This window comes from Ruegeria sp. AB11 (assembly GCF_056536325.1).
On sequence record NZ_JBQFJO010000001.1, the window covers coordinates 887,475 to 943,235 of the forward strand.

The window sequence follows — 55,761 nt, forward strand, 5'->3', positions numbered from 1 at the left end:
TCTTGCTGTCGGATGCCGATATCCGCGAAGACTCGGCTGAATTCGGCAAAGACCCTGCCACCGCCCGCCGCATCCGCGCTGTAAAGCGCCAGTTCGAGGCGCTGCGCCCGGGCCGCGTCATGACCCGCGGCCATCTGGACGGCGATCAACTGGATATCGAGGCCGCCGTGCGTGCCGAAACCGATCGCCACGCCAGCGGTGAAGGCAATGAACGCGTCTGGATGCAATCCCGCCCCGAAGCCCGCGATCTGGCCGTTTCGATTCTACTGGATGTCAGCCGCTCCACCGAAAGCGCCGTGACAGGCCGTGCCGTGATCGACATCGAACGCGAGGCACTGGCCGCGCTGGCCTGGGGTCTGAACGCCTGCGGTGACGATTTTGCCATTCACGCTTTCAGCTCGCTGAAACGCCAACGCGTCTACGTGCAGCGCTGCAAACGGTTCGATGAGCCGATGGGCAGATTGGTAGAACAGCGCATCGCGTCCCTGCGTCCGGGCCACTATACAAGGCTGGGTGCGGCGATCCGCCATTGCTCGGCTGATCTGGCCAGTCAATCGCGCAAACGCAGGTTGCTACTGGTGATCACCGATGGCAAACCCAACGATCTGGACCATTACGAAGGCCGTCACGGTATCGAAGACACACGCCAAGCCATCCGCGAGGCACGCCGCGCCGGGCAATCGGTCTTTGGTGTTACCATCGAGAAAACCGGCAAAAGCTGGTTCCCGCGCATGTTCGGCCAAGGCGGATTTGCGGTCATCCCCGATCCGCACCGCCTGACTATGGCCCTGCCGCAAATCTACCGCCAACTGGTCGGCGCATGAGTGATACCTCTTTGATCGACGAGCTTCCGGGCGAGTTGTTGATGTGGGTTCTGATCATCTCGGAACTGCTGGTATTCAGCGCTGGCCTGATTGCCTTCATAGGCGTTCGGCTGACCGATCCGGCCGGGTTCGCCGAAGCACAATCGCATCTTTATCGTACCGGAGCGGCGCTCAATACGGCGGTGCTGGTCACCTCTGGCTATCTGGCGGCGCAAGCACTGCACTGGCGGCAGATCGCGCGTCGGCTCGCAGCCCGTCTGGCACTGATCGCCGCCGCCGCGCTGGGCGTCGTATTCCTTGTCATCAAGGGCGTGGAATACGCGGGCAAAGCCGCACAAGGGATCACCTACGAGACCCACCCGTTCTTCCTGTTCTACTACCTGCTGACCGGCTTTCACGCCGCTCATGTGCTGGCTGGCGTCGGCATCCTGCTGCTGGTCGCTTGGCGCGATGACCCCCGCAACATTGAGGCAGGTGCGCAGTTCTGGCACATGGTCGATCTGGTCTGGGTCCTGCTTTTCCCCGTGATCTACCTGTTGGGATAATACGGATGCCCGCCGCTTCATCTTTTCCTAAATACGCCCGCCGGAGACTCCCGAATGCGCTCACACGCGCATGGCTAACCCTTCTGATGCTCAGCGTCGCATCTGCACTGCTGACTGTGCTGTCCATCCCGCCTGCCGTTCTGGCCGGCGGCATTCTGATCCTCGCACTGGCGAAATGCCGCGTCATCCTGGCTCGTTATCTTGATCTCGCAAACAGCCCGGCCTGGCTGCGGGGTTTCACCATGGTGACTACAGGATTTGCCATCATCATCTTCGTCCTCTACCTGATCTGACCAAAAAAACGCCGCCTCCGAGGAGACGGCGAAGTGTCACGCAAGGGGGCGCTTCTTAATCACTGGGCGGCCATCGGCATCCGCGCGATCTGGCAGCGTTGCCAGAGGGCAGACAGCGCGCCGACAAGATGGTCGATATCCTCATCGGTATGCACGGGCGACGGCGTGATCCGCAGCCGCTCGGTCCCTTTCGGCACGGTGGGATAGTTGATCGGCTGGATATAGATGCCGAACTCTTCCAGCAGCGTGTCCGAGATGAACTTGCACTTCACCGGATCGCCGACCATCACTGGGATGATATGGCTGGGGTTGGGGATATGGGGGATACCTTCCGCATCCAAACGGGCCCGAACCTGTGCCACGCGGGCTTTCTGCAAGTCGCGTTCAGCATTCGATTGTTTCAGATGCCGGATCGAGGCTGCAGCTCCAGCTGCGATAGAAGGCGGCAGGGCGGTGGTAAAAATGAAGCCGCTGGCGAAGCTGCGCACGAAATCGCACAGCGCAGCAGAGGCAGCGATATATCCACCCACCACACCGAACGCCTTGCCAAGCGTGCCTTCGATCACCGTCAGACGATCCATCAGTCCATCGCGTTCAGCAATGCCACCGCCGCGCGGGCCATAAAGACCGACGGCGTGAACCTCATCCAGATAGGTCATCGCGCCGTATTTGTTGGCCAGATCGCAGATCTCTTTGATGGGGGCGATGTCTCCGTCCATCGAATAGACCGACTCGAATGCGATCATCTTGGGCGCATCTGGATCAGCGGCGGCCAGCTTGGCCTCAAGATCTTCCAGATCGTTGTGTTTCCAGATCACCTTCTGCGCCCGCGAGTGGCGGATGCCCTCGATCATCGAGGCGTGGTTCAGGGCATCCGAGAATACGATCAGGCCAGGGATCTTTGCGGCGAGGGTGCCAAGAGCTGCCCAATTCGAAACATACCCGGAAGTAAACAGAAGCGCGGATTCCTTTCCGTGCAAATCCGCCAGTTCGGCCTCAAGCAGCACGTGATCATGCGTGGTGCCTGATATGTTCCGCGTGCCGCCTGCCCCCGCGCCGCAGCGATCCAATGCGTCATGCATCGCGCCGATCACCGAGGGGTGCTGACCCATGCCGAGATAGTCGTTCGAGCACCAGATCCGCACATTCCGCTGGACCGAGCCATCCGTCTGGCGTGCGTTCGGAAAAGAACCACAACGACGTTGCAAGTCTATGAAAACACGATAATTCCCTTCTTCCCGAAGGTCATTGAGGCTTTGACTGAAATAACGCTCGTAGTCCATGTTACGTGCTCCCCGGAATACTGGCTTTGGGCCGAGAATAGGGCAGCGAACCAACCCGCAACATGACAATAGTCAAGTTTACACAACATAAAACTATGGTGCACAACTGCCGGCTCTGGCATAGCGTGGGACAGGGATGGACCAACCGAGCGCGCGCGCCGGCAGGAAGTAACAGGGGTATTCTCTTGTCTCACGAAGCACAAAAAGCGATCGCACGTCAGTCGCTGCTGCTGCGCAGTTTACCGGAACAGCATGTGGAAACGCTGCTGAGCCACGCGATCTGGCGTCAGTATGACCGTGGTGAGACGATATTCCTGCAGGAGGAAACGGCGCAGGCCATACACGTCGTATTGGAGGGTTGGGTCAAGCTGTTCCGCATGACCCCAACCGGTGCCGAAGCGGTAGTCAGCGTCTTTACCCGTGGCGACAGTTTTGGTGAAGCCGTGGCGCTGCGCAACGTGCCCTATCCGGTCTCGGCCGAGGCCGTTTCGGCCTGTGATGTCATGCACATTCCCAGCCCAATCCTGATTTCGCTGATGAAGGAAGACCCCGAGATCGGGATCTCGATCCTGGCCGCGACCTTCACCCATCTGCACTCGCTAGTGGCGCAGCTGGAACAGCTCAAGGCGCAGACCGGCGCACAGCGCGTGGCCGAGTTTTTGCTGAACCTCTGTGACACTGATGCGGGTGAGTGCGAAGTATCGCTGCCTTATGACAAGATGCTGATCGCGGGTCGTCTGGGTATGAAACCCGAAAGCCTGAGCCGGGCGTTTTCAAGGCTTAAGGCGGTGGGGGTAAAGATCAACCGCAACCACGCTGTAATATCGGATATAGCATTGCTGCGGGATTATGCCGAAAGTGATCCGGCGGAAAACTGGGGTCGGTAACCCGGCATTGCTGCCGGGTTGACCTGTTCAGACTGTCGCGCCCTTGCGGCGAATGGCGGTGCCAAGGGTACCGGCACAGACGCCAACGATGATCGCGATGATTAGCGCCATGGCTCCGACATGGGAAAATTGCCACCCGGCAAAAAGCAGTGGTGCGATCAGGCCTACCAGACCGCCCAATAGGGCTCCCAACCAATATTGGCGGGTCATCATGCCCAGTGCCAGACCCAGAATGCCGGGTAGGCCCAATACGTTGCCGCCGATGGTTCCAAGTATTTCTAACATCTCTGTCCCACCTTAATCCGAGCTTTTGTTCAGGAACGCGCGGATGTCGTCTCCTGAAGCGGCTGCGTGTTCCTGCAGAACCTCGCCGTCTATCTCTTTCGCAATCTTTTCATACGTTTCCAGATAGTTGGGTGGGAGGCTGTGCGCGATACCCTGATGGCAGTCGATACAGGTCATGCCGTTATCGATCGCGCGCTGGTGTTCATTGGCGGCCCGGGTTTCCTGAATCGTGAAGTCCATATAGTCGAAGTTGTGACAGTTACGGCATTCCCGGCTGTCGGATGCTTTCATCTTCTTCCAAACGGCCGTCGCCATAGCGAGACGATGATCCTCATACTTCTCGGGCGTGCTGATCGTGCCTGCCAGTTCGTGGTAGACATCCTTCACGGCCATGATCTTGGCCTTGATCTTGTGGTTCCATTCGTCCGGGACGTGGCAGTCCGAACAGATCGCCCGCACGCCCGAATGGTTGTTATAGTGGATGGTCTCGCGGTATTCGCCTAGATTGACCTCCATCGTGTGACACGAGGTGCAGAACTCTTCTGTATTCGTCAGTTCCAGCGTCCAGTGGAACCCACCCCAGAACAGGATGCCTGCCAGAAATCCAGCAAGCAGGGTGAAGCCAACGCTGAGGACGGCGATCGGGCTCCAGAACCAGGTCCAGAGGCGCCGGATGAGCCCTTGTTTTTCTTGGGAGTCGGACATGTCGCGCTCTCCTTTTCGACCTGAGTTTAGTTTCCGGAGGAAGGTTCAAAAGTGTTGTCGACCAGCGGCAGCGCATCGGCCTGCGGCACGTGACACTGGTTGCAGAAATACCGAGTGCCCGCGATCTGATCCAACTCACGGCCTTCGCGGTCCAGATAGTGGGTCATCGACAGTGTCGGCGCATTGCGCTCACCGGCTTTGGTCCAGTCGTGGCACGACAGGCACTGGTTGGTGCGCAGGTCGATCTGGTACTGTTCGATCGAGTGCGGGATCAGCGGCGGCTGCTGGCGATAGTTGCGCTGCATGCGGCCTTCGACCGTGCGATGCACCTGATCCAGAACGGCAGGTTCATCTACCTCGGCACCGCGCAGGCTGTTGACCCCGGCAGATTGTGCAAGGGCCAGGCCACCGAGGAGCAGCGGCGGGATCAGGGCAAGGCCCACTAGGATCGGCTTTTTCATCTTCTCACTCCTTCAAAAAGGTCTTGAGGCGCGCGGCTGAGGCGCGGCGGTTGGTTTCGGTGGCGCGACGGTCAGGGCGTCGAACCGATGGGTGAATTTGAAAACGTCTTCGGCACAGATATCGATGCAGCGCCCGCAATTGGTGCAGTCGGGCGACAGGATCAACGGGGTGTCTTTGCCTTTTAGCGCCGGAGAGATCACGTGGTTTTCCGGGCAGACCGCGTAGCAGTCCATGCAGTCATCGCAGGCGGAGCGGTTGGCGGCGCTGACCCGCAGCATTGCTTTGGTGCCGATCAATCCATAGAACGCGCCCACCGGGCAGACATGGCCGCACCATCCGTGGCGCGAGACAAACAAGTCGAACAGGAAGATCGCGGCGACCATCGCCCAGACAAATCCCATGCCAAAGACCAACCCGCGATGCAGCATGGTGATCGGGTTGACCAGCTCCCACGCGATGGCTCCGGTCAGGCCTGAGACGATAAGCACAGTGGCCATAATCCACAGCCGAGTGCCACGTTTGGGTTGCCAGCCTTTTTGCAGGCCCAGCTTGCGGTGCAGCCAATGCGCGCCGTCGGTTACGGGGTTGATCGGGCAAACCCACGAGCAATAGACGCGACCTCCGATCAACGCGTAAGCAACCAGGACGATGGCGGCACCGATGGCGGCAGTCAGCTCGGGCCAGTGCCCGGCGATCAGGCTTTGCAGAAAAACAAACGGATCGGTCAGGGGCAGCACGCCCAGCGTCAGCGACCCAGCCAGAGTGCCCTGCACGATCCAGATCCCGAACCATGGGCCCAGCAGAAACAGCACCAGAAAGAACAGCTGACTGGCGCGGCGCAGCAGCAGGTATTTATGGGCACTCAACCAACCTTTGCTAGCGATGGCCTCTTGCCCCAGTGGCATATTTGTGCGGGCGGTCATTGAGTGACCTCCGGCAACTTGAAGCTGGGCTCAAACCCGCCCGGTGCGACAAGGTTGTCGGTGCCCGGTCCCGGCAGGCGATCAGGCAGGTCGATAATGCCTTCTACGACCGGTGCACCTTTGGCTTCTTTCTCTTCCCAGCCTTTGCGGTAGTGATCTGCGCTGCTACCACGGGCCAATCGGGCGGGTAGAACTTTGATCGCAGCTTCGGGCAGGACGCAGCTTTTCTCGCAAACGCCACAGCCGGTGCAATGATCGGCGTGAACGGTTGGAATGAAGATCGCATGACTGCCTGAGCGGGCGTTGTGCTCGGTCTCCAGCGTGATGGCTTCGTCGATGACGGGGCAGACGCGATAGCAGACGTCGCAGCGCAGGCCGAGGAAGTTCAGGCAGTTCTCCTGATCGACCAGAACAGCCACACCCATCTTGGCGTCGTCGATATTGTCCAGTCCGGGGTCCAGCGCTCCGGTCGGGCAGGCCGCGACACAGGGGATGTCGTCACACATCTCACAAGGCACTTCGCGGGCGGTGAAATACGGTGTGCCGGTGGCCACCGCATCGACACCCAATTCAGCCAGCTTCAACGTGTCATAGGGACAGTCCCGCACGCACAAGCCGCAGCGAATGCAGGCCGATAGAAAGTCTTTTTCCGGCAAGGCTCCGGGGGGCCGCAACGCCTCGGCCGGCAACGCCCGTGCGTCCCGCGCCAGCCAGGCCAGCACGGACCCGGCCGCCACGCAGCCACCCGCTGCGCGCGCCGAGTCCTGCAGGAACCGGCGCCGCTGCGGCGAAAGGGGTGTGCCAACACGAGACATGGGGACGACCTTTGCCTTGCCAGCCTTTTACGCGCGCTCGACCTTACAGGCGCATTTCTTGAAGTCGGTCTCTTTCGACAGCGGGCAGGTCGCGTCCAAGGTCAGCTTGTTGGTTAGCTGGCCCTCGTCGAACCAAGGCATGAAGACAAGACCGCGCGGAACTTTGTTCCGGCCGCGGGTTTCGACCCGGCTGTTGACCTCGCCGCGGCGGGTAGACAGAACGATCTCCTGCCCGCGCCGCAGACCACGCTCGCGCGCATCGTCGGGGTGCATGTATACCACAGCGGCAGGATAGGCGCGGTGCAGTTCGGGCACGCGGCGAGTCATCGAACCCGAATGCCAATGTTCCAGCACACGGCCCGTGCAGAGCCACAGGTTGAATTCTTCATCCGGTACCTCGGGGGCGGGCTCGTATGGGGCAAAGATGATCTTGGCCTTGCCATCCTTGTGGCCATAGAACTTCACATCCGCACCTTCGGGCACGTAAGGATCATAACCTTCACGGAAGCGATAAAGCGTCTCTTTGCCGTCCACGACCGGCCAGCGCAAGCCGCGCGCCTGATGGTAAGTTTCGAACGGTGCCAGATCGTGCGCATGGCCGCGACCGAAATTGGCATATTCCTCGAACAGGCCCTTTTGCACGTAGAATCCAAAGTGCTCGGATTCGTCGTTGTCGAACCCTTCCGCGGTTTCAGACAGCGGGAACTGGTCGATCGTGCCATTGGCGAACAGCACGTCATACATTGTCTTGCCGCGATGTTCGGGCATGGTGGCCAGCAGTTCCTCGCCCCAAACTTCTTCAACGGTGAAGCGTTTGGAGAACTCCATCAGCTGCCAGAGGTCCGATTTCGCCTCACCCGGAGCCTTGACCTGTTGCCGCCAGAATTGCGTGCGACGCTCGGCGTTGCCATAGGCACCTTCCTTCTCAACCCACATGGCGGTGGGCAAGATCAGGTCAGCAGACAGAGCCGTTACGGTCGGGTAGGGATCGGATACGGCAATGAAGTTCTCAGGGTTGCGATAACCGGGATAGCCCTCTTCGTTGATGTTTGGTGCGGCCTGCATGTTGTTGGTGCACTGCACCCAATAGGCGTTCAGATCACCGTCTTTCAGTTTGCGGTGCTGCAGTACGGCGTGGAACCCGGGTTTGGGCGGGATGGTGCCCGCAGGGATTTTCCACGCAGTTTCGCAAATCTCGCGGTGCTTGTCGTTGGCAACGACCATGTCGGCGGGCAGACGGTGAGCGAAGGTCCCGACCTCACGTGCCGTACCACAGGCCGAAGGCTGACCGGTGAGCGAGAAGGGTGAGTTGCCGGGCTCGGAAATCTTACCCACCAGCAGGTGCACATTGTACATCAGTGAGTTCACCCACGATCCGCGTGTGTGCTGATTGAAACCCATGGTCCACAGGCTCATCACTTTGCGATTGGGGTCTGCATATTGCTGCGCCAGACGTTCGAGCTGAGAGGCAGGAACGCCGGACAGTTCAGAAGTATATTCCAGCGTGTATTCCGAAACGGCTTCGGCATATTCCTCGAAACTGATCGGTTCCAATTTGCCTGAGTTCGGGTTTTCAGCCTCTTGCTGCAGCGGGTTGTTGTCACGCAGGCCATAGCCGATATCGGTGGCGGTCTTGGTGATGTTCACATGGTTCTTGACGAAGTCTTCGTTCACAGCGCCGTTCTGGATGATGTAATTGGCGATGTAGTTCAGGATCGCCAGATCGGTTTGTGGTGCGAAGACCATGCCGTTATCGGCCAGCTCGAACGAGCGGTGTTCATAAGTCGACAGCACATGCACTTCGGATCCCGGTTTGGTCAGACGCGTGTCGGTCAGGCGTGACCACAGGATCGGGTGCATCTCGGCCATGTTCGAGCCCCAGAGCACGAACGTATCGGCATGCTCAAAATCGTCATAGCAGCCCATCGGCTCATCAATGCCAAATGTCCGCATAAAGCCGACAACCGCTGAGGCCATGCAGTGGCGCGCGTTCGGGTCGATGTTGTTGGACCGAAATCCCGCTTTCATCATCTTGGCAGCGGCATAACCTTCCCAAACGGTCCACTGGCCCGAGCCGAACATACCAACACTGGTCGGCCCTTTCTTGGCAAGGGCCTCTTTCCACTTGGCGGCCATGACGTCGAAGGCTTCGTCCCAGCTGACGGGTTCGAATTCACCATTCTTATCGTATTCGCCATTGGTCTTGCGCAGCATCGGTGTGGTCAGACGGTCTTTGCCGTACATGATCTTTGAAAGGAAATAGCCCTTGATGCAGTTCAGACCGCGGTTCACCGGCGCGTCCGGGTCGCCCTGCGTGGCGACGACGCGCCCGTCTTTGGTACCAACCAGGACCGAGCATCCGGTGCCGCAGAACCGGCAGGCGGCTTTGTCCCAACGGATGTCGGGGTTGCCGACTTGAGCGCTGGCCTGCCCGGTAGCAAGCGGCAAACCTGCGGCTGATGCTGTCGCAGCGGCGGCGGTTGATTTTAGAAAGGTCCGGCGGGATTCAGAGATGGTCATGACATGGGTCTCCGGCTTTATATCTGGCGAGAAGCGTTAAGGTGCGGACGGGTCTCCGCAAGGTCTTCGAAATGGTGATAAGTCAAGGTCAGAGAGATCACGCCCGGGATCTGATGCAGATCCATGATCGTCTCGGATGCCAATTTTTCAGGCGTATCCTCGACCACAACAACAATGCGGCCATCCTCAGATGCCGCGTGAACCTCTGCCCCGTTTGTACCCGCAATCGTGGCCTGTGCACTCTGCGTGGTTTCGGGGGTTACATGAACGAGGCATCCACAGATGTTCATTAGGCGACCTCCTGCGTGGGCGGGGTGTGGCGTTCAAAGCTGACGGAACCGGCGGGGCAGGCGCTGGCGCAGGCGCCGCAGCCGGTGCAGGTATCGGTGTCGAGTACGGGTTCGGCGCGGCCACCGGTCTGCAATTGAAAGCGGATTGCACGGTGGTCGCAGACATCCTGACAGACCCGACAGCTGACGCCGTTCATCGACAGGCACGTGGCAGCAACTCTGGCGCGCCAGGGCCAGTCGGCGATATGTTCGGGGTTCAATGCTCCGGTCGGGCAAGCATTGGCGCAATCACCGCAGAATGTGCAGGGGCCTGCATCCAGCTGGACGACGGGGAAGCCCTGTGTGTCGAACTTGACTATGTCTTCGGGACATGCCTCGCGGCATTCGTCGCATTGCGTGCACAGCTCAAGAAACTCGGCTGCATCTGCCCCAGGCGGGCGGATGGAGTTTTGATCATTGCGCAGCACTTTTCCCTTAAGAAACGCACGGCGGCTGGCTAGCTTGTTCATTCGCTTGCGACCTTATGCATAAAGGGCAAGGAGCAGCCTCACCCCGAGTCGGGTTCTAGTGTAACCCGAACATCAGGATATTGACCTATGTCATTTTCAAAGCTGTTATTTCCCCGCAGAGGCAAAAAACATGTGCAAAAAATGCACAATTTCAGATGTGTCTATGAAACTTAAATCACGACCACGCGTTTGCGCCAAATGAATTCGCCGATTCAGGCGCGTTTTTCGCCAATCGTCGTGACGCCCAGAATCGACAGCACTTTGGCCTCGATCTGCTCTGCATTCATACCAGCGACCGCGTACATATCCGCTGGGTTTGCCTGATCGATGAAAATATCCGGCAACACCATCGAGCGATACTTCAACCCTTCGTCGAACACGCCCTCATCGGCCAAAAGCTGCGCAACATGACTGCCGAAACCGCCAACTGCGCCTTCCTCGATCGTGATCAACGCCTCGTGGTTCGCGGCCAGATCAAGGATCAAATCCCGATCCAGAGGCTTGGCAAAGCGCGCATCGGCGATGGTGGGGGCGATCCCGCGCGCGGAAAGCGCCTCGGCCGCCTTCTGCACCTCGGCCAGCCGCGTCCCGAAGGACAGCAGTGCTACACGCGCACCTTTTTGGATCATGCGGCCTTTGCCGATCTCCAACACTTCACCGCGCTCGGGCAAGTCAACGCCCACCCCTTCGCCGCGAGGATAGCGGAAGGCGATCGGACCATCATCATAAGCGACGGCAGTGGCAACCATGTGCATCAACTCAGCCTCATCCGCGGCGGCCATGACAACCATGCCCGGAAGGTTGGCCAAGTAAGCAATATCAAACGATCCCGCATGGGTTGCGCCATCGGCTCCGACCAATCCAGCACGGTCGACGGCAAAGCGCACCGGCAAGCGTTGGATGGCTACGTCATGTACCACCTGATCGTAGCCACGCTGTAGGAAAGTGGAATACATTGCACAGAACGGCTTCATCCCGCCGGCGGCCAGCGCAGCCGAGAATGTCACACCATGCTGTTCGGCAATCGCCACATCAAAACACCGCGAAGGGTAGCGCTCAGCAAACAGGTTCAGCCCAGTCCCATCCGGCATTGCAGCGGTGACGGCGACGATCTTGTCATCCCGAGCCGCTTCCTCGACCAGGGTCTTGCCAAAGACCGACGTGTAAGACGGCGCGTTGGATGGTGCCTTTTTCTGCTCACCCGTCACTACATCGAACTTAGCGGTTGCGTGACCCTTGTCGCGTGCCTGTTCGGCAGGGGCATAACCCTTGCCCTTTTTGGTCAATACGTGGATCAGGATCGGACCTGTCGCTTTGGCCTTGACCGCACGCAAAACCGGCAACAACTGGTCCAGATCATGGCCGTCGATGGGGCCGAGATAAGAAAAGCCTAATTCCTCAAATAGCGTCCCGCCCATGGCCATGCCCTTCAACATGTCCTTGGCGCGCTTGGCCCCTTCACGGAAGGGTTCCGGTAGCAACGACACCGCGCCTTTGGCGGCCGCTTTCAGATCGTGAAACGGCTCTTCCGCATAAATGCGCGATAGGTAGTTGGACAAAGCACCCACGGGTGGCGCAATGCTCATCTCGTTGTCGTTCAGGATCACGATCAGGCGTTTCTTCAGATGCCCTGCATTGTTCATCGCCTCAAATGCCATGCCCGCAGACATCGAGCCATCGCCGATCACGGCAATCGCATCGCCCAGACCTTCGGGCGTCACACCGCCCAGATCACGGGCCACGGCAAATCCCAGCGCGGCGCTGATCGAAGTGCTGGAATGGGCCGCGCCAAACGGGTCATAAGGGCTTTCGCTGCGTTTGGTGAATCCGCTCAGGCCATCTTTCATACGCAGGGTACGAATCCGATCGCGGCGCTCGGTCAGAATCTTGTGTGGATAACACTGGTGACCGACGTCCCAGATGATCTTGTCGCGGGGTGTATCGAACACTGCGTGAAGCGCAGTGGTCAGCTCAACCACGCCCAGACCCGCGCCCAGATGCCCTCCGGTAACCGATACTGCAGAGATCGTTTCGGTCCGCAATTCATGTGCGACCTGATGCAGTTGCGCATCTGAAAACTGCTTCAGATCCGCTGGGCGGCTCACAAGGTCCAACAAGGGCGTATTCGGGCGGTCAGACATTTGGCGTTCCTGGCTTAGCTGTCCCGGGCAATAACGAAGCGGGCAGCCTGCTTCAAGGTTTCTGCCGCGGGGCCATATTCATCCAACGCAGCACAAGCCTGATCCACAAGCTCAGCGGCACCGGATTTAGCCGCATCCAGACCAAGAAGCGAGACAAAGGTCGCCTTGCCCGCCTCTGCATCCTTCTGCAAGCGCTTTCCTGCCTTTTCGGCATCTCCTTCAACATCCATGATGTCATCCGCGATCTGAAAGGCAAGCCCAAGCGCCTGGGCATATTGGCGCAAGGGGGCAGGATCGGCCTGCGCTAACCGCGCGCCTGCACAGGCGGACCATTCGATCAACGCGCCGGTCTTGCCCACTTGCAGTTGCGTAATCTCATCCAGTGTCAGTGGCTCTGCTGCCGTCTCCGCCGCAATATCCAGCGCCTGACCCAGAACCATACCCTGCGCGCCGCTCGCTTTTGCCAGTGTTAGAGCCAGTTCGGCGCGCATTTCAGCATTTCCGACCTCTGGCCGCACGCAAAGCTCAAACGCAAGTGTCTGCAGCGCATCCCCAGCCAGAACGGCTGTCCCTTCATCCCATTTCACATGGACTGTGGGGCGTCCTCGCCGCAGGTCATCATCATCCATGCAGGGCAGGTCGTCATGTACCAGAGAGTATGCATGCAGCGCTTCGATCCCCGTCGCCGGCCAGATCGCCCGAGCCGCATCGACGCCAAGTAACCGCGCGCTTTCCAGTACCAGAAACCCTCGCAGACGCTTGCCGCCCGCGGTGGCATAGGCCATCGCCTGTGTCACATCCAGATCGTCCAACGTCCCCAGAACCAGATCGAAATGGTCTTGAATCAGCGCGGCATCCTGTGCCAGCTTTTCACGAAACATTTACTGACCTTCGACAGGCGTCGTCCCGGTTGGCTGGCCATCTGCGTCCAAAGTGATCGCGGCCACCTTTTCCTCGGCGCGTTTCAGCTCATCCTCACAGCGTTTCTTCAACGCCGCACCCCGCTCATACAAAGCGATCGACTGATCCAGCGCCACATCCCCGCGTTCCAGCTGACCCACCACGGCCTCAAGCTCTTTCATCGCCTGTTCAAAGGTCATCTGTTCGACTGGGGTATCGGTCATTGTGCTGCCTTCATCAATTCTTCCACATGGGCGCGTGTCGCCTCGGCCAATGCGTTCAGATCATACCCGCCTTCCAGAGTCGAGACGATACGCCCATCACACACTTCATCAGCAATCTTGCACAGCTCCGCCGTGATCCAGGCGAAATCACCCGTGGACCAGTTAAGATTTGCCAACGGATCATCCTGATGGGCATCAAACCCGGCGGAGACAATAATTAGTTCCGGCTTGAATGCGCGCAGTCGTGGAAAAGCTTGCGCCTCATAAGCGGCTCGCATCTCCGCTCCGCCTGTGCCCGGTGCCAAAGGAATATTCAAAACCGTCCCATAAGCGCCGGTTTCGTCAGTACGGCCAGAGCCGGGCCATAACGGCATCTGCTGACTGGTGATCACCAGCGCGCGCTTTTCGTCCCACAGCAAATCCTGCGTGCCATTGCCATGATGAACATCAAAATCCAACACTGCCACGCGGTTCAACCCGTGATGATCCAGTGCATGCTTTGCAGCCAACGCGGCATTGCCAAACAGACAGAACCCCATGGCCGTTTCCGTCTCGGCATGGTGGCCTGGCGGTCGTATCGCACAGAACGCATTCGGTGCTTCACCGCCCAGTACCAGATCGACGGCTCGCACCACCGCACCTGCCGCGCGATAGGCCGCATCAACAGATCCTGGAGACATGAATGTATCCCCATCAATCTGCTTGAACCCATCCGAGGGCCTTTGGTCAAGAATATCACTGATATGGTTCTGCGGATGAACTCGTAGCAAATCATCATCCGCTGCCAACGGCGCTGTCACACGCTGCAAATCCAAATCCTCAAGCGCATGAAGGATATGTTCCAACCGCGCCACCCGCTCTGGATGCCCCTCTGGCGTCACATGATTAAGACAATCTGCGTGGGTCAGCAAAGCGGTTTTCATCAGGATCTCATCTTCATCTGGCTAAAATATCCTCGCCGAAGGCCTAAAAACGCCGCGCGACGGCTCATCAGTCCGGCGCCAGCATATAGCCCGCACCGCGCACAGTCTGCAGATACCGAGGCTGTTTCGGATCCTGCTCCAGCTTCCGACGCAAGCGGGTGATCTGCACGTCCACCGCACGTTCCTGCGCCTGTCCCTTGTCGCGCCCCAGGTCCTCGACCAGCTTGGCACGGCTAATCGGTTCGCCGGGCTGGGCCGAGAATATCTTCATCAACTGGCTTTCCGTTGCAGTCAAGCGCACCGGATCTTCGCCCTGCCACATCTCACCCCGCTCGATATCGTAGCGAATTGGTCCAAGATGCAGAATCTTGGCCACCGCGTCCTGCGCGGGCGTTTCCGGCATCCGGCGAAGAATGGCATTGATCCTAAGTAGCAACTCTTTGGGTTCGAACGGCTTGGCCAAGTAGTCATCAGCTCCGGCTTCCAAACCAGCAATCCGATGCTCGGTTTCGCCCTTTGCCGTCAGCAACAGGATCGGGGTGGAATGCGTTTCGCGCAAGGCCCGTGTCAGGCTGACGCCATCCTCACCGGGCATCATCACATCCAGCACAATCATATCAAAATCCAACCCTGACAACACCCGCCGCGCATGGGCCGCGTCGCGCGCAGAAGTCACCAAGAACCCGCTGCGCATCAGGAATTGCTTGAGCAGGTCACGAATGCGCTCGTCATCATCGACGATAAGAAGATGGGCGTCCATTTCGCTCATGAAGTCGTATCCCGCAGTTTTGTATATGCACGACGCATATCAGCATCCATCATCGCTTCAAGCACTTTGCGAAACCCGGCCACTGCTTCGGGGCCCGCATCCTTGTAGGCCGCGCGCATCCGGGCGCGCTGGGCGTCGGAGAGTTTGGCCTCTAGCGCCTTCCCCTTATCCGTCAGAAATAGGTGGCGTTCACGTTTGTCCACTGTTCCGACTCGGCTTTCGACCAGACCATCTTCGATGAGGCTACGCAGAACGCGGTTCAGCGATTGTTTGGTAACACCCAATATGGCCAGCAGATTGTTGACCGTCGTTCCCGGCGCTCGGTTGATGAAGTGGATGGCCCGGTGATGCGCCCGACCATAGGCCAATTCTGTCAGGATACGGTCAGGGTCCGCGGTAAAGCCGCGATAGGCAAAGAACATGGCCTCGATACCCTGCCTCAGTTGCTCATCTGTCAGAAACAACAGGCTTTCTCCGCCAAAGACCGGGGCGGGACGGATGTCGGACATGTTGGACCTCATTCGCAATATGATCTGACTTTATGTCAGCCTTATTGACATTCCAAGTGCGCACAGGTATCGAATCGCAGTTTTTGCGCAACATTATGTCCGATGCGGACCTAAACGGCGCAACATTCGGAAATCTAGCCCGGCTCAGGAGGTTTCGCATGGCGGGATATGACGATCGCGACGGTGTCATCTGGATGGATGGCGAACTTGTGCCCTGGCGCGAAGCGAATGTGCACATTCTGTCCCACGCGATGCACTATGCGTCTTCAGTGTTTGAGGGTGAGCGCGCCTATAACGGCAAGATCTTCAAAAGCCGCGAACATTCGGAACGCCTGATCGCCTCGGCCGAGGCTCTGGATATGCCAATGCCTTACTCGGTTGATGAGATCGAGGCGGCAAAGGAAGAGGCGCTGAAAGCCAGCGGTCTTCAGGATGCTTATGTCCGAGCTCTGGTCTGGCGTGGCTCTGGTGAGGATATGGGTGTCGCTTCCGCCAAGAACCCCGTTCGGATGGCCATCGCTGTTTGGCCTTGGGGTGCGTATTACGGTGATGCCAAGATGCAAGGTGCCAAGCTGGACATCGCCGAGTGGAAACGACCCAGCCCGGAAACCATTCCGGTACATGCCAAGGCAGCGGGTCTTTACATGATCTGCACCATTTCAAAGCATAAGGCCGAGGCCAAAGGCTGCTCGGACGCTTTGTTCATGGATTACAACGGCAACGTGGCAGAAGCGACGGGTGCCAACGTCTTCTTCGTGAAAGACGGAGAAGTGCACACCCCGCTGGCCGATTGCTTCCTGAACGGCATCACCCGTCAGACGGTGATCCAGATGCTGAAAGACAAGGGCGTCACTGTCCACGAACGCCGCATCAGACCCGAAGAAATGGCAGATTTCGAACAGTGTTGGCTGACAGGTACAGCAGCCGAAGTCACTCCGGTCGGGCAGATCGGCGACTATACCTTTGAGGTTGGCGATCTGACCCGTGAAATCGCCGAAGACTACGAAAAGCTGGTCCGCGCGTAAGTTAATACCGCTTTGAACCCCCGCTCGGGCGGGGGTTCTGATTGCAAGCCGTGCAAATTTTTGTGCAGATCGTCCCGAGATATGGACGCCTGCGTGTGAGACCGTATTCTTGATCCATGTTGGATCTTCTCAGCGATATTCTCACCCGCCTGTCTCTTCGTGGCACGTTTTACTTTCGCACATCCTTTACCCCACCGTTCGGGATACAGGTGCCGAGCTACGAGAACGTGGCCCGCTTTCACTTTGTTCAGCGCGGTGAGCTTAAGGTTTACCTGCCTGCAACTGGCGAGACGCTGCGGTTGCGGCAGGGCGACCTGATCTTGATCCCACATGGCGCGTCACACGCGCTGCTGTGCAACGAGGTCAAACCCTATGACGCTCTGCCACTTGAGCAGGTGTTGGATCAGTCCGGCTACACGGGCGACGGTGTGCTGGTCTATGGCGGGGCGGAAGAAGAACGCGATACGCAGCTGATCTGCGGTCATTTCTCGTTTACGGGACCCGCCGGTCGGAAAGGGACTGGGCATATGCTGATCGATCGGCTGCCGCCCTATATTCTGATCGAGAACTACGGGGAGGACGCTGGCACCTGGATTGAGGCGACCCTGCGCATGATCGGATCAGAGGTGTCCGGCGCACGCATTGGCGGCGATTTAATTGCTTTGAAACTGTCTGAAGTGCTGTTTGCGCAAGCAATACGGGCCTATCTGGAACACCAAAGCCCGGATGATGCCGCGCTGGCCGGGTTTGCCGACCCGCGCATCTCGCGGGCGCTGACGGCATTTCATCAGTCCCCCGCACAGGAGTGGAGTGTTGCCTCACTCGCGCGCGAGGCAGCGATGTCGCGCACCGCGTTTGCCCAGCTTTTTGCCCAGAAGATGGGAACAACTCCGATACAATATCTGACAGATTGGCGGATGCAGATAGCCTGTCATGGGTTGACCGAAAACCGCTGGAATGTTGCGGATGCGGCTGCCGAGGTGGGATATGCCTCTGAGGCCGCGTTTTCGCGCGTGTTCAAGAAGCAGGTTGGCGTATCTCCCGCCGCCTATCGGGCACTGCACTGATCGTTCTTGTATTTCGAACGATCTGCAAAGTTTATCAAACGACCAAGTATACTCCGTTCGGATCGCTGCTCCTATCCTTTAGCCATCACTCATTAAGGAAAGGAAGTTGAAATGTCCCTGCGTTTTGTCACCCGCTCTGTCCATGCGTATCTCGACTACCCGGTTGCGATTGCGCTGATGGTGTTGCCCTTTGTTCTAGGGCTTGGTCAGTCCAACCCCTTGGCGCTCTGGCTGTCCGTGGTTACAGGCGTGGCCGCCTTCGTATTGACCGTTCTGACAGATCATCATCTCGGAATCTGGAGGGTGCTGTCCTACAAGTTCCACCTCGCTGTAGATCTTCTTGTTGGTATTACCTTTCTGATGGCGCCCAGCCTGCTTGGATTTTCCGGCATTGACGCCCTGTTCTACTGGGTGAACGGTGCCGCTGTTGTCGCGGTCATATCGCTTAGTGCGCCCGAAAAAGGTGTTGTTGTCTGACCGAATACCAAATCTGTAAATCATTGACGGGCTGTGCGGATTTCTGCGTGGCCCTCTTCCTTTTTTGGCTCTAATAAGGCGATTTGCCCAAATTGAGCTGGCGATGATGTAATCGAATTTAAGGCTTGAAATTTCCGATAAAAACAATCAGATATAATGCAACGCCAGATTTTGATATCAAGCTCCAGGTTCTGGGGCGATCTGTAGGCTCAGCTTGTGCAGATGTGAAGGCCTGCCATCGCCCCGGAAACGACCACAAAGAGGCTGCGATTGCGCGAACGTTTCGAAGAATTGATGGGCGATCCCTGTTGTGCGTCATGTGATTGCGATGCGCTGACCTCAGATGTCGCCGCTTATCTTGATCACAAGACCTGTGATGCCGAACGTTGTCGCAAGCTCGAGGAACACCCCGTCGTGACACCTGAGCCTGTCAGGCGCGCATCACAGCGCGCGCTGAATGAAGGGGAAGTGCGGGTTTAGAAATCCACACCCCGCTGGGCTTTGATACCGGCCTGAAACGGGTGCTTCTCTTCGGTCATCTCGGTCACCAGATCCGCATATTCGCGCAAAGCTTGGGGTGCATCCCGGCCTGTCAGGAATACGCTGGTTTTGTCCGAACGGGCCTTAAGACCGTCAATAACAGTCTCTACTGAAAGGTATTCGTAGCGCAGCGCGATATTGATCTCGTCCAAAACAACAAGATCATAGTCGCCGCTTTTCATCAGATCACACGCCTTGCCAAAGGCTGCCGTCGCGGCAGCAATGTCACGTTCGCGGTCTTGCGTATCCCAGGTGAAGCCTTCGCCCATTGTGTGCCAGGTGACCAGATCACGCTCTTCAAAGAACCTGCGCTCACCCGTCTTCCATTTGCCTTTGATGAACTGAACCACAGCCACTTTCTGACCCCAACCCAAGGCGCGAATTACTACACCAAATGCGGCCGAGGACTTGCCCTTGCCCTTGCCGGTGTTGATCAGCACCAATCCCCGACCGGGATCAACCGCTTCCGAGACTTTTTTGCGGTGCTTCGCCTGCACTTCTTGCATCTTTTCTTTGTGGTTTTGTGCGTCGCTCATCGGGAAACCTCATGGGAATGTCGCGCCCCAAACTAGGGGAAGTTTGCGAAAGGTAAAGTCATGCTTTGGGGTCGGTTACAGACCGCGCCTTGGTCCGATCGAGTCCAAGTTGGCGTTCGCGTAGGATGACTACGACATTGCCGGCAATCACCAGCGCCGCACCACCCAGCATCACCAGGGTAGGAAGCTCATCAAACCAGATATAGCCGATGATGATGGCAAACAGCATCGTCGTATAATCGTAAGGCGCCAACATCGAGGCTTGGCCGAATTTGTACGAGGATGTCACGAGAATCTGCGCCACTCCGCCGATCAAGCCCATTGTCACCAGCAATGCGGCTTGTTCCCAGCTTGGGACAACCCAGCCCCAAAACACCGATAGGCTTGAAAGCAAAGTTGCGGTGAGTGAAAAGTAGAACACAATTGCAGCTGGATGATCCACCTGCACAAGTTGCCGAATGTGTATCTGAACAAAAGCGCGCGCGACGGTAGCCGCCAATACACAGAGCGCTCCGATCATTGCGGCGGTTTCAGCAGTACCCGAGCCCAGGCGCGGCCAGATCATTATCAGAACGCCGACAAGACCAAGCGCAACGGCGCCGATGCGGATCATTCGTATCCGTTCACCCAACATGATTGCGGCCAGGATCAGCGTGAAGATAGGGGTGGCATAACCGATGGCCGTGACCTCGGGCAAAGGCAGCAGGCTAAGTCCGGTAAAGGTCAATCCCATGGCCGACGTGCCCAATACACCGCGCCAGAAATGGCCCATGGGCTTCTTAATGATGAAACCATGCGTCAGCTCTCCGCGCCATGACAACCAAGCGATGATGACCGGAATGGCGAAGAGCGAGCGGAAAAACACCATTTCGCCCGGAGGGAAATCATCCGACAGCGCCTTGACCAAGGCGGACATTACTGTGAACAGCACCAGCGCACTGAGTTTCAGCGCCACGGCTAATGCCGGACGATGCGATGTTAAGGATTTTGCCATGGCGCGAACCTGCGCTTTCGCGCGCAAAAGATCAACGATGGGATTGTACCAATCAGACAGATTTCCAGTTGATTGGGAGTGGGTGCCCGATTTCTTCCGAGAATATCTCAAGAAACCCGAGCATTTGAGTAACCCGCTTGTGCGCTAAATCCCGTCCGCGATCAGTCACCATTTCAGCTGGCAGGTTCAGCAGCTTGAGCTTCCAATGGTCGATTGCAAATCTCTGGTCATCCAAGTCGCGGTCTTCGGCGAAGGGATCGGCGATATCATACAACGCCCGCCCCAATGCTGCCGACACGGCGAAGGTGCGGGCAATCCCGATCGCGCCAAGTGCGTCCAGTCGATCCGCGTCCTGCAGGATACATGCCTCGGGCGATTCAGGAGGGATGTTGGCGGAGTAGCTGTGCGCAGCAATGGCGTGTTGCGTCGCGCAAATTTCCGACGCCGTAAAGTCAAGTTCGGCAAGAATAGGCTCTGATTCAGCGGCCGATTGTTGCGACGCCAGATGCCGGTTGGGATCGTCCTTGGGCAGATTGACCAGATCATGCAGATAACAGGCGGCGAGCAATACACGCTGGTTGGTGCGCTGGTCAGCAATAGCCTGTGCGTTCATCCAAACCCGATCCAGATGCGCCAGATCATGCGCCGGATCGGTCAGCATTCGCTGCGTGACGACCGCCCGAAGCGCCGCGCGATGATCAGCCAATCCGTCCACGGTTCTCGCCGATCTGGCCGCGATGCAGAAGCAGGTGATCGAGGATTACACAGGCCATCATCGCTTCTCCCACTGGTACGGCGCGGATGCCGACGCAGGGATCGTGGCGTCCTTTGGTGATGATCTCGGTCTCTTCACCGGATTTGGTGATGGTTTTGCGAGTGGTCAGGATCGACGAGGTCGGCTTGACCGCAAACCGCACGACGACGTCCTGTCCGGTGGAAATGCCGCCCAAAATGCCGCCTGCATGGTTCGAGCTGTATTGCGGGCCGTTCTGACCCATAAAGATTTCATCAGCGTTGGCTTCGCCGGTCAGTTCTGCAGCCGCCATACCCTCGCCAATCTCGACGCCTTTTACCGCGTTGATCGACATCATCGCGACAGCAAGATCAGTGTCTAACTTTGCGTATATTGGTGCGCCCAGCCCCGCGGGGACACCACGTGCCACGACCTCGACCACTGCGCCGACCGAGTTTCCGGACTTGCGCAGATCATCGAGATAGACCGCCCAATCCTCGGCAGATTTAGCGTCCGGCGTCCAGAACGGGTTTTGTTCGATCTGCGACCAGTCGAAATTTCCACGATCGATTTTGTGCGGGCCGATCTGTGTCATATAACCGGTGATTTGCACATTCGGGGCGATCTGCTTGATTGCTTCGCGCGCCAACCCTCCAGCGGCGACACGCGAAGCCGTTTCCCGGGCCGAGCTGCGTCCGCCACCGCGATAATCGCGAATACCGTATTTCTGCCAGTAAGTAATATCAGCGTGACCAGGGCGGAACTTGTCCATGATGTCACCGTAGTCTTTCGAGCGCTGATCGGTGTTCTCGATCATCAATTGTACAGGCGTGCCGGTGGTCTGGCCTTCGAAAACACCGGACAGGATTTTGACCTGATCGGGCTCGCGCCGCTGGGTCGTAAACTTGTTCTGCCCCGGTTTACGCTTGTCCAGCCAGTGCTGGATCATAGTCTCATTGATTTGCACACCCGGTGGGCAGCCGTCGACGGTGGCCCCCAATGCAGGCCCGTGACTTTCACCCCAGGTGGTGACTCGGAAAAGGTGTCCAAAGCTGTTCATCGACATGGGGCGTGCTCCTTTGCGGAACGTGATTAGCGGGCGCGGGGCTTGGCCTCAAGCGGATTTGCGGTCGAGGGTGACCCCGACCGCTTGCTGTCAGGCCGCAGCAGCGATGTTCGCGCGGGTCTTGGTGACCTTTTGGGCCGCCTGTGCGGCTTCGCGCCCTTTTTGCACAAAGTGCTCGCGGTAGATGGCGTTGTGATGATCGGTTTCCTGATATTGATGCGGCGTCAGCGAGACCGACAGCACTGGGACACCGGTGTCCATAGCGGCGCGCATCAAACCATCAACCACGGCCTGAGCAACAAAATCGTGCCGGTAGATGCCCCCATCCACAACGAAGGCTGCACAGGCTATGGCCGCGTATTGACCGGTTTGAGCCAGATCGCGCGCAATCAAAGGCATTTCAAACGCGCCGGGGACGTCAAATATATCGACCTGTTCGGCGGGGATGAGTTGCAAGAACCCATCAAGGGCGCGATCCACGATATCAGAATGCCAATTGGCTTTGACGAAAGCATAGCGGGTGTGTGTCATCATGATCTCCTTAGCAAACAGACACTTCACCCAAGGCGATCACGAGCGGGCACACCGCATTACCGGCGTGCTGCACGTTCTCTTTCATCCGGACTGTAACCGTCGGCTCTGGCCTCTCACCAGATCTGCTGACACCCCGAAGGTCGGGGCCGCTCGCGGGCTTACGGGTCGAGCCCGCATACCGCCGGTGGGGAATTTCGCCCCGCCCTGAGAACGAGGTGGACCTTGCCAATTCGATACTGGTTCTGCAAGAGAAATTGGACGGAGGACCCAAATGCATCCTAACCCTGCCTTTCGCAACGAGGCGCGTGCGCGTCATATCGATTTTGTCCGAGATCGCGCCTTTGGCGTTCTAGCAGTCTCGACACCGGAAGCGCCATTACTGAGCCACGTTCCTTTCTTGCTGAGCGAAGATGTCGAATGGGCGGATCTGCATCTAGTGCGGTCAAACCCGATCGTGCGTGCATTGAAGCAGCCACAATCTGCGCGGATCGCCGTTTCAGGGCCTGATGGGTATATCTCGCCTGATTGGTATGGCGTCGATGATCAGGTCCCGACCTGGAACTATGTTGCGGTGCATCTGACCGGCGTGCTTGAGATGCGCCCCGTGGAAGAGTTGCGAGGCCTGCTGGACCGACAGGCCGCTGATTTCGAGAATCGCCTGTTGCCTAAGCCTCCATGGCTGGCGTCGAAGATGACACCAGATGCGTTGGATCGGATGATGCGGATGATTGTGCCATGCCGACTTACGGTCTCGGACATTGATGGCACTTGGAAACTTAACCAGAATAAGCCCGACGTTGCGCGCCAACGCGCCGCTGATCACGTCCAATCTGCTGGGATTGGGGCTGAGGTCGGGTCATTGGCCTCGCTCATGCGCGAGGCCAAAATTTAAAAATCACCTAGTTTACTGAGTAGTGAAGGTGGCGAGATAGGCGGCTATGTGATCCGCTCCTTTCTTCAGCTTTACGCTCATATTCGGGCGGGCGGTTTCATCATTCAGATATTCTTTGATGAAGTTGATCGGGTCTTGTGAATAGGCGGCGATGTTTTCTTCGGTCCATACCAGCCCTTCTTGCCCGGCACGGATCATGTCATCGGTAAACATGCCAATGGGCAGACGCTCGCTTCCGTACAGATAATCGCTTTCGGTTCCGGCCACGCGACCAACTACGCCATAGAGATTCGGCCCCGTAATGCCGCCTTTGACCAAAACATCGCCATCCTTGATGATCGCGTGGCAGGATGAGCATCGGTTATAGAGTTGTTTGCCTTTTGCGGGGTCTCCGGCTGCAATAGCTTGTGCTGTACTCAGAATCGTAAATAGAACCGCGGTTGCTGCAATCTTTGGCATTGGAATTCTCCGGCTGCTTGGTGATTTCCTTCGGCCTTTCACGTATTCCCGCAATGAGTGCAATCGGAATTCGATATTCTGCTATATCTTTGAAATATCTATTTTAAATTAATAATTTAATCTCATCATGTTCGCGTTAATTTGGAAAATATCGTGGCAAAACTCTGGCAAATTCAGCGTCGTTTCGACGATCTTGAAAGGGAGTGAAGGTGGATAAACCCGGATGCGCCAATCCGCAGGCCAGCCCCGAATCACACCACATGACCACTGGGCCTAGTGGCTGCCCAGAAGACTAAAATCTGCATTTGATATTGAAATTTTACCCTTTCACCGTGAAATGATTGCTTAGATGCGGCGTATTGCGCGTTTAAGAGCGCTGGACGAACTCTATTCTCCCCGATAGATACCCCCTTTAAGACGCCGCAGTTCATGCGGTGCGCGAGCTATATGCCCGTTCGCGGGCGCCAGACAATTCGGAGATAACCTCGTGTCCCACGCTGAAGACCACGAAGGCACCCGCAGAGATTTTCTGTACTACGTCGCTGGCGGCGCAGGTGTCGTTGCGACGGGGGCTGCCGTTTGGCCCCTGGTAAATCAAATGAATCCCTCGGCAGACGTTCAGGCGCTGTCCTCGATCCGTGTTGACGTCAGCGGGGTTGAGACGGGCACGCAGCTGACCGTGAAATGGTTGGGCAAACCTGTTTTCATCCGCCACCGAACTGGTGCCGAGATCCAGGAAGCCAAAGAGCAGGACGCTGAAGGCGTGGATGCTCTGCCTGATCCGCTGGCGCGTAACTTCAATATTGCAGCCGATGCACCGGCAACTGACGCCAACCGCGTCATGCCGTCGCCCGAAGGCGAAGCGCCGGGTGCATGGATCGTTCAGATGGGCGTCTGTACTCACCTTGGATGTGTGCCGCTGGGCGATGCCGGTGATTTCGGCGGCTGGTTCTGCCCCTGCCACGGTTCGCACTACGATCTGGCCGGCCGTATCCGTAAGGGCCCCGCGCCCGAGAACCTGCCTGTCCCGCCCGCTGAATGGGTGGACAACAGCACAATCAAACTCGGCTAAGGGAGACCCAACTTATGTCCGGAATTCCCCACGATCATTACGAGCCGAAGACAAGCGGCGAAAAGTGGCTGAACAGCCGCCTGCCGATTGTCGGCCTGCTGTATGATACACTGATGATCCCGACCCCAAAGAACCTGAACTGGATGTGGATTTGGGGTATCGTTCTGACGTTCTGTCTGGCGCTGCAAATCGTCACCGGTATCGTTCTGGTGATGCACTATACCCCGCATGTCGATCTGGCCTTTGCCAGCATCGAACACATCATGCGCAACGTGAATGGCGGCTATATGCTGCGGTATCTGCACATGAATGGCGCGTCGCTGTTCTTTGTTGCGGTCTACATTCACATCTTCCGCGGCCTATTTTACGGCTCGTACAAAGCCCCGCGTGAGATCACGTGGATCATCGGTATGCTGATCTACCTGATGATGATGGGCACTGCCTTCATGGGCTACGTTCTGCCCTGGGGCCAGATGTCCTTCTGGGGTGCGACCGTGATCACCGGCCTGTTTGGCGCGATCCCGTTTGTGGGTGACGCGATCCAGACCTGGCTGCTGGGCGGACCTGCGGTGGACAACGCCACGCTGAACCGTTTCTTCTCGCTGCACTACCTGCTGCCTTTCGTTATCGCAGCGCTGGTCATCGTGCATATCTGGGCCTTCCACACCACTGGCAACAACAACCCTACGGGTGTTGAAGTGCGCCGTGGTTCGAAGGCCGAGGCCGAGAAAGACACGCTGCCGTTCTGGCCCTATTTCGTGATCAAGGACCTGTTCGCTCTGGCGGTTATTCTTGTCGTGTTCTGGGCCATCGTTGGCTACATGCCGAACTATCTGGGCCACCCGGATAACTACATCGAAGCCAACCCGCTGGTCACACCTGCGCACATCGTTCCTGAATGGTACTTCCTGCCGTTCTACGCGATCCTGCGTGCCTTCACCGGCGAGGTCTGGGTCGTTCAGTTTGCCAGCTTCATCACCGGCGGCATCATCGATGCCAAGTTCTTTGGTGTTCTGGCGATGTTCGGTGCGATCCTGGCAATGGCCCTGGCACCTTGGCTGGACACATCGACAGTGCGTTCGGGCAAATACCGCCCGATGTTCAAATGGTGGTTCTACCTGCTGGTCATCGACTTCTTTGCCCTGATGTGGTTGGGGGCGATGCCCGCGGAAGAGCCCTATGCGACCTTCTCGCTGATCGCGTCCGCCTACTGGTTCGCATATTTCTTCGTGATCCTGCCGATCCTTGGCGTGATCGAGAAACCTCTGGCACAGCCGGAAACCATCGAAGAAGACTTCAACGCGCATTATGGCAAGGCTGACGCCGACGCCACGCCGGCCGAGTAAGAAGAGGGACCGGAAACATGTTCAAGAAACTTGCAATCGGTGCCGCGTTCGCTCTGGCCCTTGCGCCCGCCTCGACCTTTGCGGCAGGTGGTGGTGAGCAGCACATCGAAGACTTCGACTTCTCGTTCGAGGGACCGTTTGGAACCTGGGATCAGAACCAGCTTCAGCGCGGTCTGCAGATCTATACTGAGGTCTGCGCGGCCTGCCATGGTCTGCAATACATACCGCTGCGGACGCTTGAGGATCTGGGATACTCGGAAGAACAGGTCATCACCTATGCGGCCGATAATTTCGAAGTGTTCGATCCCGAGCTGGACGATTTCCGCCCGGCAATCCCGACCGACCACTTCCCGGCCAATACTGGCGTTGGCGCACCGGACCTGAGCTTGATGGCGAAGGCCCGTGCCGGATTCCATGGCCCATACGGCCTGGGGATTAACCAACTGGTCAAAGGCATGGGTGGTGCGGAATATATCGCATCATTGCTTGATGGCTATACCGGCGAAGAGAAGGAAGAGGCGGGCACGGTTCTTTATGAGAACAAGGCCTTCCCGGGTGGCTGGATCTCGATGGCACCGCCATTGGCCGAGGATCAGGTTGAATTCGCGGATGGTCATCCAGCAACGGTCGAAGCCATGTCGGAAGACGTTGCGGCCTTCCTGATGTGGACCGCTGAGCCAAAGATGATGGACCGCAAGAATGCCGGGTTCGTCGGTGTTCTGTTCCTAACGGTTCTGTCTGTGTTGCTTTATCTGGTGAACAAGCGTCTGTGGGCACCCCACAAGGGCAAGATCCGCAAGGACTAATATCCAACCGGATTGTTTATTCAAGGACCCCCGCACCTTTCGGTTGCGGGGTTTCTTCTTTGGTGCCTACTGGAATTCAGGCCACGAGTTCCCAGATAGCGAATACAGAAATTCCGAAGGAGCTTATCGATGGCAGACAAAATCGAAGCCACACGTAAACAGGTTGTCATTCAGCATTGGGATGGCAGCAAGAAATACATGATGGCGCCGAATGAGTATGTCGGAGTTGTTGTGGGCAAAGAGGCCACCGACGGAGAATACGTAATCTCGGACGGCGTTATGGCTCCAGGAGGCGCGGTGCCTGATCATTACCATAAATGGGAGGATCAGACGTTTCACATTCTTCAAGGCACGGTTGATGCGAAGATTGGTGACACGTGGGTCAGCGCCGGCGCAGGGGATACCATTCACTGCCCGCGCGGAGTTTCCCATTACATGAAAAACAATAGCGATCAGACTGTGCGTATGATCAGCTACATTTTCCCCGGCGACCGCGCCGAAGCGTTCATGGCCGAAACCTCCCGGCAGAACGAGGGTGGCGAACAGGACTTTGAGTTGATCGAGCGGGAATTCGGTGTCGTCTATCTTTGACTGACCTGAGCACAGGGTTGGGCCTGCAACTGCATACCTGATGTGCCTGTGATCACCCCGCGCACGATCTGCCCTTCAATTTGAGGCTGGGAAAAAGTGACTTCAGTAAACTGTTCGGTCCGACCCATATTAGGGTTTTCCATCAGTATGTTGTGATACCTTCCAACCTGTTCTGAAACATGCTTCGCAACCTTGGCATCCCCGGCAGCACGTAAGCGGGCGGCCCGCTCCTTGATTACGTTTCCGTTCACCTGCTGTGGGATGCGAGCAGCGGGAGTTCCTTCGCGTTTTGAATATGGAAACACATGCAGCCAGGTCAGGTCGCAGTCGTTGACCAATTTTAGAGAATTCTCGAAATGGTCTTCGGACTCTGTCGGGAAGCCTGCGATGATATCGGCCCCAAATGTCATATCCGGGCGCAACTTACGAGCCTCTTCCGTAAAGCGGATGGCATCATCGCGCAGGTGGCGACGTTTCATGCGCTTCAGGATCAGATCATCGCCATGCTGTAGCGACAGATGCAGGTGGGGCATCAGGCGCGGTTCGGTCGCGATGGCCTGCATCAGATTCTCGTCCACCTCGATCGAGTCGATCGAGCTGATCCGCAGGCGCTGAAGGTCCGGCACCAATTTCAGGATGCGCATGACCAGATCACCAAGCTTGGGTTGCGCAGGCAGGTCCGCGCCCCATGAGGTCAGGTCAACTCCGGTCAGGACAACTTCGTTATAGCCCCTATCGACCAGCCGCTTGATCTGGTCTACCACGACGCCTGCAGGGACGCTGCGAGAGTTTCCGCGGCCATAGGGGATGATGCAGAAAGTACACCGATGGTCGCACCCGTTCTGGACCTGAACGTAGGCGCGTGAGCGGGTGCCAAAACCGTCGATCAGATGGCCCGCCGTTTCGGTGACAGACATGATGTCATCTACCTGCACGGCTTCGGTCTGACCGATAAAATCGGCGGCCATCCCTTTCCAGGTTTCGGGCCGCATCTTTTCGGTGTTTCCGATAACTGCGTCGACCTCATCCATGCGCGCGAATGTCTCGGGCTCAGTCTGCGCGGCACAGCCGGTGACAATCAGGCGAGCGTCGGGATTTTCCCGCCGCAGCTTGCGAATTTCCTGCCGCGCCTTGCGCACGGCCTCAGCTGTCACCGCACAAGTGTTTACGATCACCGCATCGCTAAGGCCCGCCTGCTGTGACAGCTCTTTCATCGCCTCGGTCTCGTAGGCGTTCAGGCGGCAACCCAGAGTACTGAACTTGGGCGGGTTCATTCCAGAGACCTCAGAAATTCCGGCGTGAGCGTACCCGAAAAAACGTGGACTGTTGGCCCCGTCATCCAGACGCCATCATCGCGCCAGTCGATCCATATAGTCCCACCGTCAAGATCAACTTGTACCTGGCGCCCGGTAAGTCCACGCCGGGCCGCTGCGACGGCAGTGGCACAGGATGATGACCCCGAAGCCAAGGTGATCCCAACACCGCGCTCCCAGACGCGCATGCGGATTTTGTCTGGCCCTGCGATCTGCGCTACCTGCACGTTGGTACGTTCAGGATAGAGCGGATGGTGTTCATAACGCGCACCGAAATCTTCGAGAGGGATCGCCTCCGCATCGTCGACAAAGAAAGTGCAATGCGGATTACCCATTCCGGTCGCTGTTGGTCCCCCTTCGATAGGGAGTTCAAGCGTGTCCATTTCTTCGGTCAGGGGAATCTCATTCCAAAGAAGCTGAGGTTGGCCCATGTTGACCGATGTCAGGCCATTTCCTGCGTCCCGTGCCTGCAGAATGCCGCGTTCTGTCGTGAGAGTCAGATCCGATCTGCCGGTTTCATCCAGCAAGAATCTGGCAATACATCGCGTTGCGTTTCCACAGGCTGCCGAGGTCGACCCATCGGCGTTGTAGAACACCAGATGCGCATCTGCAATTCCGCTTTCGATCACCGCGAGCTGGTCGAAACCCACGCCAAACTGCCGATGCCCAATTCCCCTGGCCATCTTGGGTGTGATCGGAATCGTATGCGCGCGCGCATCCACAACGACAAAGTCATTGCCCAGCCCGTGCATCTTCATAATGGGCAATCCGGTATCGTTTAGGGTTTGCATTGCGGGCATATAACCCCGGCGACAAAATGAATCCAGCCTGTCCTAAAGATTCCACAAAATAGGGGTTGACCCCCCAGCGCCACCTGCCTAATTAGGCCGCCTATCGGGGCGCTGGACTGACATCAGACAAAAGCGTGCCGAGGTGCAAATTAAGGTCTTGAACCCGGTTGGGTAAATACCTTACAGAGCGCCACGGATCATCGAGATCCAACAAAAGAGTGGGCCGTTAGCTCAGTTGGTAGAGCAACTGACTTTTAATCAGTGGGTCGCAGGTTCGAATCCTGCACGGCTCACCACTGTTTTCTTACAATAGAGCAATGACTTACGCCGACATGGCGCTGGATGGATGTGCGTGTGATATTGCCTGGCTCGGATTCTGGGGGACATATGGGGGACAGGGCGCATTATTTGCACCCCATTTTGTCGGATCACCGCACAGCGTTCTTTCCCTTAAAAAATGAACTGCCGTTGGCTTAGAGCCAGAGCGCATAAGTGGTTGCAACTATGGGCAACGCAAAGAACCAACCCCATAACCAAACTGCCTTCATGAATCGATAGTATTGCTTGTCGCCACCACCAACGGCGGCTCCTTTGGAAACGACCGGATAGCTTCACCCAATGACTTTTGGGTGCTCGATTGGCGCGACGACCATATGTCTCAATGGCTCGAAGCCGACCCATCGAACGCTGTTTCTCAGGCGCAATTTGAGGTTCTGCAGGGCTCCATAAGTGAACATCCCGACTTGCCCGATTTCCGAGCTTACGTATCGGACAATAGGGCTGTCAGCCCATATCTGGAATTGTACACTTCATTTGGAGAAGACATTCAAGTTGCTCGTGAACGTGTAGAAAGTTGCTACTGACGCCAAGACCGTAATGCAAGATTGAGCAATTGGTGGGTAACGGCGGCTTGCGCGTCGGAGGACTGGCTAACTGAGACTCTGCAAACTCAAGGAGATTGAGTTTCGGGCGAGGGGGTGGACCCAGAGTTCCCTTTATTAAGATTTAGTTAAGCTCAAATCGCACAGACGCTGATACCTTGTACTATAGACGACCAAGAGCCACCTACTCAGACAACTAATTCGGTAATTTGAGAGGCAATCGAGATGAACAAAGTACTGTTAACCTGTGCACTTGGCATTTCACTGCTCGTGGCTGCATGTGGAGCACCGACCACGCCAACTCAAGCCCAAGTACAGCATGACGCACGCTGTGCTGCAGGTATCTTAGGTGGTGCTGCCCTTGGGGGAGTAGTTGGAAACCGGTTCGGTGGCGGAACAGGCAAGACTCTGGCGACCGCAGCGGGTGCAGGCGTTGGTATGTATGCAGGGCAATCAGCCTGCAACTAACAAACTTTGGTCGAAGCCTCTGAAGTCCACATAATATCTAACCTGTGTAACCCGCTTCACTGACCGCCCACTCAGAACCGGACACACTGCCTGCATTAACGAGTAAGCGTTGGTGTATTTGAGAACGCTAGTTTTTGGTAATTCGTTTGGTGGGGCGCGCTTGTGGTGGGTGTGCCCCTTTTCTTACCTCGATTTGACTGAGCTTAATGTACGTTAATCCTTTGTAGCGCAATTGTACGCTATCCAGTCCGACGGGTCTTACAACATTGAGCCGAACCGTGTTGAGGTCAAAACAGCCGCCTAACAGAATCGCGCGCTTTCAGGTATCACACTTGGCATTGATTTAAGCTTTGAGGTGTTACAATGACGACTGTACTCACCCCGACTGAATACTGCGCCGCCCTGCGAGAGATTGAGTATCTATGGGGATCTGAACCGGATACCGAGGAAGGCAAGCAGCTCGTAGAATATCTGGCTGCCGTTGAGCTTTATGAACAACTTTACTCACCCAAACCAGTGTTGCAGGGATAGTCACGCTCAGACGCGAAATAAGGGCGTGTGGACGAGAGAAAGGGCTCAAGCGATAGAAGCGGTGCAGTGCTGCAACAGGTCAAGTTTCAAGTGCCGTTCAGACCCTCAACCATAAGTAATATGCATACATTGTTGAGCGGATTGACGCCTCGAGCAAGGCAGGCTTCCGCCACGTAAATCATGACGTTCTTTTCGGTCGTTAACGGTTGCCCTAAGTCCAATGTGAGACTTGCTTGGGGGCAAAACATGAAACTAAGTGCGATTGAAGTCGTCTGTATATTATTGGCGAGTGCAGCGGCAGTCGCGGGTTTTTTAGGTGCGGCAAACGCCCTGATTACAGCTATCTGAGCAGATGCCCGGATGCTGTGCAGCTAATTTACCGAACAGTATGCCGTATAGCTTTCTTACGGTTTTGGACTGCTAACACGCCGTTTCCGCGCCGCCATCTTGCGACAGCCTTCCTTGCAGTACTCGGCGTCCACCCGTTTACATTCGGGCATGAGGTTGCCGCAATAGGCGCAGTGCCAGCCCTTGGAATAGTTCTGCGCCAGCTTTTGGGCACGCTGTGCCATCCGGTGTGCGTTCTGCCATGGGAAGTGGGTGAAGCTAAGGCCCACATGAGGCGGGTCGTAGTGAGTTAAGTGGCTCATTGACCACTCTTCGTCAGCGTAGTTGCACCTCAAAAGCAGCAGCAATTAGTAAGCGACTAACTGCCCAAACGTATCGCACTGGTACGTTGCCACAATTTTGCCACTTTTCAACCTAGGGTAGCTTCAGGCAGCCGGAGTTCGGGTGCGCTGGTGGGCATTTCTCAGAAGGATAAAAAAGTGGATAGCATCGTTATTCCGAGAGACCTTGTGGGGAAGCCTGCAGCAGTGTTCTTCCTGCTCAACGAAATCGAGCAACGAAAAGCAACTGTCAGGACCGTTGCCGCCAAAACAAGGTCAAAGGCAAAAACGGTAGTGTCGGGAACGGTGCAACCTCTACTTCTCACGGATGAGTTCTTGTTCGTTAACTCTCAAAGCAGTACTGGTTTGCCTCGTCAGCACCGTCCCGCCTGAGAGTAGCGGATTCAAGCTACGCTGCTGCATTGGGAAATTCAAAGAAATCGGTCGCTTAACCAGAGAACTAGTGTACTCATTTCATGGCGCAACAGTCCTTTTTTACTACTCATTAACCAACATCTTGGCATGCTCGGAAAACAAGTTCGGGCAGGAGCGCGGAGATGAAGAACCAAATCATTGACCATCTCAAGCAGGTCATTGGCCGAGACAGAAAAAAGTATGGCAAGTTGCTAACATACGATGGCCAACAGGGCTTTTCAGAAGATGCATTGCAGGGGTTGAAGGACCTAGACGCCCGCACACCGCCACCCGATGCGATAGTCGAAGCGGCACATCAGCCAGCCTACGTTTATCGTGAACGCCTATCACCGAAGAATGCTGCTGGAGGTGGTTTGGTCAAAGGGGATGACGGGGCTAAGCGTCCGCACTATTGGGGGCATCGTGAGCGATTACGACAGCGATTTCTCAAGGGCGGTCATGAGCCGATGCCGGAGTATGAACTACTGGAGTTGCTGTTGTTCAACGCAATCCCAAGGATCGACGTAAAGCCATTAGCAAAGCGTCTTCTGGCCGAGTTTGGTGACCTGAATGGGGTCATTGCAGCCTCAAAGCACCGAATTCTCAAGGTAGATGGGGCTAACGACTGGGTTTTCTATCATCTGCGCGTTGTTGAAGCCTTCGGTCATAGAATGGCGCAGGCACAGATAATGAGGCGGGATGTTGTGTCGTCTTGGGAAGATTTGGTGACCTACTGTCGTACCGCAATGGCGCATCGCGAAGTTGAGCAATTCCGGGTTCTCTACATGGATCGCAAGAATGTTCTGATTGCTGATGAGGAACAAGCCAAGGATACTGTAGACCACGTTCCTGTGTACCCGCGTGAGGTTGTGAAACGTGCCTTGGAACTGAACGCCAGTTCGCTCATCCTCGTCCACAACCATCCGTCTGGCGACCCGACGCCCAGTAACTCCGATATTGTCATGACCGAACGAATTAAGGATGCCTGTGACAAAATGGGCATTGTCATTCATGACCATGTTATCATTGGGAAGAATGAAGAATATTCCTTTAGTGCGAATGGCTTGCTCATGCGCGTCTAGCGGCGTAGCTGTATATTTTCGACTATCTTTGAAAGAATGCCAATGATTGAACTCATCTTAATTTTGGCGCTTTGTGTATTCATCGGAAACTCGATTGGGAAAGTGCTTACCTGGTGGGTAAACAAGAAGTTGGATAGGCGCGCAGAACGTCGGTCTAAAACTGCCAAGCAAGGAAAACCGTCTTGAAACGAACTGTCTTTTTGATTGCCTTACTGACCGCCTGCGCCTCCGATGGAATCGTGTCTTCCGATATCTATGTCCGAGATGCAGATACGATTGTTCTATTTGGAAAGAATGGAACGCCTGTTCGCTTTGAGGGTGTCGATGCTCCCGAACTGGAAACCCAAGCGGGACAAGTCAGCAAGGCTTGGATGATAGATTACCTGCGAGGCAAAACCGCTCGATGTGACCTCACAGGCGAGATGAACGGAGACCGCCATATCGGCACATGCTTCGTTGAAGGTAAAAATCTGAGTGCAACCGTTATTGCAGCAGGACAGGCTTTGGATTGCCCAAAATACAGTGGTGGCCGCTATAAACACTTGGAAACCACCGAGGCCAAGTCACGGATCAAGCGGGCCAGTTATTGTAGGTGAAAAATGAAGGCAGGCGATGTATCCCACTGGTGGTGTGAAACGGTGCTATTTGATGACCACTCAAGGTTGCTTTAGAGGTTGTTTCATCGGGTACAGAAATCTGGCCGAAATCAAGAATTGCCCTAGGTTTGCGTGCATCCAATGCTGAAACTGTATATAAACAATGTGTGTGTTTGTGATCACATTGGCCTTCTGTGCTCATACCAAATGGCGTGTATCCGCCCACAAAGTTGACTGGAGTTAGCTGAGTTCCCATACTGGGAACAGTTTTATTGCCAAAGGTGAGTCAAATGATCGCTGGCCAAGTTATTGATATGTATGATTTTGGAGGGGCTTTGCAGCTCGTCCTGTGGAATAGTGTGGAGAATAAAAAGCGAACAATTGAGCTTATTAATGTCATCGATAAAATCGAAATCGGCGACATTATTCAGGTACACGGCGTTGGCGGATATGCCACAGTCCTCGCTAGTGATGAAAATGTTGACGAAATAGTGGCGATAATTGATCGCCCTGTTCGCGCGGAAAGCGTGATTGTTGAGATGCCGATGGATGCCTCAGTGCAGGCTCAGTATTTATAGTTCAGGACTACTTCAATGATTGACCCGACACATTCGTGTCGCAGGAGACATGTGTTGTCTTGTGCGGAATCCGACCTAACGCCGATGCCATGTGAACCTTCCAGTGTTCTGGAACATCCAAAAGGTTATAAGGTCTCACTGAATACGCACGACTGGCAAGTCGGTGATGTCTTGCTTACCGGCCCTGAAGACGAAATTGTAGGGCGTGAACGTATTACAGGTTACCAGGCTCTGCTGAATAAGAACGTTTCCGAGCATCGCTGGTGGCATGTTGGAATTTACGATGGCCATCAAGGCATCTATGAAGCGTTGCCGGGAGTCAACGTAGTGAGGTCAACAGTCTCTGAATGGGCAGGTGATCGCGATGTCATTCATCGGCTGAGACTGAAGCACACCATTATCGATCAGGATCGATTTGATGAAGCCATTGATGGGCTGAAGGACAAGGAATACGATGTAAGCTTCGCCATGAAGGCTTTGCTTACCCAACGTGTTGCACGCCAGGGGCTGAGTCTGCCACCGTTCAAGGTCGGTTATCGTGGCGAAGAACTTATCTGTTCCGTATATGTAGAGCGGGTTCTGAGGCACACGGTTGAACGCGAGGTGTTCGGTGACGTCGAAATTGTGACGCCTTTGGACTATGCGTCAAATGATCAATTTGAAAGTCTGCCGACCTTTTGGGTTCGCCCGACCTAGATGGGTTAGTCACTTATGCGCGATTCCCTCCCTAAAACTCGCCTTCCCTTCATCGGCTGGTTAAGGAGGTTTTGGAGGAAGTGAGGTAAGGCGAGCTTGATTCAAGCGCCGCTTGTGTATAACGAAACGCGGAATCTGAGACACAAGCTTGCTTGACTATACCAGGCTATCAACAAGCCCTATGAAGCCGGTACAATCAGATCAACGGTGCCGGTGTGCTTGAAAGACCCTTCACCGCATAGGTCAGCCTCACCTTGAGCCAGTTCCAGGCCGAAAGCCTCAACAAACGGCGCTATCAGTTGCTCATCCAGCAGATAGAATGAAGTTGCATCCCGAGCGCCACGAGATAGCACGTTGTCTGCATTCCAGCCCCAGCAGCCACGACCGGCACGTTCATTGAGCCATGCGTGCATTTTATCTAGTTTGTTGCCGAACCCTTCTTCGGGAACTTGAACCCGCACTCTGATTGGAAAGTACTTCTCGTCCGCTGATTTCTTCGGGGATCTGCTGCGCGTGGCCATTACGCCTCGATAACGTCGATTAAATCTGGCCCGTCATCGTCGCGACCAATCGGGGCGACCTTGTGGAAGCGCATCCGTCCTTCCCATTCGGTTCCAAGTTCTTGCGCGTCGTCGTGGTTAATCTCACCCATCATCCAGGGCAAAAGGTTTTCATTCGTTAGAATAACCGGCGACCTGGCATGGATGTGTTCGATTTGATGCAAGGCAGGCCGCGTGAGGATTGTACAGGTATTCAGGCCCGATGAGAGACGGCTGTATAAGCCTGCGAAATACATGCACGGATCATTGGTATCCGTTTTGATAACCCATGGCTGCTTGGCCCCCTTAGGGCCGGTCCATTCGTAGTAGAAGCTGGCGGGAATAATGCACCGGCTGCTTTTCCAGGCGACCCGAAATGAGCCCAGTTTATGTGCCGTTTCTATCTTCGCGTTGAAGGTGGTCGGTTTCCACTGCTTAACGTCTTCCTTAAACCAGTGCGGTACAAGCCACCAGCGCGCCGTTGAGCTTATCAGTCGGTCGTCGTGAATGAACGCCATATCCAGCATCTGAGTGGGCTTTACGTTCCAGCTCATCGAGAGGTCTTTGGCGTTTGGATCACGCTCAACTGGGATAGGAACGCCGTTCACAATCCAGTTCTGCAAAGCATAGAGCTCCGCCCATGTCATTTCCGGTCTGCCGAGTCGTCCGCACATTCGGAGAGCTTAGCAAAACAGATGGAACGTTTGGTGAACTTTTTGATGGTTGGCGACGAGACTAACGGCAGTTGTGCGGACAAACCTGCCGTTAGCCCAAAGTCCGCTTTGGAATTAGCTCTTAACCGATATCAACTAAGTCAGGAGAAAGGGCCTATCATCAATGCAAAGAGGCATATGATGTAGATGCACTGTGCCCGGCCGCAACAGTGATATTATTTGAGGCGGCCCGCGGGCACTAACACTGACACTCGTCTTTCAGGCAAGTTTTTAAGCTATCAGCTTCGTCTCTCAATACCAGGAATTGCGTCTTCTCCTAATAGTGAAATCAGCTTTTCCTTGATTAACTTTGAAGTTTTTGGGGACGCATTCCATAGCATTGAATTATTCCACTGACGCATTAGGCGCTCGGCAACCGAGTTGAAATTTGAGCTTGAAGCTACTTGGCTCAAGAACTGCAGCAAATCAGAGTAAAGCCGGGTGGAAATCATCTGCTCGACGACAGTGGAAACAGTATTCGCGTTCAATTGGCTCGTAAGCTGGCTTTTCGACACTGCCAGCTTTGCAGCACGGTACCTATCTGTTTCATTTCCAACATTTTTTGCAGCTTCAATGTACGTGTCAAGGTCAGAAGCCGTCAACCATTCACTCTCTCCTTCTCCCATCAGTGCTTGTCTCATAAACACATGACCTGAGGAATGTTTGCCAAGCAAATACTTGAGTGATCCTTCATGAAAGAGCTTTGCTCTAGAATCATGCAATTCGCGAGCCAGTTGAACCAACTGAAGGGCTTTTCCGAAGTCCCTTTTCGACATCTTATCACGAGCACAGTTCATAACAGCTACGGACTTCTCTTTCGAACTCCAGTCTCGCACAAGCGCATCTGGTTCGGCTTCAAATGCATTGACTAATGCTTCACGAACTGAAGACTCAAATAACGGTGAGCGTTTAAGTTTTTGCCTTAAGAAGTCTTCAACCAACGGCTGAACCACATAGCTCGCGCCAGAATTACTGGGACGTTCAGAAATCAAGCCAGAATCGCATATTTCATAAATTGCGGATTTCACCTCATCCGCACCCAAATCCAGTATCAAACGGAGAGTATTCCCTGTCCAGTTTTCTCCGAGGTAGGGAAGCAGCATTGCCGCCTTCCGAGCGTTATCCGGCAGAAATTCATACATATTCTCAAAACAGAAAGTGAGAAACTCTTTTTTCTCTGTACTTGCGCCCTTCATTGATCGGAGTGCTCCTTTTGCGGAACCAGCCTTCGAGACCAGTGAAGCGCACCACTTGATAGCCAGCGGCACATTGCCTGTTTGTTGCAGTAAGTTGTTGAGTTCGTCTTCGCTGATTCCCTCCGACACCGCGTACCGCGACAATTCATAAGACAACATTTTCAAAGCATCGGCGGGCTCAAGAGGCTCAACGGCTATTGTACTTGCAGGTACATCCTTCTTGAGACGAGTAGTTATCAAAGCCTTTACTGGATCTGGCAATTCATCCTTTATGAATTTTATTATCTCAGGATCATTTATCTCTTCAGCGTTATCAATAAATAAAATACCCGGTAATCCTGACATAAAATCAATGATGTCGCGCTTAACCTCATCAGTTGATCGCTCAATATTAATTTCCAATGATTTTGCGATAATTTCCAAAAAGCTTCTGAAGCGGCTAAAAGATGCTTGCGTAGGCACGCTGTGCCCCACCCAAACTTCTGATTTAGCGGAAAGTGAAACGATAAACAGATAGGACTTTTCCTCGTACAATTCTTTAAGGAGTTCGATTGCGACAGCAGACTTTCCCACTCCGCCCTGACCGTCAAGTGCCACAACGTAACTTCGGGACTTAAGCTCAGCACGTAGTTTGTCGATGAGATTGCGACGCCCGAAGAACCTGTCGGTGTCAGGGCTGAGCAGTCGGAACTGAGGCTCATCCACTAAGAGCGGGTAAGCCTCAATGTTTGCGAATGAGGCATCTCCAAATAGGCGTTGTATCTCTTGTCTATCTGTTGCTGTCTTAGTGCTGTTTTCTGCACGATAGAATATCTGCCCTTCGACAAACATAGGTTTAAGACCCTTCTTCAATGGGCCGTTCCTTGCGACAGGAATTGGGCCAGAGTCGGATCTTGGTACGAATATGCAGCATAAGTATTTGTGGTCGCGTATCTCAATTAGTTCCCGAAAAAACGGTGTTGAGCCAGGGAAATATTTAGATATTTTGTCTGTTATAACGGTAGAATCTGGTATTCTGTTAAAGTGTATGGGGCTAATTTTATAGTCATCGCGAACCCCGAATATTAATACCCCACCTTGTGAATTGTGGAATCCAAGAATTTGCTTCGCGAGCCTCGCAGCACCTTCATCACTGGAAATATCAAGGTTTTCTTTGTAATCCCAATAGTTTCGTTCATCTAGCCTATTGATTTTGCTCTTCGTTTTATTGAGCAGTGCCTTAGAAAAATTCGGATGCATTTCGCCTTGTTTAAGGGAGGCTAATATGCATGAGGAAAATGAGGTCACAGTTTAAATAAACCTTATAAAATCCACGTAAAAAGTCCTGTAGGCAACACTTCCCTGTAACAGCCTTGGAGTCAACTTTTTGTTCTAGTGGCTGGTTGTTGAAGTGATCAGCTTTTGCGTTTTAGAGGTTACTGATGCCGTCAAAGTAGGCGTTCGCTGCGATAGGACAAAGGTGCATTTTGGGCTCCAAGCTGACATCTGACGCTTTCGGTCGGTCACCCTGCGCTTGGTGGTGTCATGAATGACAGCAATCGGACGAAAACAGACTTTCGCGGCGCCTGAAATTATTTGGGCGACGCAAGGGGCAGTCGGTCACCCAGCAGACATTCTGCTACGGGTGCAACAGTCAAATTGTCACCAGTATCCTAGGTAGGAGTGGATGGCGCTACTGGACCAGTGTCTACTGAAGATAGGGCGCCACGGGGGTCATCGGTTACCCCCCATTTATAGCGGGCTGAAAAAGACGAGGGCTTTGTTAGAGTTTTGTATCTTTCCGCTCTGGGGGCAGGGGACAGATCCACCGTCTCACAAATGATTGAGAGTGAAGGTGGTGAGGGGCTGGATGAGGGGGTCTTGGCCAGCCCCTCTTTCTTGAGGGGGTATACGGTGTGGTAGTGTTGTTCCGTTATGGACAACCTAGCGTTTGAGCGTTTTCCCCGAAATTGGGGGATTCCCTTAATTCTTGCAAATAAATCGAAACGCTTTGTTTCCAAATCGCGAACCGTAAGTTTCAAAATGAATCATGGACACAAATTTGCCACAATGCGATCCTGACAACGTGGGCGGCATGTCTTGATTTTAGAACGTTCTGGTTTTTCCAACTGGATTTGAGGGGGTTAGTTAGTTCGGCGTGTCGCCCCGCGAATTTCCCAACATTTGGCTAGAAACAGAAATGAGATATTCGCATGTCCGAATATCAACAGACTATTCACCGCAGGGCCTCAATTGAAACACTTAACACATGTAGCAGAGTGATGCGGCGCGCCTTGATGGGGATTAGCGATTTCAATGAGGGGGTACGAGTTCGGCGCGTCGTACCTTAGGGTAATCTTAGGGTAACTTTGCCCAACCCCCACATGACATGAGCCGTGACTATTTCTTCGTCTGCGCCGCCCCCCTCGGCGGTGCTTCGTAAATCAGAACGTCGATAAACACCTCGGCATTTCCGCCGTGCTTCCTATCAAATCCATTTGACATCCCAGCGCAGAGTCACGGTGGCCCCAACGCCTTTGCCCAGAAGGTTGCCAGCCTGATCGAAACGGCGCATGAACTCGGCACCAGTCTCACTTTCCTCACGCTCTAATGTGACGGTTTCTTCAAAATCCGAAAGGCCAACGATTGCTCTTTGGACCCGCTCTTCAAGATTTTGAGGGTACTCTCCATCTGTTGAAATTGGTTCACCACGCTTGTCAAAGAATTCGCCTTTCACGATGGCGACCTCGAACTTGTTGTCTGATTTTTCTTCCAGTTTTTTGACGCGGTTTTTGATGCTCATTTCGATGCCTCCAATGCTGCGATCCGACGTTCCAGTTCCGTGGTTTCCAACACCCGCCGATACTGCTCCACCAGCCCCATGACCGTTGCACCCTCAAGCGGCGTGACCTCACCCTGAGAAACGGCCTGTAGCACCGCCTGTGCGGCCTCTGAGGCGTCCTCAGCGGATTTGATGGGTGGAAGGTCGAAGTTGACAGGTGCATCCTTTCGGGATGGCGCGATACGCTCCAAACAAAGACGCAGGGCTGTGCTGTCGCCCTCAAGCGCCATTTCTACCGCCTTTTGAGTGATTGCCTCAGATTGACCCTCAAGTAGTTCCTCGACTGCCCTTGTGACCCTGTGCCGGGTTCCTCGGGGTTTGCCGGGATTGCCCTGAGCAAACTTCCCGCTCTCATCAGTGTACGTATTGGTCACGTTTTTTCGTTCGGATTCATCCGTCATTGCTCATGCCTCATTTGCTTGATCGATATTCACGACGCGCTGCAATTCTGGTGCTGCAATCGCGTTGCTTCGGGTTGATTTGCCGCAAAGCCCCAGCCCCAATAAGACACGCTCGAAAGCTTCCACTTTGTTCAGGGGTATATGGCTAGATGTATATATGGGGGAGTTTTTACCCACGGCGGACGCCCCATTTGGGTAAAAAGCGGGGTAATCTTTACGCCTTTGAGTATCCAAATGGGTAGAATTTACCCCACCCATGGGTCATTTTTCCCCCAAGGAATGGGTATTTTTTACCCGGGGCTTTTTCTTTTTCGGAGCTGGTTTCCAGCGCATGAATTCCTTGGTCGCCGAACCCTCTGACGTTTTCTCTTCGGTCAAACGATAGGTGGCAGACTGGCCGATTCCGGAGGGCCCAAGGCAGTGCCCCCGGGTGACTACAATGAAGCCACGCTCGAGTAGGATATCGAAGTACCCGGCGACGGTTTTCCGGTCGACGTTCAGCGCTTTCGCAGCGGCGCGATGGCTGAGGAATATCTCGCCATTGTTGCCGCCGTTAAAGCGGCGTTTCAGCTCAATATACAGCGCGCGAGGTCCGGGCTTGAGGGTGGCCCAGGCTTGGGAAGCCTGAAACCACTCCATCAGTTGAACGTGGCGGGGACCGCCACGTTTGTTTGCTTTGTACGCGCCGCCCATCAGTCAACCTGCGCTCGGTTGGTGATGTCAACCAAAGCCCTCAGAACATTGTGCAGCAGACCGGCATCAAACATGACACCACGATTGCTCGGGCGAAATCCGGTCTTGGTCTTGGACCAGACACGGAAATCGACAACGTCGCACCCAGGATGAGGCTTGGAATCCCGTGGCGGGCGGGAGATGCGGATTTCCTCGCGCTCATTGCACTTAACAACAACCATCATGACCGGCGTTCCCCGTAGTGTAAGGAAGCAATCAGACGGGCCGCTGCTTCGCTGAGTCCATGCTTGCGGCGGATCTTGCGGGTTTGAAGGTCAACGGTTCTCATGCCGCCACCTCGTTCGCCTGGATCAGCTCTACTTTGCTAACGAGGAAATAGATGCCGAACTTTTGACGTCCGGTGTCTGGATCGCCTCGGTACATTTTACATTCGATGTTCACTCCATCATCACGCCGCAGGGGTAGCACTTGGTCTGACAGACGGCAGTAGCTGGCCGCATAGAGTGGCGACCGCATTAGCCCCTCAAGGACTTGGCGCTTGTGCTTGGATGCGCAGATTTCGCGCGGTTCCTGACCCGGATCTGTAACCTTGAAGAGTGCCGGAGCCGTTAGATTCGGAAGGTCTACCCAGCGATAGACGCGAAGCGCATTGGCTGGAGGGAGTTCGATACTCGTTGTTTGGTTATTCCCGATAATCATTCGATATTACCTTTCTTTTGTTGAAAGGCATCGGACGTTCGGCTATTCTCTCAGTACCACCTAAAAGAGTTCGCCTCCGCCCGTGCCTCGGGTGGGGGTTTCTTTTAGGCAGCAACACGCTGCGACTTCGCTTCTTCGATCAGGCCTTGGATTTCGGCTTCCGACCAACGGGTCGTGCCCTCCAATTTGACCGGCTCTGGGATTTTCCCCGTTGCGGCCCTGCGCCAAACGGTGGCGACGCTACAGCCAAGAATGGCTGCGGTATCCCTCACCGAAAGTAGGCGGTCTGCTGTAACTCCGCTCATTTTCAACACCTGCGCTTGATTGCGATGTGTTGATGTATAATGTGGCCGATATGCACGGTCTAAAGGAGCTTTCTAACTAATTTTGCTAGAAAAATTCTTAACTACATTCTTGGCCCAAACGACCGGGCTAGCGTCGATGCCGCATTCGGAAAACACGTCTGAGACGAAGTTCAAAAATGGACCATAAGGTACACCATTAGAATCCGGCACTGTGGGACGATTGCCTGTGAGTTCCGCGAAAAGCTTACCGCACTCTTTGGCGGACATCTCGGCGGCAATTTTTTGTTTTTTACTGTTATGCCTATGTTCAAACCAAGGGCCTTCACCAAATTGAGACTTCAAGGAAGGAGCATTGGGGTCTATCCGTGCGCTGGCGGCCTTTATTTCGTCTGCCAAAGTCAGGATTATCGAAGCCAAGACTTCTTGGGCCTGCGAGTTCGCTTCTGGATAGGAAAAACCAAACTCAACAGGGTTCGGCAAGGTGCGCTGTAAAACCAATGGGATTGTTTTGCTCCCATGCCAACCCAATTCATCAATGTGTTTCTTGGCCTTGGACAAGGAGTTTGCGGCCTTCAATAGGCTCTCCAAGTCCCGATTAGGGTCTCGGTCAGCATGAAGGATTGATTGCGTCGCAATTGCTGCGCCTATGTTGCCGCTCAGGACACTTGCTCTAAGTTCAGCGTCTCTCGGGCCTAGCTCTGGGAAGTGCTTTTCTAGAATGGGGGCAAGGACATTGGTCCTTTGCTCTCGGTCCATCACTGTCTTCCCCCAATCACAACCACATCCGCGCTTTCTTGCGTCACCAGTTTAGCCCACTTGTCCAGCGCAACCGCACGTTCGCCCAGCAACTCGGCCTGATTGTATACACGGGCGACGGCGCTGGCCTGAGACGCCGTAGCGGCGTGGTTCAGTACTCGGTCGACCACAGATTCAGATACCCCGCGTTCGGCCATGTGTGTGGCAAAGGCTGTACGTATGTCGTGAAAGCGCCAGTGCTCGAATCCATCACTAAGCAACATATCCAATCGGGCTTTCGCCTTACTCCATCCTGACACTGGCGTTCGTCCGGTTGTGCTGAATAAGTAGTCTTCTTGTGCGTCCTCCATCTGATCCAGCCGCTTCAACGCGTGTTCGACTTCGATCATTGCTGGCGGTGACAGATGCGTTGTGTGCGCTCGCTCGTTCTTTTCGTCGGACACTGCCTTCTTGAAACGGGTGTTTGTCAGGTCCAGTTCGCTCTTTCGCAGCCCTGTAACCGAACTGCGTCGCTGCACCGTTAGCAGAAGCATACGAAGCAATGGCCCCCAAAGCTCACCCAACTCGAATGACTTGGCCCAGATTTCACGGATCTCAGAAAGTGAAAGGACTCGCTCACGAATACGCTCTTTCGTAGCTTGTTCCAATCGGTCACCCACATCCTCTTCCAGGTACTCCCGACGCCATGCCCAGCGCGTGAAGTGTTTCAGCGCTGCCCTGATCCGGTTGGCCATAAACAGCTTGCCGTCTTTGGCTTTGTCATCGACGGGCTTTTGGAGGCTGGCACGGGTCAGCGTGCCAATCGGTTGATCCAAGTGCGAGGTAAGTGCGTCCGTGAGCTGGCGTTTTCGTTCATCACCTGATTTCAGGTTGGAAAGGTGCAGTTCAGTGTATGTATCCAGCACAATCTGGACCGTTTGTATGCTTGCTGCGGCTTTCTGCTCTTCGCGCCGTGCGTTTTCAGATTCCAGTACTCGGTCAAACCCCCGGGCTGCTTCCGCCTCTATGTCCAGTGCGACGCTTCGGGCCTCAGCCAACCCAATAGGACCGGTCTCACGCTTTCCTGCAGCGCTCCAAGTGCAATAGACGCCCAGCGTGTGTTTTCGTTTGGCACCGCCTTTAATCCGCTTTTCGTACATCCAGACTGCGCGACCTGACGAATACACCCTTAATCTCAAACCAGCGCGCTTCGTGTCCGATATCTCAAGCCGATCAATCTCCGGCGGTTCTAGCCTCTTCAGATAGGTCTCGTTTAGCTCAATCTTCACTGAAATCACCTCTGGGGGACACCTGGGGGACAAAATCCGCTAGATTGCATGACACGGTGTGAGACTAGTTTAGACACTCTATGACCGGGGGACAATGGTGATATGTCTTATTTTAAGAGTGTTTTGCAGACAACCGCGTCAGTATGATACGGCATGATACGAAGTGCGGTTTGACTTCAAATCTCTGGTGTTTCTGACTTTTAATCAGTGGGTCGCAGGTTCGAATCCTGCACGGCTCACCACTTTTCTTAATAAAAACAAAGAAATAGATGGGTAGTTTTGCGCAGATGTTTCTGGCGCTTGCGTTGTCGGAAGCAATACGGAAGTACTAGGATCAGGAAAATAGCGTTGCGACTGAGTCACAGGTCTTAGGTTAAAGAGATCGCGTGGTAGCGGCCTTGCAGAGTTCAGTGAAAAAGTTGCCAAAGCAGCATTTTTAGGGATGGATTGTCCCTGTATTCAATCTGATGTTGCCATGACTGATTTTATTGATCGTACTCGTAGGTCCATTATCGCACTAGCGGACACTTTGGATCCCGAAGAAATTTCCTTGATTCCGACTAGTCGCGGTTTTGTAGCGCTGGTGGATAAAAGGTTTTTTTAACCACGTTACGAAATACAATTGGTATGCAGTTGCGGCCCGCGCTAAGGACGGCAATGCGCAGGAAGCAGACTTTGCAAATTCTAGCTATCAGACAAACCAAATGACAGGCTGGAAACGATCAACAGGCGTTTTCTACCCAAGGCTGCCGTTTTACAGGCCGTAGTTCTCTGGTAGCGTCGGCTATCTGCCAAAAAACCTAAAGCTGCGAACCAATTGGTAAAATACTTAGAAATCCAGCAACTATGTGATCCCAGGCCGATCCCGTCGGCTCGGATTGGTACTCAATTACGGTGCCATCATCGCCTCTTGTCGTCCATTTAAGCTGACCAGCTTTCTCGAGCGTCACGTTATATGTGTATGCAGGTAGCGCGTCGTCCAAGGCACCCATGGTCTGTATAGCCAATGCTGGCGAGTTAATCAGAATTCCCATCTCGGTGTTGATGTTGACAGATCGCGGGTCCCAGTTGAACGACCCTACGAACAAGTATCGGTCATCAACTGCAAATGCCTTGGAATGTAGACCTGACTTCGATTGCGCCCAATTGATACCGCGGCGTTGGACCTTATCGGCGTCCGGTCGCAGCTCATATAGTTCTACTCCACCGCGTAGAAGTGCACGGCGTTTCTTGGCGTAGTGCGCGTAGACGGGTGCGACGTCATTAGATGCAAGTGAATTGGTTACAACCTTTACGTCGACGCCGCGGCTTTCCAATTCGGTCAACCATTTCACACCGTTGTTGCGCGGCACGAAATAGGCAGAGACGATGTTCACCTCACTGCTGGCATTCTCAAAGTACGGAAGCAATTGAGATGCCAGAACGGGACCTGAGTTCTCGAGACCGGCGGCTTTTGACGGCGGATCAGCATAAAGCTTCGCAGGCAGCCAATCCAGTGACAGGGCACCATCTGCGAAGTTCTCTTGTGCTGACTTTCTGAGAGCCGCGCCATACTGCGTTTGCTTCGCTTCATCGACCAGTTCGTTCAACCTGACTCGCGCATCACCAAGGTCAAATTCCTGAGGTTCTCCAACAACCACCCGAGCTGGTACGGCGAATTCGCTGTTCCAGTAAGAGTCAAAGCTTCGCGACACCTCGCGAACAACCGGGCCTGCGGCCAGAACATCCAGATCAGCATAGTTCATTTCTTCCCGTGCGAGAAAGTACTCGGCACCGATGTTTCTCCCACCCACAATCGTGAACACGTTGTCTGCCGTCATCGACTTGTTGTGCATTCTGCGATTGATGCGTTTGAAGTCCGTCAGTCCCGCGATCAACAGACTTTGATCTCGCCAAAATGGATTGAACAACCTGATCTCAATATTTTCGTGATTGTCCAGCGCGGCCGTCATCGCGTCATAACTGGACGTATCCATATCATCCAGTAGCAATCGGATGCGAACACCCCGATCTGCCGCCTGCAAAAGACTGGCTGCAAAAAGGTGGCCCGTTGGGTCGTTGTGCAGAAGGTAGTATTGCGCGTCTATCGTTTGCTCAGCCGCAGCCGCTAACAGCAAACGTGAAACAAGCGCTTCTTCGCCGTCACTGATCAGCTTGACCCCCGACCGACCGTCTTTGGGATCGCCAAGCCGGTTGGCTGCCTGACTAAGAGCTGTGCGCGAGTTTGCCGGAAGCGAGGCCGATAAAGTCTTTTCATAGGTGCGAGTTTTTGGAGCGCAAGCAACAAGAGTCAGCGCACACCAAACACAAACCACAAATTTCCATTGCGCCATAGGCTTCCTCCATCCCCGTATCCTAGGTGACTACGCCGAGACGGGTGATTGCAAGTTTGTTCTGTGAAACATGAGGTTGTTTCGCTTGTCGTTGTTGATTTGGTGAAACCCTCAACTGCCCCACGCAGGTACGTGATTTTGACGCAACCTCAATTCAAACGTACTCTACCAGCAACCAAGCGCAAACGAGAACCATGTCTGATCCCGAACACAGAAATGACTCTGCCGCGGAACCTTCGCCGCTTGCCGTGGACGACGGTATCGGCGTGGCAACAGAGGAGTTCCGAATTTCGATGCCAATCGGGATCGGAGCTGTCTTGGCTGCTCTGGCTTCTTTGGCCACGTGCTATTCCGGGATTCTACTGACCTATTTGGTTGGTTATGAAGCGCTTTCCATAAACCCTCATGTGCAAGCGGTGCTCATGTGGGTGTTTGCATTATTGGCGGTTAGTTTCTTATGGAGAGACCGGAAACGGCATGCCAAGGAGCTTCCACTCGTCCTCGGAGGGATTGCTGCCGTCATCCTGATTGTTACGCTGTACTTCGGCTATGACGAACGTGTCGAAGCGCTCGCCTATGTGTTTTTGGTGATCGCGGCTTTGCTAAACCAGAACTTTATACTCGATGCTTTGAACCACACGGTTCGCAACCAGACACATGAAATAGAGGCATTGAACGAAAGACTGACCGAGAAGGTAAAGCGCCAGGAAGGCGAGATTGACAGGCTGGCACGACTCAAACAATTCCTTGCTCCTCAAGTTGCGGAGCTTGTCGTAGAAGAAAATTCTGACGAGCTTCTTAAAACTCATCGTCAATACATCGCTTGCCTATTCTGCGACATCCGCAATTTCACGGCGATTTCCGAGGCGATTGAGCCAGAAGATGTCATCACCCTTCTCCAGCATTTCCACGATGAAGTCGGTCATTTAGTTGCCCAACACAAGGGAACAATCGGATACCGAGCTGGAGACGGATTGATGGTGTTCTTCAATGATCCGGTTCCCTGCGATCAGCCCGTTCTGCAAGCCGTGCGGCTGGCTAAAGAAATAAGCGAAGCCTTCGAGGGAATACGTGCACCCTGGCAGAAACTCGGGCACGCGATGGGTTTGGGTATTGGGATCAGTAGTGGTTACGCGACGCTTGGGCTTATCGGGTTTCATGGTCGCGCCGACTACACCGCAATCGGTGGAGTTGTGAACACCGCATCCAGGCTTTGCGACTTTGCCAGCGACGGGCAGATCCTTTTGAACCAACGGGCGCTTCTAGACATAGAACAACATGTGGAGACCGAAGAACTGGGGGAACGGGAACTGAAGGGCATCGGTGGCCCCGTGCAGATTTTTCGCGTTATCAGTCTCTTTGATCAAGCAAAGTGATGCTCTCTCTTGTTAGGACTTCAATCGTTCTTTGTATTTTGAAGGTCCGCTTAGGGCTGTGAGCGGTCAATCATGCTCGTCGCGGAAAATGGCAGCGATGAGCCCAATGTGGCCGGTACAAGACTTAATATCTAATGCCGCTAGTATGCTTCCGGTTTGATCCGAGAGATTCCCAAAGAAAAATAAGTAGCGGTTGGGCACAAAGACAATTCACCGATCAGAAGTGTTGCTGGCCTTCGGAAACCTGATCAAAGAGCTAAATTAAAAAAATTCTAACAGTCATATGTCTTCTTTGGTAATAGCGTTAAATTGACATACTTAGCCAGTCCCAAAGCCTATCTTTAGGTGAGTCCTCAATCTCAGTTATCCGCTGTCATAAAGCCCGCGCTCATGCTATCCGTCGCAAAAAGGTTTCGGCTGTCGTGACATGCTTGTTTTTGACTTCTGGCGACATGCGTCCCGCCGTACGGCACATCATCACCCATCGAGGATTGCCAGCAAGTCTGTCGGTGTGTTTCAGAATGAATCGCCAGTAAAGGCCGTCCCATATGTCGGACCAAGGCCCTTTGCCCCAATGGCTCATTTTGCGAACGTAGTTTGAACCGGAAAAGTACGGTTTGGTAGTGATTAAACCGCCGTCGGCATGCTGGCTCATCGCGTAGACATTTGGAACCATTACCCAATCATAGCTGTCGACGAACATTTCCATGAACCAGCGATAGACATGGTCCGGATCAATCTCACACAGGAACATGAAACCGCCCAGTACCATAAGGCGTTCAATGTGATGGCAATACCCGGTTTTGAGTACCCTTTTGATCGTGTCGTCCAGCGGATCAATACCAGTGGTTCCATCATAGAAAGAGCGGGGTATGGGGCGGTGATGGCCCCAATGATTTGTTGTGCGCATCTGCACACCAAGGTCCTCATATGTCGCGCGCATGAACTCGCGCCAGCCAATGATCTGCCGGATGAATCCTTCTACCGAGTTCAGGGGAATGCTCTTTCGATCCGCATGCGCGAGGGCCGCGTCCAAAACTTGTTTGGGCGTCAACAATCCTATGTTCAAAACAGGTGTGAGAACGGCATGCCATAGCCAGTTTTCGCCCTCGACAATGGCGTCTTCATAGTCACCAAAACGTTCGAACCGCCGCTCCAGAAACTGCGCTAGCCAATCGGATGCAGCTTTATGTGATGTCGGATAATATAGCGTTTCCAGACTGCCCAGTGCATTTGGAAAACCAGCTAGAACGCTCGCTTTTGCGGCTTCATCAACTGCATCATGGTCAGGCCAGTCGATCCGCGGCAGGCTATCCAACAGCGCTTTGGGTACTTTTTTGCGGTTTTCTTGGTCAAAGCTCCACTGTCCGCCAGTCGGTTGACCGCTGTCCATTAACACGTTCAAGCGCCGGCGTTGGCTTTTGTAGAACTCGGCCATGAGCGAACGTTTTCGACCGGCAGACCAATTCAGATTGACGGCCCGCGTATTCAGAAAGCCGGGTGATGGCTGGATATCAAGCGTGATTTCGGTATTGCTAGCCGCCGCGCGAAACCGTCTTTCTGCAATGAAGTCTACTGGATCAGCCAAAACTATTCGGCTGACACCGCGATCGCGCAGACTTTGAAACAATCGCAGACATGCGCCCGGTTCCCGCTCAAAGGGCCATATCGTGGCATCAAGTCCCTTGGCGACCAAGCCGTTGCGATAGCGCGCCATAGAAACGCGGTGCAGCCAAAGCTTTTGCTTGTGCATCGTGGCTGGATAATGCGCATCGCCAAAGAACAGCGGATCCTCGAAAAGCACAGCAGTGTCTGGCTGGGCGACCAGACCCGGGTGTTGGGCAAACAATTGGTTGGGGAGTAGAAGGGCGGCAGTGGACACGGGTTAAAGTCTTCGTTGGAAGGGCAGGTTCAATTGATCCAAGAGCAATGGGATCTTCTTTCGAAGGCCGACGTATCCGGCCCTTGCATGAGGCCACGTTATCGCGTCGTACGGCCGCATTATCCTGATCAATGATAGACCTGCATCTCTCAATAAGGGTTCCGCACGATCCAATCGTGACCGAGTGGGGCCAACAGGCGGGTAGTCTTGGACGTCTTCAGTTTTCAAAGCTGTCATTACGGATTCGGATAGAGTGTTCGCCTAGTCCTTTGGTGAGCTAGCGCGCCGAGGGAGTTTTTCTAGCGCGAAAGCTTTCAACACATTGCAGGCGAACTTGTACCACGATGGTAACGGGTGTGTGCTTTGTTCTGGCAGCATTGCTGAACCAAATTTACAGCTATTACCGCTGCCGTAAGGCTCCTGAGTCTACCAGTTCGTCAACAGTTTTCTCATGCGTTCAAGGCCAAGGTCTAGGTTGGCAGCGGCACCTCCTCCAACACCCAAGCGGATGTGGTTCTGCATCCCGTACGACGAGCCCGGCAAAAGAAATGTCCGATAGGGATTGCCGAGCAAACGTTTGGCGAACACATCGCCATCAATCCCGTCGAGTCGTGCTAGACCAATCAATCCTGCCTGAGGTTTGACCCAATCGAGGCTGGGTTGATCGGCAACAAACCGATCAAGGCGTTCCAGCGTTTTCATCCCAGCTGCCCGTGCAGTTTTCATAGCCTGATTATATCGGTCAGGCCTCAAGGCGATTTCGGCAATGACTTCGCCGAGTATATTCATAATTTCGCTCGAGTTTTCCCGCAGAATAATAGCGTCCCAAATCAAATCTGGATCACGGCATATCATCCAGCCGGTGCGTAGCCCCTGGAGCCCCAGTGCCTTGGAAACGCTGCCCGTCGTGATACCCCTAGGATACAAACCGGCAATCGAAGGGGCGCGGGATCCGACCCACTCCAATCCTGCATAAACCTCGTCAACAACCAGCCATGCGCCGACACGATCTGCAATTTGAACAAGCCTTTCCAGCTCTGCTTGGGTCATCAACTGCCCGGTGGGGTTATTGGGGTTGGTTATAAAGATGAGCCGCGTGCGTTCTGTTACTGCCGCCTCAACTTCGTCTAGCGGCAATAACCAACCAGCACTCTCTTCTCGGTCGATAACTTTGAGCGTCGCGCCGACTGCCTCTGCCAATACTCCCACTTGTGGCCAGCCCGGGCGTTCCGTTACGACTTCATCGCCCGGTTGGACCAATTGCATGAATGCAAGATAATTGGCCTCTGCTGCGCCGGCGGTGATCAGGACGTTGTCTGGCTTGCAAACATCAGACAAGCCGGCGCGGTCCAAGACATGTCGTCGTAAAGCGGGCAGGCCCCGAAAACTCTTTTGGTTCCAATCCAACGGCAGCGCAGGATCCAGCGCATCCATGAACTCACCCAAACGCGGCGACTCGGACAAGGAAAACCCAACGAAAGCTTCTGGATCCGCTTCCGTGGTATCCAGTAGGTACTGAAAGAGTGTGTGTATCTTGACTTTCATGCTCTACTCAAAATCTTTGTAGTCAATCAGGGAGATAGTCTGTGCAAGCAGAGGGATTTGTCAAAGGTCGACCGATTGACCTTGCGGTTTTGGACTACGGGCTGTTCAAGGTCTATTCCACTGGCCGCATCATAGGAATCTGCGGATTTCTGATTCGAACAGATTTAGGAGAGGCAATACTCATCGACACTGGATTTCCTGAAAAATACGCCATTGATACCGACGCCGCAGTCAAAGATGATCGATTGTACGAGTTCGGCGAGGTCTTGAAGTGTGAACCAGACAATCTTCCAAGCGCACAACTGGCAAAACTCGGGCTTAATCCGTCAAACATTACATTACAGATTTGTACGCACACCCATATCGACCATATCGGGGCACTGGGCGACTTTCCAAGCAGTCCAATTCTTATCTCTGCTGCGGAGCGAGCCTTACCCCGCCCGTTGTACTGGGGCGATATGCGGCCTCTGGAATGGCCCGATCAGGATTACCTCGTTGTTGATGGCGACGTAGAGATTGGGCCGGGTATCTTCGTTTTGATGGCACCCGGTCATGCGCCTGGCCAGATCGCGGTAATGGTCGATCTTCCGTCGGGAGCGATTTTAATAACCAGTGATGCGATTTCCCGACCAGCAGAAATCGACGAGAAGTTTGCCGGGTCTTGGGACGAAGATGCAGCGATTGCCAGCGCAGACAGGTTGATGCGTCTAGCATCCGAGCGAGATGCCTTTGTAATCTATGGGCATTGTCCAAAGCAGTGGCCTGTTCTGAAAAAAGCACCAGAAGTCTACAGATGATCCCACCCCGTGAACCATTTTCCATAAATGCAACGGTGCGCCTAGGAGTTATCTGACGTCGCGCCCTTGGTTCAGAATAATCACATTCCCACTGGAAACATCACCGGCCGGCGAAATGAGAAAACCGACCCAAGAGGCGATTTGCTCAGGTAGCATCGCACGACCATGCGGCATGGCACTAACGGCTTTCTCCAAGACTTCCTCAGTTAATACATTGAACAACGGTGTCTCAGTCATGGCAGGAGCCAGAGAATTCACACAGATCTTTTCCTGTGCGTATCGACGGGCGAGATCTTTCGTAAGAGTATCTAACGCGGCTTTTGACGCCCGGTAGTGCGGAGGGTCGAACACATCGAAATTGTAAGCTCCGTTCGACGAGATATTTACAATCTTTTTGATGCCTTCGCGTTCCAACATCAACTGAACCGCCTGCTGGCAACAGTAGAACGCAGAGTTGAAGTTGATTGTCATCTGCTGTTCGAGTTCTTCGGGCGGAATGTGCGGGAAGTCAGACATGTAGCAGGTGCCCGCGTTATTTACCAAAGCATCCAGACCGCCATACGCTGACCTAATTCCATCAAACGTATGAGCGGTAGCAATGGGATCCGTTAAGTCAACGCAGATAGGCGTGAAATCCGAACCCAGTTCTGCCGCAAGTTCGTCTAGTCGCTCTTCACTGAGGTCCAAACCAATCACATGAAACCCATTTGTCCGCAATTGGCGACAGATGGCCTGACCCATCCCTCCCGCAGCGCCGGTCACAACCGCTGTTTTCATAATCACTCCTCCAACCATGGCCGTATCTGGGGTACTGCGAACTAAAAAATTCGCAACTCTTTCATCCGAAAGCGGTGAAAGTCAATTCTCTTCGAATTTGGTGCACGTCCGCTGAGGACTCAAGCTCGATTTCGCAAAGTCCACTTTCCGCGCGTTTCTAACATTCTTTTGCCCAGATGCCGCGTAGTAGCGAATTGCAGCTTCGTCCGCAGAGTGGTTTTTCAGATGTACTGCAGCGAAGTTCTGCTTCGAGCCCATAGCTAACGACGCTTAGGTTGCCATCAACGTCAGCGATGCGCTGAAAGCGGACTTTGCAAAGTTTGGCGTGCAGCCCACAACTGTCGTTGGACAAGTTCTCCGGATGCCGTCGGCGTTGGCATAACATTCCACAAATCGAATGGTTGTATTTGATTAATCCAGCGCGATACTCTGAATGCAGCTTTATATCTTCGGAACAAGTGTGGGGCATCGAATGAACAAGTTGGCGCTGACAGCAATGGCATTGATCGCCACTGGCGCGGTGTGGGGTGCCGGTATGGAGCGATGGGGTGAATCCGGGGACTGGACAATCCTGATTGATCCCGAAAAGGGTAGCGGCTGTCTCGCGTGGAAACTCTTTGAAAATGAAATGACCGTTGAAATCGGTGCAGCACCCAATCAGGCCGGCGGCTTTTTTGCCGCTTTTAATCCGGCCTGGGTTCAAATCGAGGACGGGGCGACCGGGACCGTACAGTTCGATTTTGGTGATGCGAGATTCGAAGGCGAAGCGGTGGGTGTCTTAAAGAATGGAGTTCCTGGTGGCTACGCCTTTTTCGACAACCCGGCGTTTGTAACCGAGTTTGGAAAACGCCAAAGCGTCACGATTACTGGTGAAAGTGGCGCCGAGGTTGAACTCGACCTCAGCGGGTCTGCAAAAGCCATTGAGGCCGTTCTGACATGTCAGGCTGAACAGCCGGAACCACTGAAGAACTAGGTCGCGTCCAATTATTGCAATTGATTGATGTCCGGCACGCATGGTTGCCTGTCGGCTGGCATTTCATCAGCGCTGCCCGGAGCCTTGTTTCTAGACCCGCCCACATCCAGCTTGAATTTTGGTGACGAAAGCGGGCCCGTCACATCAAAAGGCCAGGCGCTTCGGGATAGGGGTCTTCCAACGCGCCGCGGCTCCGCTCTTATTGCTATCGTATCGTTCAGCCAATCCACTTGCCCCTTTGCAACCAATTGAACCGATCCCGTTTCAATGATGATGGAGCTTGAGCTCACCCGCCCAACTTGAATATCAACGGGGGCGAACACGCAAGTGATGTCGGTGTAACCTTGTCGGAACTCCTCCGAAAACAGCCATGGGAAGATACCCAGCCCGGCTAACTCCAGCAAACTAGTACTGATATAGCCCTGCGACATCGACAAAGACGCATTGCCACGCATGGAGTTGATGAAGGCCTTGCCCGAGGTGGTAACGCCAGAGACGTTGAACTCCCCACTCAAACGGCCATAGGCATCAATACCAATTCCCAATTCATCAAGGATCTCACCGAATTCCCATCCCGAGGTTGATCCCGACAACGAAAGCCAGTCAGGTGAGTCAATCAGATCCATGACCGCACGCAGGCTGAAGTTTCCGCCGCCATAAGTCATCTGAAGAGGGCCGAAATCCACGGTTCCTTCTTTGGCAGACAATTGGCTGGAAACTGATG

General features: G+C 54.6%; 62 protein-coding genes, 1 tRNA gene and 1 riboswitch (2 of these 64 running past the window's edge). Of the genes, 23 read left to right on the plus strand and 40 right to left on the minus strand.

Translation table 11 applies throughout. The features are described 5' to 3' along the window. The 3 genes in view from ACR3EJ_RS04525 to ACR3EJ_RS04535 are tightly spaced (at most 5 nt apart) and all read left to right on the plus strand, a layout consistent with a single transcriptional unit that may run on beyond the window. Positions 1-824, plus strand: partial view of a VWA domain-containing protein gene (locus tag ACR3EJ_RS04525; RefSeq protein WP_170542314.1) — the end only. It extends 1,099 nt beyond the left edge of the window; the window shows 824 of its 1,923 coding nt (coding positions 1,100-1,923); its start codon lies beyond the left edge, outside the window; its stop codon occupies positions 822-824. Next, complete coding sequence (locus ACR3EJ_RS04530; protein ID WP_170542312.1) at positions 821-1,369, plus strand: cytochrome c oxidase subunit 3; 549 nt, start codon at positions 821-823, stop codon at positions 1,367-1,369. Before ACR3EJ_RS04525 ends, ACR3EJ_RS04530 begins: the two co-directional genes overlap by 4 nt. 5 nt (positions 1,370-1,374) lie before the next feature. Then, entirely contained in the window at positions 1,375-1,662 is a 288-nt protein-coding gene (locus tag ACR3EJ_RS04535) for a cytochrome C oxidase subunit IV family protein (protein ID WP_480422729.1), read from the plus strand. Between the two features lie 59 nt (positions 1,663-1,721). Here the strand turns inward: ACR3EJ_RS04535 and hemA are convergent, their stop codons facing one another. Beyond that, positions 1,722-2,945: a 5-aminolevulinate synthase gene (hemA, locus tag ACR3EJ_RS04540; RefSeq protein WP_170542310.1), complete on the minus strand. Its 1,224-nt coding sequence runs from the start codon at positions 2,943-2,945 to the stop codon at positions 1,722-1,724. A gap of 185 nt (positions 2,946-3,130) precedes the next feature. Between hemA and ACR3EJ_RS04545 the strand changes: the two genes are divergently transcribed. Beyond that, positions 3,131-3,832, plus strand: a complete 702-nt coding sequence (locus ACR3EJ_RS04545) for a Crp/Fnr family transcriptional regulator (protein WP_170471352.1) — start codon at positions 3,131-3,133, stop codon at positions 3,830-3,832. Positions 3,833-3,859: 27 nt separating this feature from the next. On the opposite strand, the gene ACR3EJ_RS04550 is transcribed toward ACR3EJ_RS04545, so the two are convergent. From ACR3EJ_RS04550 to ACR3EJ_RS04615, 14 genes are all read right to left on the minus strand, one after another. Beyond that, complete coding sequence (locus tag ACR3EJ_RS04550; RefSeq protein WP_010443117.1) at positions 3,860-4,117, minus strand: hypothetical protein; 258 nt, start codon at positions 4,115-4,117, stop codon at positions 3,860-3,862. Between the two features lie 12 nt (positions 4,118-4,129). Beyond that, on the minus strand, positions 4,130-4,822 hold the full coding sequence (locus ACR3EJ_RS04555; RefSeq protein ID WP_170471354.1) for a NapC/NirT family cytochrome c: 693 nt from the start codon (positions 4,820-4,822) through the stop codon (positions 4,130-4,132). 26 nt (positions 4,823-4,848) lie between these two features. Beyond that, entirely contained in the window at positions 4,849-5,283 is a 435-nt protein-coding gene (locus ACR3EJ_RS04560; RefSeq protein ID WP_170398181.1) for a nitrate reductase cytochrome c-type subunit, read from the minus strand. A 12-nt stretch (positions 5,284-5,295) separates the two neighbouring features. Beyond that, positions 5,296-6,207: a quinol dehydrogenase ferredoxin subunit NapH gene (gene napH, locus ACR3EJ_RS04565; RefSeq protein WP_170542308.1), complete on the minus strand. Its 912-nt coding sequence runs from the start codon at positions 6,205-6,207 to the stop codon at positions 5,296-5,298. Next, entirely contained in the window at positions 6,204-7,022 is an 819-nt protein-coding gene (napG, locus tag ACR3EJ_RS04570) for a ferredoxin-type protein NapG (protein ID WP_170542306.1), read from the minus strand. The genes napH and napG overlap by 4 nt, the downstream gene beginning before the upstream one ends. Positions 7,023-7,049: 27 nt before the next feature. Continuing rightward, positions 7,050-9,542, minus strand: coding sequence for a nitrate reductase catalytic subunit NapA (napA, locus tag ACR3EJ_RS04575; protein ID WP_170542304.1), 2,493 nt, complete (start codon positions 9,540-9,542; stop codon positions 7,050-7,052). 17 nt (positions 9,543-9,559) lie between these two features. Continuing rightward, on the minus strand, positions 9,560-9,832 hold the full coding sequence (locus ACR3EJ_RS04580; protein WP_170471362.1) for a chaperone NapD: 273 nt from the start codon (positions 9,830-9,832) through the stop codon (positions 9,560-9,562). Then, positions 9,832-10,341, minus strand: a complete 510-nt coding sequence (gene napF, locus ACR3EJ_RS04585; RefSeq protein ID WP_170542302.1) for a ferredoxin-type protein NapF — start codon at positions 10,339-10,341, stop codon at positions 9,832-9,834. Before napF ends, ACR3EJ_RS04580 begins: the two co-directional genes overlap by 1 nt. 212 nt (positions 10,342-10,553) lie before the next feature. Next, positions 10,554-12,482 carry a 1-deoxy-D-xylulose-5-phosphate synthase gene (gene dxs / locus ACR3EJ_RS04590; protein ID WP_170542300.1) on the minus strand — a complete coding sequence of 643 codons (1,929 nt, stop codon included), beginning with the start codon at positions 12,480-12,482 and terminating at the stop codon, positions 10,554-10,556. Positions 12,483-12,496: 14 nt separating this feature from the next. Further along, positions 12,497-13,363 (minus strand): polyprenyl synthetase family protein, encoded by an 867-nt coding sequence (locus tag ACR3EJ_RS04595; RefSeq protein ID WP_170542298.1) that lies wholly within the window; start codon positions 13,361-13,363, stop codon positions 12,497-12,499. Next, on the minus strand, positions 13,364-13,606 hold the full coding sequence (locus ACR3EJ_RS04600) for an exodeoxyribonuclease VII small subunit (protein ID WP_010443127.1): 243 nt from the start codon (positions 13,604-13,606) through the stop codon (positions 13,364-13,366). Continuing rightward, the gene (locus ACR3EJ_RS04605; protein WP_170542295.1) at positions 13,603-14,529 is read right to left on the minus strand and encodes a histone deacetylase family protein; all 927 of its coding nucleotides are present in this window, start codon (positions 14,527-14,529) and stop codon (positions 13,603-13,605) included. Before ACR3EJ_RS04605 ends, ACR3EJ_RS04600 begins: the two co-directional genes overlap by 4 nt. Positions 14,530-14,596: 67 nt before the next feature. After that, positions 14,597-15,298, minus strand: coding sequence for a response regulator (locus tag ACR3EJ_RS04610; RefSeq protein WP_170542293.1), 702 nt, complete (start codon positions 15,296-15,298; stop codon positions 14,597-14,599). Beyond that, entirely contained in the window at positions 15,295-15,807 is a 513-nt protein-coding gene (locus ACR3EJ_RS04615) for a MarR family winged helix-turn-helix transcriptional regulator (RefSeq protein ID WP_010443130.1), read from the minus strand. The genes ACR3EJ_RS04610 and ACR3EJ_RS04615 overlap by 4 nt, the downstream gene beginning before the upstream one ends. A 158-nt stretch (positions 15,808-15,965) precedes the next feature. Here ACR3EJ_RS04615 and ACR3EJ_RS04620 point away from each other — a divergent pair, with 158 nt between their 5' ends. The 4 genes from ACR3EJ_RS04620 (at position 15,966) to ACR3EJ_RS04635 (ending at position 18,856) form a co-directional block, all read left to right on the plus strand. Continuing rightward, positions 15,966-16,832, plus strand: a complete 867-nt coding sequence (locus ACR3EJ_RS04620) for a branched-chain amino acid aminotransferase (RefSeq protein WP_170542291.1) — start codon at positions 15,966-15,968, stop codon at positions 16,830-16,832. A gap of 116 nt (positions 16,833-16,948) precedes the next feature. Then, positions 16,949-17,899 (plus strand): AraC family transcriptional regulator, encoded by a 951-nt coding sequence (locus ACR3EJ_RS04625; RefSeq protein WP_170703424.1) that lies wholly within the window; start codon positions 16,949-16,951, stop codon positions 17,897-17,899. A 111-nt stretch (positions 17,900-18,010) separates the two neighbouring features. Continuing rightward, positions 18,011-18,376, plus strand: a complete 366-nt coding sequence (locus ACR3EJ_RS04630) for an SPW repeat domain-containing protein (RefSeq protein ID WP_170542287.1) — start codon at positions 18,011-18,013, stop codon at positions 18,374-18,376. A 270-nt stretch (positions 18,377-18,646) separates the two neighbouring features. Next, entirely contained in the window at positions 18,647-18,856 is a 210-nt protein-coding gene (locus tag ACR3EJ_RS04635; protein WP_170542285.1) for a hypothetical protein, read from the plus strand. Here the strand turns inward: ACR3EJ_RS04635 and cobO are convergent. The 5 genes from cobO to ACR3EJ_RS04660 all read right to left on the minus strand — a co-directional run bounded on the left by cobO (position 18,853) and on the right by ACR3EJ_RS04660 (position 22,776). Next, positions 18,853-19,452: a cob(I)yrinic acid a,c-diamide adenosyltransferase gene (gene cobO / locus ACR3EJ_RS04640; protein ID WP_010443135.1), complete on the minus strand. Its 600-nt coding sequence runs from the start codon at positions 19,450-19,452 to the stop codon at positions 18,853-18,855. The two genes, ACR3EJ_RS04635 and cobO, sit on opposite strands and share 4 nt — an antisense overlap. Positions 19,453-19,510: 58 nt before the next feature. Continuing rightward, on the minus strand, positions 19,511-20,446 hold the full coding sequence (locus ACR3EJ_RS04645) for a DMT family transporter (protein WP_170542283.1): 936 nt from the start codon (positions 20,444-20,446) through the stop codon (positions 19,511-19,513). A gap of 52 nt (positions 20,447-20,498) precedes the next feature. Further along, positions 20,499-21,161: an HD domain-containing protein gene (locus tag ACR3EJ_RS04650; protein WP_170542281.1), complete on the minus strand. Its 663-nt coding sequence runs from the start codon at positions 21,159-21,161 to the stop codon at positions 20,499-20,501. Continuing rightward, a complete protein-coding gene (aroC, locus tag ACR3EJ_RS04655) occupies positions 21,145-22,245 on the minus strand; it encodes a chorismate synthase (RefSeq protein WP_170542279.1) in 1,101 nt (366 codons plus the stop codon). The genes ACR3EJ_RS04650 and aroC overlap by 17 nt, the downstream gene beginning before the upstream one ends. Positions 22,246-22,335: 90 nt before the next feature. After that, a complete protein-coding gene (locus ACR3EJ_RS04660; protein WP_170542277.1) occupies positions 22,336-22,776 on the minus strand; it encodes a 6,7-dimethyl-8-ribityllumazine synthase in 441 nt (146 codons plus the stop codon). Positions 22,777-22,848: 72 nt separating this feature from the next. Continuing rightward, a riboswitch (FMN riboswitch) is annotated at positions 22,849-22,995 on the minus strand. Between the two features lie 55 nt (positions 22,996-23,050). On the opposite strand from ACR3EJ_RS04660, the gene ACR3EJ_RS04665 reads away from it, so the two are divergent. Continuing rightward, positions 23,051-23,671, plus strand: coding sequence for an FMN-binding negative transcriptional regulator (locus tag ACR3EJ_RS04665; protein WP_170542275.1), 621 nt, complete (start codon positions 23,051-23,053; stop codon positions 23,669-23,671). A gap of 12 nt (positions 23,672-23,683) precedes the next feature. Here the strand turns inward: ACR3EJ_RS04665 and ACR3EJ_RS04670 are convergent, their stop codons facing one another. Further along, positions 23,684-24,130, minus strand: a complete 447-nt coding sequence (locus ACR3EJ_RS04670; protein WP_170471390.1) for a c-type cytochrome — start codon at positions 24,128-24,130, stop codon at positions 23,684-23,686. A 487-nt stretch (positions 24,131-24,617) separates the two neighbouring features. Here ACR3EJ_RS04670 and petA point away from each other — a divergent pair, with 487 nt between their 5' ends. The 4 genes from petA (at position 24,618) to ACR3EJ_RS04690 (ending at position 27,945) form a co-directional block, all read left to right on the plus strand. After that, the gene (gene petA / locus ACR3EJ_RS04675) at positions 24,618-25,202 is read left to right on the plus strand and encodes a ubiquinol-cytochrome c reductase iron-sulfur subunit (RefSeq protein WP_010443142.1); all 585 of its coding nucleotides are present in this window, start codon (positions 24,618-24,620) and stop codon (positions 25,200-25,202) included. Between the two features lie 14 nt (positions 25,203-25,216). Continuing rightward, a complete protein-coding gene (petB, locus tag ACR3EJ_RS04680) occupies positions 25,217-26,548 on the plus strand; it encodes a cytochrome b (protein WP_010443143.1) in 1,332 nt (443 codons plus the stop codon). 17 nt (positions 26,549-26,565) lie between these two features. After that, positions 26,566-27,354 (plus strand): cytochrome c1, encoded by a 789-nt coding sequence (locus ACR3EJ_RS04685; protein WP_170542273.1) that lies wholly within the window; start codon positions 26,566-26,568, stop codon positions 27,352-27,354. A gap of 129 nt (positions 27,355-27,483) precedes the next feature. Further along, a complete protein-coding gene (locus tag ACR3EJ_RS04690) occupies positions 27,484-27,945 on the plus strand; it encodes a cupin domain-containing protein (protein WP_170542271.1) in 462 nt (153 codons plus the stop codon). On the opposite strand, the gene mtaB is transcribed toward ACR3EJ_RS04690, so the two are convergent. Both mtaB and dapF read right to left on the minus strand, forming a co-directional pair. Then, complete coding sequence (gene mtaB / locus ACR3EJ_RS04695; RefSeq protein WP_480422738.1) at positions 27,936-29,219, minus strand: tRNA (N(6)-L-threonylcarbamoyladenosine(37)-C(2))-methylthiotransferase MtaB; 1,284 nt, start codon at positions 29,217-29,219, stop codon at positions 27,936-27,938. The genes ACR3EJ_RS04690 and mtaB overlap by 10 nt on opposite strands. Then, a complete protein-coding gene (gene dapF / locus ACR3EJ_RS04700; protein WP_170542267.1) occupies positions 29,216-30,058 on the minus strand; it encodes a diaminopimelate epimerase in 843 nt (280 codons plus the stop codon). Before dapF ends, mtaB begins: the two co-directional genes overlap by 4 nt. A gap of 211 nt (positions 30,059-30,269) precedes the next feature. Here dapF and ACR3EJ_RS04705 point away from each other — a divergent pair. The 3 genes from ACR3EJ_RS04705 (at position 30,270) to ACR3EJ_RS04715 (ending at position 31,929) form a co-directional block, all read left to right on the plus strand. Beyond that, a tRNA-Lys gene (locus ACR3EJ_RS04705) sits at positions 30,270-30,345 on the plus strand. Between the two features lie 810 nt (positions 30,346-31,155). Then, entirely contained in the window at positions 31,156-31,398 is a 243-nt protein-coding gene (locus tag ACR3EJ_RS04710) for a glycine zipper 2TM domain-containing protein (protein ID WP_170542171.1), read from the plus strand. A gap of 363 nt (positions 31,399-31,761) precedes the next feature. Next, positions 31,762-31,929: a hypothetical protein gene (locus ACR3EJ_RS04715; protein ID WP_480422741.1), complete on the plus strand. Its 168-nt coding sequence runs from the start codon at positions 31,762-31,764 to the stop codon at positions 31,927-31,929. A 404-nt stretch (positions 31,930-32,333) separates the two neighbouring features. Here ACR3EJ_RS04715 and ACR3EJ_RS04720 read toward each other — a convergent pair whose 3' ends face one another. Next, on the minus strand, positions 32,334-32,579 hold the full coding sequence (locus ACR3EJ_RS04720) for a hypothetical protein (protein WP_480422743.1): 246 nt from the start codon (positions 32,577-32,579) through the stop codon (positions 32,334-32,336). Positions 32,580-33,154: 575 nt separating this feature from the next. Here ACR3EJ_RS04720 and radC point away from each other — a divergent pair. From radC to ACR3EJ_RS04740, 4 genes are all read left to right on the plus strand, one after another. Beyond that, entirely contained in the window at positions 33,155-34,093 is a 939-nt protein-coding gene (gene radC, locus ACR3EJ_RS04725) for a RadC family protein (RefSeq protein ID WP_480422745.1), read from the plus strand. Between the two features lie 182 nt (positions 34,094-34,275). Then, positions 34,276-34,689 (plus strand): thermonuclease family protein, encoded by a 414-nt coding sequence (locus tag ACR3EJ_RS04730; protein ID WP_480422747.1) that lies wholly within the window; start codon positions 34,276-34,278, stop codon positions 34,687-34,689. 290 nt (positions 34,690-34,979) lie between these two features. Beyond that, the gene (locus ACR3EJ_RS04735; protein ID WP_480422749.1) at positions 34,980-35,267 is read left to right on the plus strand and encodes a hypothetical protein; all 288 of its coding nucleotides are present in this window, start codon (positions 34,980-34,982) and stop codon (positions 35,265-35,267) included. 54 nt (positions 35,268-35,321) lie between these two features. Beyond that, positions 35,322-35,963, plus strand: coding sequence for a hypothetical protein (locus ACR3EJ_RS04740; protein WP_480422751.1), 642 nt, complete (start codon positions 35,322-35,324; stop codon positions 35,961-35,963). A gap of 179 nt (positions 35,964-36,142) precedes the next feature. Here the strand turns inward: ACR3EJ_RS04740 and ACR3EJ_RS04745 are convergent, their stop codons facing one another. The 12 genes from ACR3EJ_RS04745 to ACR3EJ_RS04800 form a co-directional block, all read right to left on the minus strand. Further along, entirely contained in the window at positions 36,143-36,484 is a 342-nt protein-coding gene (locus ACR3EJ_RS04745) for a hypothetical protein (protein ID WP_480422753.1), read from the minus strand. Beyond that, positions 36,484-37,176, minus strand: coding sequence for an SOS response-associated peptidase (locus ACR3EJ_RS04750; protein ID WP_480422756.1), 693 nt, complete (start codon positions 37,174-37,176; stop codon positions 36,484-36,486). Before ACR3EJ_RS04750 ends, ACR3EJ_RS04745 begins: the two co-directional genes overlap by 1 nt. Before the next feature lie 278 nt (positions 37,177-37,454). Next, positions 37,455-39,650, minus strand: coding sequence for an ATP-binding protein (locus ACR3EJ_RS04755; RefSeq protein ID WP_480422758.1), 2,196 nt, complete (start codon positions 39,648-39,650; stop codon positions 37,455-37,457). Positions 39,651-40,878: 1,228 nt separating this feature from the next. Beyond that, on the minus strand, positions 40,879-41,193 hold the full coding sequence (locus ACR3EJ_RS04760; RefSeq protein ID WP_480422760.1) for a hypothetical protein: 315 nt from the start codon (positions 41,191-41,193) through the stop codon (positions 40,879-40,881). Then, on the minus strand, positions 41,190-41,633 hold the full coding sequence (locus ACR3EJ_RS04765) for a DUF5681 domain-containing protein (RefSeq protein ID WP_480422762.1): 444 nt from the start codon (positions 41,631-41,633) through the stop codon (positions 41,190-41,192). The genes ACR3EJ_RS04760 and ACR3EJ_RS04765 overlap by 4 nt, the downstream gene beginning before the upstream one ends. Before the next feature lie 261 nt (positions 41,634-41,894). Then, complete coding sequence (locus tag ACR3EJ_RS04770) at positions 41,895-42,326, minus strand: helix-turn-helix domain-containing protein (protein ID WP_480422764.1); 432 nt, start codon at positions 42,324-42,326, stop codon at positions 41,895-41,897. Continuing rightward, positions 42,326-42,550 (minus strand): hypothetical protein, encoded by a 225-nt coding sequence (locus ACR3EJ_RS04775; RefSeq protein ID WP_480422766.1) that lies wholly within the window; start codon positions 42,548-42,550, stop codon positions 42,326-42,328. The genes ACR3EJ_RS04770 and ACR3EJ_RS04775 overlap by 1 nt, the downstream gene beginning before the upstream one ends. A gap of 100 nt (positions 42,551-42,650) precedes the next feature. After that, positions 42,651-43,025, minus strand: coding sequence for a hypothetical protein (locus ACR3EJ_RS04780; RefSeq protein WP_480422768.1), 375 nt, complete (start codon positions 43,023-43,025; stop codon positions 42,651-42,653). Between the two features lie 104 nt (positions 43,026-43,129). Further along, on the minus strand, positions 43,130-43,330 hold the full coding sequence (locus ACR3EJ_RS04785) for a helix-turn-helix transcriptional regulator (RefSeq protein WP_480422770.1): 201 nt from the start codon (positions 43,328-43,330) through the stop codon (positions 43,130-43,132). 72 nt (positions 43,331-43,402) lie between these two features. Further along, entirely contained in the window at positions 43,403-44,086 is a 684-nt protein-coding gene (locus tag ACR3EJ_RS04790) for a hypothetical protein (RefSeq protein WP_480422772.1), read from the minus strand. Then, a complete protein-coding gene (locus ACR3EJ_RS04795; RefSeq protein ID WP_480422774.1) occupies positions 44,086-45,354 on the minus strand; it encodes a tyrosine-type recombinase/integrase in 1,269 nt (422 codons plus the stop codon). The genes ACR3EJ_RS04790 and ACR3EJ_RS04795 overlap by 1 nt, the downstream gene beginning before the upstream one ends. Positions 45,355-46,154: 800 nt before the next feature. Continuing rightward, entirely contained in the window at positions 46,155-47,687 is a 1,533-nt protein-coding gene (locus ACR3EJ_RS04800; protein ID WP_170542184.1) for a phospholipase D family protein, read from the minus strand. Between the two features lie 194 nt (positions 47,688-47,881). Here ACR3EJ_RS04800 and ACR3EJ_RS04805 point away from each other — a divergent pair, with 194 nt between their 5' ends. Further along, positions 47,882-49,063, plus strand: coding sequence for an adenylate/guanylate cyclase domain-containing protein (locus ACR3EJ_RS04805; protein ID WP_170542183.1), 1,182 nt, complete (start codon positions 47,882-47,884; stop codon positions 49,061-49,063). A gap of 388 nt (positions 49,064-49,451) precedes the next feature. Here ACR3EJ_RS04805 and ACR3EJ_RS04810 read toward each other — a convergent pair whose 3' ends face one another. Together ACR3EJ_RS04810 and ACR3EJ_RS04815 are read right to left on the minus strand one after the other, a co-directional pair. Then, positions 49,452-50,945 carry a cryptochrome/photolyase family protein gene (locus ACR3EJ_RS04810; protein ID WP_170542182.1) on the minus strand — a complete coding sequence of 498 codons (1,494 nt, stop codon included), beginning with the start codon at positions 50,943-50,945 and terminating at the stop codon, positions 49,452-49,454. A gap of 426 nt (positions 50,946-51,371) precedes the next feature. Further along, positions 51,372-52,490, minus strand: coding sequence for a pyridoxal phosphate-dependent aminotransferase (locus tag ACR3EJ_RS04815; protein ID WP_170542181.1), 1,119 nt, complete (start codon positions 52,488-52,490; stop codon positions 51,372-51,374). Between the two features lie 41 nt (positions 52,491-52,531). Between ACR3EJ_RS04815 and ACR3EJ_RS04820 the strand changes: the two genes are divergently transcribed. Next, entirely contained in the window at positions 52,532-53,287 is a 756-nt protein-coding gene (locus ACR3EJ_RS04820; RefSeq protein ID WP_170542180.1) for an N-acyl homoserine lactonase family protein, read from the plus strand. 48 nt (positions 53,288-53,335) lie between these two features. Here ACR3EJ_RS04820 and ACR3EJ_RS04825 read toward each other — a convergent pair whose 3' ends face one another. Next, a complete protein-coding gene (locus ACR3EJ_RS04825) occupies positions 53,336-54,064 on the minus strand; it encodes an SDR family NAD(P)-dependent oxidoreductase (RefSeq protein ID WP_170542179.1) in 729 nt (242 codons plus the stop codon). A gap of 472 nt (positions 54,065-54,536) precedes the next feature. On the opposite strand from ACR3EJ_RS04825, the gene ACR3EJ_RS04830 reads away from it, so the two are divergent. Beyond that, entirely contained in the window at positions 54,537-55,037 is a 501-nt protein-coding gene (locus ACR3EJ_RS04830; protein WP_170542178.1) for a hypothetical protein, read from the plus strand. Between the two features lie 11 nt (positions 55,038-55,048). Here the strand turns inward: ACR3EJ_RS04830 and ACR3EJ_RS04835 are convergent, their stop codons facing one another. Continuing rightward, positions 55,049-55,761, minus strand: the 3' portion of a protein-coding gene (locus ACR3EJ_RS04835; protein ID WP_480422777.1) for an AsmA family protein. Its footprint extends 1,942 nt past the window's final position; only the last 713 of its 2,655 coding nucleotides appear in the window; its start codon lies beyond the right edge, outside the window — the gene reads right to left on this strand; the stop codon is at positions 55,049-55,051.

Bases quoted from the DNA above. Each gene is read 5' to 3' on its own strand.
- ACR3EJ_RS04595 (WP_170542298.1), bottom strand. From the start codon at position 13,363: ATGTTTCGTGAAAAGCTGGCACAGGATGCCGCGCTGATTCAAGACCAT.
- ACR3EJ_RS04530 (WP_170542312.1), top strand. From the start codon at position 821: ATGAGTGATACCTCTTTGATCGACGAGCTTCCGGGCGAGTTGTTGATG.
- ACR3EJ_RS04775 (WP_480422766.1), bottom strand. From the start codon at position 42,550: ATGATGGTTGTTGTTAAGTGCAATGAGCGCGAGGAAATCCGCATCTCC.
- ACR3EJ_RS04715 (WP_480422741.1), top strand. From the start codon at position 31,762: ATGACGACTGTACTCACCCCGACTGAATACTGCGCCGCCCTGCGAGAG.
- ACR3EJ_RS04600 (WP_010443127.1), bottom strand. From the start codon at position 13,606: ATGACCGATACCCCAGTCGAACAGATGACCTTTGAACAGGCGATGAAA.
- hemA (WP_170542310.1), bottom strand. From the start codon at position 2,945: ATGGACTACGAGCGTTATTTCAGTCAAAGCCTCAATGACCTTCGGGAA.
- petB (WP_010443143.1), top strand. From the start codon at position 25,217: ATGTCCGGAATTCCCCACGATCATTACGAGCCGAAGACAAGCGGCGAA.
- cobO (WP_010443135.1), bottom strand. From the start codon at position 19,452: ATGAGCGACGCACAAAACCACAAAGAAAAGATGCAAGAAGTGCAGGCG.
- dxs (WP_170542300.1), bottom strand. From the start codon at position 12,482: ATGTCTGACCGCCCGAATACGCCCTTGTTGGACCTTGTGAGCCGCCCA.
- ACR3EJ_RS04550 (WP_010443117.1), bottom strand. From the start codon at position 4,117: ATGTTAGAAATACTTGGAACCATCGGCGGCAACGTATTGGGCCTACCC.
- ACR3EJ_RS04685 (WP_170542273.1), top strand. From the start codon at position 26,566: ATGTTCAAGAAACTTGCAATCGGTGCCGCGTTCGCTCTGGCCCTTGCG.
- napF (WP_170542302.1), bottom strand. From the start codon at position 10,341: ATGAACAAGCTAGCCAGCCGCCGTGCGTTTCTTAAGGGAAAAGTGCTG.
- ACR3EJ_RS04805 (WP_170542183.1), top strand. From the start codon at position 47,882: ATGTCTGATCCCGAACACAGAAATGACTCTGCCGCGGAACCTTCGCCG.
- ACR3EJ_RS04605 (WP_170542295.1), bottom strand. From the start codon at position 14,529: ATGAAAACCGCTTTGCTGACCCACGCAGATTGTCTTAATCATGTGACG.
- ACR3EJ_RS04750 (WP_480422756.1), bottom strand. From the start codon at position 37,176: ATGTGCGGACGACTCGGCAGACCGGAAATGACATGGGCGGAGCTCTAT.
- ACR3EJ_RS04535 (WP_480422729.1), top strand. From the start codon at position 1,375: ATGCCCGCCGCTTCATCTTTTCCTAAATACGCCCGCCGGAGACTCCCG.
- ACR3EJ_RS04665 (WP_170542275.1), top strand. From the start codon at position 23,051: ATGCATCCTAACCCTGCCTTTCGCAACGAGGCGCGTGCGCGTCATATC.
- ACR3EJ_RS04610 (WP_170542293.1), bottom strand. From the start codon at position 15,298: ATGAGCGAAATGGACGCCCATCTTCTTATCGTCGATGATGACGAGCGC.
- napA (WP_170542304.1), bottom strand. From the start codon at position 9,542: ATGACCATCTCTGAATCCCGCCGGACCTTTCTAAAATCAACCGCCGCC.
- ACR3EJ_RS04825 (WP_170542179.1), bottom strand. From the start codon at position 54,064: ATGAAAACAGCGGTTGTGACCGGCGCTGCGGGAGGGATGGGTCAGGCC.
- ACR3EJ_RS04670 (WP_170471390.1), bottom strand. From the start codon at position 24,130: ATGCCAAAGATTGCAGCAACCGCGGTTCTATTTACGATTCTGAGTACA.
- ACR3EJ_RS04710 (WP_170542171.1), top strand. From the start codon at position 31,156: ATGAACAAAGTACTGTTAACCTGTGCACTTGGCATTTCACTGCTCGTG.
- ACR3EJ_RS04735 (WP_480422749.1), top strand. From the start codon at position 34,980: ATGATCGCTGGCCAAGTTATTGATATGTATGATTTTGGAGGGGCTTTG.
- ACR3EJ_RS04660 (WP_170542277.1), bottom strand. From the start codon at position 22,776: ATGACACACACCCGCTATGCTTTCGTCAAAGCCAATTGGCATTCTGAT.
- ACR3EJ_RS04645 (WP_170542283.1), bottom strand. From the start codon at position 20,446: ATGGCAAAATCCTTAACATCGCATCGTCCGGCATTAGCCGTGGCGCTG.
- ACR3EJ_RS04615 (WP_010443130.1), bottom strand. From the start codon at position 15,807: ATGTCCGACATCCGTCCCGCCCCGGTCTTTGGCGGAGAAAGCCTGTTG.
- ACR3EJ_RS04830 (WP_170542178.1), top strand. From the start codon at position 54,537: ATGAACAAGTTGGCGCTGACAGCAATGGCATTGATCGCCACTGGCGCG.
- ACR3EJ_RS04620 (WP_170542291.1), top strand. From the start codon at position 15,966: ATGGCGGGATATGACGATCGCGACGGTGTCATCTGGATGGATGGCGAA.
- ACR3EJ_RS04815 (WP_170542181.1), bottom strand. From the start codon at position 52,490: ATGAAAGTCAAGATACACACACTCTTTCAGTACCTACTGGATACCACG.
- mtaB (WP_480422738.1), bottom strand. From the start codon at position 29,219: ATGAACCCGCCCAAGTTCAGTACTCTGGGTTGCCGCCTGAACGCCTAC.
- napG (WP_170542306.1), bottom strand. From the start codon at position 7,022: ATGTCTCGTGTTGGCACACCCCTTTCGCCGCAGCGGCGCCGGTTCCTG.
- ACR3EJ_RS04560 (WP_170398181.1), bottom strand. From the start codon at position 5,283: ATGAAAAAGCCGATCCTAGTGGGCCTTGCCCTGATCCCGCCGCTGCTC.
- ACR3EJ_RS04690 (WP_170542271.1), top strand. From the start codon at position 27,484: ATGGCAGACAAAATCGAAGCCACACGTAAACAGGTTGTCATTCAGCAT.
- ACR3EJ_RS04555 (WP_170471354.1), bottom strand. From the start codon at position 4,822: ATGTCCGACTCCCAAGAAAAACAAGGGCTCATCCGGCGCCTCTGGACC.
- ACR3EJ_RS04625 (WP_170703424.1), top strand. From the start codon at position 16,949: ATGTTGGATCTTCTCAGCGATATTCTCACCCGCCTGTCTCTTCGTGGC.
- ACR3EJ_RS04800 (WP_170542184.1), bottom strand. From the start codon at position 47,687: ATGGCGCAATGGAAATTTGTGGTTTGTGTTTGGTGTGCGCTGACTCTT.
- ACR3EJ_RS04760 (WP_480422760.1), bottom strand. From the start codon at position 41,193: ATGAGCATCAAAAACCGCGTCAAAAAACTGGAAGAAAAATCAGACAAC.
- dapF (WP_170542267.1), bottom strand. From the start codon at position 30,058: ATGCCCGCAATGCAAACCCTAAACGATACCGGATTGCCCATTATGAAG.
- radC (WP_480422745.1), top strand. From the start codon at position 33,155: ATGAAGAACCAAATCATTGACCATCTCAAGCAGGTCATTGGCCGAGAC.
- ACR3EJ_RS04790 (WP_480422772.1), bottom strand. From the start codon at position 44,086: ATGGACCGAGAGCAAAGGACCAATGTCCTTGCCCCCATTCTAGAAAAG.
- ACR3EJ_RS04580 (WP_170471362.1), bottom strand. From the start codon at position 9,832: ATGAACATCTGTGGATGCCTCGTTCATGTAACCCCCGAAACCACGCAG.
- napH (WP_170542308.1), bottom strand. From the start codon at position 6,207: ATGACCGCCCGCACAAATATGCCACTGGGGCAAGAGGCCATCGCTAGC.
- ACR3EJ_RS04780 (WP_480422768.1), bottom strand. From the start codon at position 43,025: ATGATTATCGGGAATAACCAAACAACGAGTATCGAACTCCCTCCAGCC.
- aroC (WP_170542279.1), bottom strand. From the start codon at position 22,245: ATGTCGATGAACAGCTTTGGACACCTTTTCCGAGTCACCACCTGGGGT.
- ACR3EJ_RS04765 (WP_480422762.1), bottom strand. From the start codon at position 41,633: ATGACGGATGAATCCGAACGAAAAAACGTGACCAATACGTACACTGAT.
- ACR3EJ_RS04770 (WP_480422764.1), bottom strand. From the start codon at position 42,326: ATGGGCGGCGCGTACAAAGCAAACAAACGTGGCGGTCCCCGCCACGTT.
- ACR3EJ_RS04630 (WP_170542287.1), top strand. From the start codon at position 18,011: ATGTCCCTGCGTTTTGTCACCCGCTCTGTCCATGCGTATCTCGACTAC.
- ACR3EJ_RS04745 (WP_480422753.1), bottom strand. From the start codon at position 36,484: ATGGCCACGCGCAGCAGATCCCCGAAGAAATCAGCGGACGAGAAGTAC.
- ACR3EJ_RS04785 (WP_480422770.1), bottom strand. From the start codon at position 43,330: ATGAGCGGAGTTACAGCAGACCGCCTACTTTCGGTGAGGGATACCGCA.
- ACR3EJ_RS04720 (WP_480422743.1), bottom strand. From the start codon at position 32,579: ATGAGCCACTTAACTCACTACGACCCGCCTCATGTGGGCCTTAGCTTC.
- ACR3EJ_RS04755 (WP_480422758.1), bottom strand. From the start codon at position 39,650: ATGCATCCGAATTTTTCTAAGGCACTGCTCAATAAAACGAAGAGCAAA.